The following is a 57,671-nucleotide window of genomic DNA, read 5'->3' as shown; positions in this document are numbered from 1 at the left end:
CACCGCACGCTGACACACACCTGGCTGTGGGCGGTGATGATCGGCGCGGGTACCGCTGTGCTGGCGATAACCGGCGGCCGCTGGGCGGTCCTGGCCATCCTCTTCGTGCACATGGTCCTCGCCATCGAGGGGCTGCTGTGGCGGGCCGCACGCGGTTCGAGCAGCGATGTCCTGGTCTGGCTGCTCGCGGCGACGAGCGCGTGGATCCTCGCCGGCATCCTGGACAAGCCGGGCAACGGCGCGGACTGGCTGTTCACGGCGCCGGGCCAGGAGTACCTGTGGCTCGGCCTGCCGATCATCCTCGGCGCCCTGGTGCACGACATCGGGGACGCGCTGACGGTGTCCGGCTGCCCGATCCTGTGGCCCATCCCGGTCGGCCGCAAGCGCTGGTACCCGATCGGCCCGCCCAAGGTGATGCGCTTCCGTGCGGGCAGCTGGGTCGAGCTCAAGGTGCTGATGCCGGTGTTCATGCTGCTGGGCGGCGTGGGCTGCGCGGCCGCGCTGAACGTCATCTGAGGCCGTCTCCTCCCCGGAGACTCCGACGCCTCGGCGGGCAGCCGCTTCGGCCCTGGGCGTCGGGCTCGGCAGGCGGGACGTCCTTCGCTCAGGAGACGGCACCGTCCCGATCAGGGGTTCTCCGCCGTGCCCGACCCCGGCTCCCCGCCTCCGTATCGCCGCTCGAACTGGGCGATGCGGCCCTCCGAGTCCACCGTGCGGGCCTTGCCCGTGTAGAACGGGTGGCTCTCCGAGGAGATCTCGACGTCCACGACCGGGTAGGTCTCGCCGTCGTCCCAGTCGATGGTCCGCTCGCTCGTCGCGGTGGAGCGCGTGAGGAAGGCGTAGCCGGCGCTGCGGTCGCGGAAGACCACGGGGTGGTAGTCGGGCTGCTTGTCCTGCTGCATGGGTGCTCCTTGGGGGAGGGCCGGACCGGGCGCCGGTCAGCCGGACACGGCGTCCTCGTCGACGATGTGCATCGCGGCCTCCTCGGCCGAGGCCGCGGCGCCGTCGATGCCGATGTCCGTGGCGATGAGCCCGCTCTCCTCGTCCTCGTGCGCGCCTTCGTTCGGGGCGACGAGACGGCCCGAGCGGAGGGCACCCACCTCGTTGTCGAGGGGTTCTCCGTCGGTGCCCGCGCAGTCCCCGATGCCGTCTCCGTCGGGTTCGGCGACATCGGGCAGCTCCTCGGCGAGGCGCTGGTCCAGGGTCTCGCCCGCCCGGCGCTCCGAGGCGGTCACTCCGCGATTCTCCACCGCCCACGGCCGCTCCGGCGGGGACCAGCCACGGTCCAGTGGGTCACTGACACCGTCGGCGACCAGTGTGTCCTCGCCGTCGAGCAGCCCCGCGTCGTCCTGTACCTCGGATCCGTCGGGTTGGTAGACGTCGTCTCCCCATCCGTCGGCGCTGTCCACGGCTACCTCCAGGGGGTGCGGACGGGACCGGTGCCGCCGTACTCGACGACGGGCCCGCGGGCCACAGGACACGGGCGTCGCCCCGAGGGAACCGGGTGGTTCCCGGGAGTCCCCGAGCGGGTGTCCACGTCCAGGGTTCCACCCCCCTTCGCCACCGCGCAACGCCACAGGGGCCGACCAGCAGTGCCACAAGGGTCGACGTCCGGCCCCGTCGGCCTCTCGCGGGGTGCGCCGAGGGCCGGTGCGACCCGGCCTCCGCCGGGACCGCGACGCGGCTCCCGGCGAGAAGCGGGACACAACCGGCCGGAGCCCACTGCCGGGCCCGGTCCGCATCGGCCCACTCCGCTGAGCGGCGGGACGAGAGCGGCGCGGGACACCCGGCGGGCGGGTCCGCGCCGGTCCGGTCCACCGTGCGGGCGGGAGCGGACCGGCACGTCGGCCGCCGGGCCGGGCACGGTCCGGCAGCGGGCCGGGTACGGTCCGGCCGGAGCTCTCCGCTCACCCGTGCCAGGACCTCCACAGCGCCGCGTACGCGCCGTCCGCCGCGACCAGTTGCTCGTGGCTGCCGAGTTCGCTGATGCGGCCGTTCTCGACGACGGCGATGACGTCCGCGTCATGGGCGGTGTGGAGGCGGTGGGCGATGGCGACGACGGTGCGGCCGTCGAGGACCCGGGCCAGCGAGCGTTCCAGATGGCGGGCCGCCCGCGGGTCCAGGAGCGAGGTCGCCTCGTCCAGGACCAGGGTGTGCGGGTCGGCCAGCACCAGCCGGGCCAGTGCGATCTGCTGGGCCTGGGCCGGAGTGAGCGCGAACCCGCCCGAGCCGACCTCGGTGTCCAGACCGTCGTCCAGCGCCCGCGCCCAGCCGTCCGCGTCGACCGCTCCGAGAGCCGCCCACAACCGGGCGTCGAACGCGTCGGCCGGAGCCTCGGCCGGCGCCTCCTGGTCCGTGCCGTGCCGGGCGTACGGGACGGCGAGCAGCAGGTTGTCGCGCAGGGAGCCCACGAAGACGTGGTGTTCCTGGTTGACCAGGGCCACGTGCGAGCGGACCTTCTCGGCGGGCATCCGGGACAGTTCGGCGCCGCCGAGCGTGATCCGGCCGTCCCGGGGCGCGTAGATCCCGGCGAGCAGCCTGCCCAGCGTGGACTTGCCCGCGCCGGACGGGCCGACCAGGGCGAGCCGGGTGCCGGGCGCGACCGCCAGGGAGACCTCGCGCAGGACGTCCACGCCCTCGCGGTAGCCGAAGTGCACCCGGTCCGCGTGGACGTCGCGTCCCTCCGGCGCCACCGCCGGATCGCCGGCGGCCGGCTCGATGTCCCGGACACCGACCAGCCGGGCCAGCGAGACCTGGGCGACCTGCAGCTCGTCGTACCAGCGCAGGATCAGTCCCACCGGGTCGACGAGCATCTGCGCGATCAGCGCGCCCGTCGTCAGCTGGCCCACCCCGATCCAGCCCTGGAGGGCGAGGAACCCGCCGATCATCAGGACCGAGCAGAGCACCGTCACATGCGTGATGTTGACGACCGGGAAGAGGACCGACCGCAGCCAGAGCGTGTAACGCTCCCATGCCGTCCACTCCTGGACCCGGCGGTCCGACAGCTCGATGCGGCGCCTGCCCAGGCGGTGCGACTCGACGGTGCGGCCGGCGTCGACCGTCTCGGCGAGGACGGCGGCGACGGCGGCGTAGCCAGCGGCCTCCGAGCGATAGGCGGACGGCGCGCGCTTGAAGTACCAGCGGCACCCCACCACCAGCAGCGGCACGGCGACCAGCACGGCGGGGGCGAGCGCCGGGGCGGTCACGGTGAGCCCGGCGAGCAGCAGCGCCGCCCACACCACACCGATGGCCAGTTGCGGCACGGCCTCGCGCATGGCGTTGGCGAGCCGGTCGATGTCGGTGGTGATGCGGGACAGCAGGTCGCCCGTCCCGGCCCGCTCCAGGACGCCGGGCGGCAGCCCGACCGACCGCACGAGGAAGTCCTCGCGCAGATCGGCCAGCATGCGCTCGCCGAGCATGGCGCCGCGCAGCCGCACCTGCCGGACGAACACGGCCTGGATGACCAGCGCGACGACGAACAGGGCGGCGGTGGCCTCCAGATGGAGGTCGCGCGCGTGGTCCGAGACCCGTTCGACCACCGAGCCCAGCAGATAGGGCCCGGCCATCGAGGCCACGACGGCCACGGTGTTGACGGCGACCAGGAGCAGGAAGGCCCTGCGGTGCCGTTGGAACAGTTCGGTCACGTAGGCGCGTACGGTCGCGGGCGCGCCGACGGGCAGCGTGTTCGCCGTCGTCGGGGCGGCCGGGTCGTACGCCGGTGGCGCCACGCCGATCATGCGGTCTCCTCGATTTCTTCCAGTACGCCGTCCAGAACGGCCTCGTCGTCCACGGTCACGCCGCCGAGAGCGGCCTGTGCCGCTGCCTCGGCGGCGGCCTCCTCATCGGTCTCGCGGGTCACCACGGCCCGGTAGCGCGGCTCGTCGCGCACCAGATCGCGGTGCACGCCGACCGCGACGACCTCGCCGTCGTGGACCAGGACGACTCGGTCTGCCTGGTCCAGGAGCAGCGGTGAGGAGGTGAGGACCACGGTGGTGCGCCCGGCGCGCAGCGCGCGCACCCCATCGGCGATCCGGGCCTCGGTGTGGGAGTCGACCGCGGACGTCGGCTCGTCCAGGACGAGCACCTCCGGGTCCGTGATCAGCGACCGGGCCAGCGCGAGCCGCTGACGCTGGCCGCCGGACAGGGAGCGCCCGCGTTCGGTGATGCGGGCGTCCATCGGGTCCCCGGCGTCCAGCGAGCCCTGCGCGAGCGCGTCCAGCACGTCGCCGCACTGGGCGGCGGCCAGCGCCGCGGCGGCGCTCACGAGACCCGACGCGGGTACGTCGAGCAGCTCGCGCAGTGAGCCGGACAGCAGCACCGGGTCCTTGTCCTGGACGAGGACCGCGGTGCGGGCGGAGTCCAGGGGCAGGTCGTCCAGCGGTACGCCCCCGAGCACCACCGAGCTGTTCCGCGGCACGCCCCCGACGAGCACCTCGGCGCCCCGCTCGGAGGCATGGCCGCCCAGCCGCTCGGCCAGCAGCCCCGCCGCGTCCGGGTCGCCGCACACCACGGCGGTCAACCGCCCCGCGGGAGCGAGCAGCCCGGTCACGGGGTCGTACAGATCGCCGGACGGGACTTCAGCGGCGCGCGAGCCGTCGCTGTCCATGGCCCGTTCCAGGGACAGGACCCGGGCGGTCCGCCGGGCCGACGGACGCGAGAACGAATAGGCCATGGCAATCTCTTCGAAATGTCGCAAAGGGTACGTAAGGAGCATTACGGCGCTGTAGACGGTGACCAGTTCGCCGACCGTGATCCGGCCGTCGCGGGCCAGCTGCACACCACGCCAGACGACGGCGATCATCAGCAGACCGGGCAGCAGCACCTGGATCGCCGAGATCAGCGACCACATGCGGGCGCTGCGCACGGCGGCCCGGCGGACCTCCTGGGAGGCGCGGCGGTAGCGGTCGAGGAAGAGTTCCTCGCCGCCGATGCCGCGCAGCACCCGCAGGCCGGCGACGGTGTCGGAGGCCAGCTCGGTGGCGCGGCCCGCCTTCTCCCGCTGGAAGTCGGCGCGCCGGGTGGCGCGGGGCAGCAGCGGAAGCACGGCGACCGCCAGCACGGGTACGCCCACGGCGACGATCACGCCGAGCGCCGGCTGATAGACGACCAGGCCGACGCAGACCAGCACCACGGTCACGGCCGCCGCCGTGAACCGCGACATGCCCTCCACGAACCAGCCGATCCTCTCGACGTCGCCGGTGGAGACCGCCACCACCTCGCCCGCCGCCACGCGCCGCGTCAGCGCGGAGCCCAACTGCGCGGTTCTGCGGGCCAGCAGTTGCTGGACGCGCGCCGCCGCGGTGATCCAGTTGGTGACCGCCGCGCGGTGCAGCATGGCTTCGCCCAGGGCGATGCACGCGCCGCACAGCACCATCAGAGCGCCGGTCAGGGCGAGCCGGGTGCCGGAGTGGTCGATGACGGACTGGACGGCCAGACCGACACAGAACGGCAGTACGGAGACGGCCACGAAGTGCAGCAGGCCCCAGGCGAGGGCCTTGAGCTGACCGCCGAGCTGGTTCCGACCGAGCCACCACAGGAAGCGGGGACCTGAGCGCGTGTCCGGCACACCCGGGTCGGGATACGGAAGGTCTTGGATCTGCATGACATCCCAGTGGCTCGTCAGGGGGTGGAGGGAGCCGCGGATCTCGGCAACCTTCCGGCCGTGGGGGCCGGTAGCAAACCGTGAAAGGTTCGCGTCGCAACGTGGTCGGTAGCAAACGATTTTCCGGGCAAGGGGAAGGAATTGGCCCCACCGGCCCCGGTCGGCCGGGACGGGGGGAGAGGGCGATTCGTCCGAGACGTGGTGCGAGGATGGGCGGCATGCGAAAGAACGGTGCGATGCGTACGGGGCTCGCGGCAGTGGTCTGCGGGGTCGTCGCGGTCACTCTGTCGGCCTGCGGTGGCTCGGCGGGCGGGAGCGGGACGAAGGGGCGCGCGGGATCGGGTGGCGCGGCGGCCCGTACGAACGCGCCCGCGGTCGATCCGAAGCGCATCCCCGATGTGGGTGACAAGCTCCAGCGGAAGATCCCGTCCGAGTCCCGGCAGGTCCTCGCGGTCTACGGCGAGGGCAGGGATTCCGCGAAGTCCACCGTGGTGCTGTACACGAAGTCGGGCACGACCTGGAAGAAGACCCGCAGCTGGGCCGCGCACAACGGGAAGAAGGGCTGGACCACCGACCATCACGAGGACGACAAGCGCAGCCCGGTCGGCGTGTTCACGCTCAGCGACGCCGGTGGTGTGCTCGACGACCCGGGCGCCCGGCTCCCGTACACGCAGTCGGAGGGCTTCCAGGCACCGCACTACTGGGCGAAGTCGCACTGGCACGACTTCGACTACGTCATCGCCATCGACTACAACCGCCTCAAGGGCAATCCGCCGGACGACCCGACCCGCCCGTGGGGCGATGAGAAGGGCGGCGGCATCTGGCTGCACATGGACCACGGCAGCGGCACGTCGGCGTGCGTGAGTCTGTCCAAGCCGGGCATGGAGTACCTGCTGCGCACCCTCGACCCGGATCAGCATCCGGTCATCGTGATGGGGGACAAGGCGGACCTGAAGGCCTGACCCATCGCTCCGGGGCGCCGCCGATTCGCCGTTCCAGCGCGCCGGGGCACCATTGCGGACAGCCCAACCGCCCCGTAGAACACCGCACATGAGTAGACCGGTCATCATGTCCATGCTCGCCGGAGTGATCCTCGTGGCGGGCACCCTTCTCGGGGCGGGCCCGGCCCCGGCGGCCCCCACGTCCGTCGCGGCTCATGCGTCCGGCGCACCCGCCGTCGCTCGATCCGTCGACGTGCCCGCCGAGTTCGGCAGCGACTGGCACGACCCCGTCACCGCTTCCCCGCCCGTCGGCAGGCCCGCCGGTACCCCCTGTGAAGTGCCCCTCGTCGAGGCGCAGTTCCGTGACTTCACGCCCTACACGGGCACATACACCCCGCCGAAGGGCTGCGGCGACCGCTGGAGCAAGGTGGTGCTCCGGCTCGAAGGCAAGGTCAAGGGGCGCCAGTTCGACCGCCTCGGGTATCTGCACGTCGGCGGGGTGGAGATCCTCCGTACCTCCACCCCGGAGCCGTCGCCCGACGGGATCGCGTGGTCCGTCGAGAAGGACGTGACGCGCTACAGCGACACGTTCCGGCGGAGCCGCGACGTCGAGATGCTCATCGGGAACGTCGTCGACGACACGTACACGGGCGTCCTCGACGTCAGGGCCACGCTGACGTTCTACGCGGGCAGGCCCGCCGCGACCCCCGACCGTGTCCTGACCCTCCAGGACGGCACCCTGACCACCCCGCGCAACAGCGAGCGCGTGATCGCCGAGGTGTACGCGACCGGGTCCGGTGGCGGCTGCGAGGAGTACTGGTATCTCACGGTCCCGGACGAGGCCCCGTACTCCTGCAAGGCGGACAACGGCCCCTATCGCGAGGTGCAGATCAGTGTCGACGGCCAACTCGCCGGAATCGCCGAGCCGTTCCCCACGGTGTGGACCGGCGGCTGGTCCAACCCCTTCCTCTGGTACGTGATTCCGGGGCCCCGCGCGTTCGACGTCAAGCCCGTCGAGTACGACCTGACCCCGTTCGCCGGTCTGCTCAACGACGGGCGTCCGCACCGGATCGACGTCTCGGTCGTGGGCGTCCCCGAGGGGCAGTCCGGCTGGAGCGTGCCGGTCAACGTGCTCGTCTGGCAGGACGCGCGGCGCGCCCACGTGGGCGGTGCCCTCACCCGGGCCGAGGCGGGCGACCTCGCCAACTCTTCGACGTACAAGCCCGGTTCGGAGAGTCGGCTCGACACCGAGGGAGGGCACCGTCTGACGGTCGCCGGATACCTCGACACCTCGCACGGCAGGGTGCGGACCACCGTCAGCCGGACCCTCGCGCACACCTCCGCGCACCGCTGGACCGACGGCGAGACCACGGACGGCCTGAAGGCGAGGTGGACCGACGACGAGAGGGTCACCGTCGACGGGCGCGGCCCCGCCGTGACGACGTACACCCGGCGCACGTACACGATGGACGGCACGACGACCCTCGGCGCGGACGACCGGCTGCGGACCGTGCTGACACTCGGCGACCGGGCCGCCGTGGCCGAGGCGACGGCCGGCCGGCGCACCGCGTGGTCACGGTTCGAGGACACCTACACGGGCGACGCGACGTACACGGCGAACGTGCCGCGCGACCAGCGCCACGCGGTCGCCACGACGAGCGAGCGCTATCGCCTGTACGGCTCGGCGGGCTGCTACGACCGCTCCCTCGGCACCGTGCAGGGGGTGCTGACGGAGGATCGCACCGGCTGCTGAGCCGGGCGCCGACGGGCCGCGGTTCCCCGGGGCCCGCCGGCCCGGGTCACCCGGGCCGGCCCTTGGCCGCGGGACGGGTCGCGTGCTCCAGCGCCAGCAGGGCGGAGTAGTAGCCGCGGCCCGTCACGTGATCCATGCCCACCTCGCACATACGGTTCGCCGACAGATGCGCGTCGAAGTCGCGGGAGGTCACGAACGCCGCCTCCTCGCGGGTGGCCGACTCGGTGAGTTCCCGGTGGAGCATGCCGCGGTCGCCCGCGAAGGCGCAGCACCCGGCGTCGTCGGGCACCACCACCTCGTCGGCGCACGCCTCGGCCACCGCACGCAGCTGTGCCTCGTCGCCCAAGTGCCGCATGGAGCAGGTCGGGTGGAGCACCGCGGAGCCGAGGACGCGGTGCACGGTGAGGTGGGGGAGGAGCTCCTCGGCGGCCCACACCAGCGAGTCGACGACCGTCAGCCCGGCGTGCAACTCCCGGTTGTCGGCGGTCAGATACGGAACGACCTCCCGCGCGATGCCGAGCGTGCAGGACGAGGCGTCCACGACGAGCGGCAGTCTGCCGCCGGCGGTCCAGCCCCAGGCGGCCTCGACGACGCGGTTGGCCATCACGGCGTTGCCCGCGTCGTACCCCTTGGAGTGCCAGATCGTCGCGCAGCACGTGCCCTTCACGTCGTCAGGGATCCAGACCGGCTTTCCCGCTCGCTCGGAGACCGCGACGACGGCCCGCGCGAGCGACACGTCTCCGGGGCCGGCGAAGATGCGGTTGACACAGGCCGGGTAGTAGACGGCGACGGCCCCCACGCGAGCGGTGGCCGGCATGGCGGAGGTGGCGGCTCCCGGCATCCGCGGCAGCCATTCGGGCACGAGGTCCGGGCGTACGACCCTGCGCGCCGCGCGCGTCATGGAGGTGATCCGCCGGCTGCCGATCCGGTCCGCCGCGGCGACGGCCAGCCGGGCCGAGGCTTCGAGGGCGCGGAAGTGCCGCGCGGCCAGCGCGGCCGTCTTCTCCTCGCGCGGCGAGTGCCTGGCGTGCCGGAACTCCTTCATCAGGGCACCGGTGTCGATGCCGACAGGGCAGGCGAGCTTGCAGGTCGAGTCGCCCGCGCAGGTGTCCACGGCGTCGTAGCCGTACGCCTCCAGGAGGCCTTCCTCGACGGCGGAGTTGCCGGGCTGGCGCATCATCTCGCGGCGCAGCACGATCCGTTGGCGCGGCGTGGTCGTCAGGTCCTGGCTGGGGCAGGTCGGTTCGCAGAAGCCGCACTCGATGCACGGGTCGGCGATGGCCTCGACCCGCGGGATCGTCTTCAGGCCCCGCACGTGCGCCCGCGGATCACGGTCGAGCACGACGCGCGGCGCGAGCACTCCGTCGGGATCGATCAGCCGTTTCGTGCGCCACATCAACTCCGTAGCCCCGGCACCCCATTCGAGCTCCAGGAAGGGCGCGATATTGCGTCCGGTGGCGTGCTCGGCCTTCAGCGATCCGTCGAAGCGCTCGACGGTGAGCCGGCAGAACTCGTCCATGAAGGCTGCGTAGCGCTCCACATCGGCCGGCTCGGACGCGTCGAAGGCCAGCAGGAAATGCAGATTGCCGTGGGCGGCGTGGCCCGCGACGGCGGCGTCGAAGCCGTGCCGGGTCTGGAGTTCCAGCAGCGCCTCGCAGGCCTCGGCCAGCCGCTCGGGGGGCACCGCGAAGTCCTCCGTGATCAACGTCGTGCCGGAGGGACGGGCACCGCCGACCGCCGTGACGAACGCCTTGCGGGCCTTCCAGTAGCCGGCGACGATCCGCTGGTCGCGGGTGAAGGAGTTCGCCACCGAGGGCACGGGGGACACCAGGGGGAGCCCCTCCAGCAGCGCGCGGCCCCTTGCCTCGTACGCGTCCTGCGTGGCCTCGTCCGGAGCGCGGAACTCGACGAGCAGCGCGGTCGTCGGGCCGGGGAGAGCCGCCCAGTCCCCGGGCACGCCCTCGACGCTCACCGAGGCGCGCAGCGTGTTGCCGTCCATCAGCTCGACGGCCGAGGCGCCCGCGGCGGTGAACAGGGGCACGGCGGCGGCCGCGGCCGGCAGCGAGCCGAAGAAGAGCAGCGCGGCGGAGACCCGTCGTTCCAGCGGCAGCGTGTCGAAGACGACCTCCGAGATGAAGCCGAAGGTGCCCTCCGAGCCGACCATCAAGCCGCGCAGGATCTCGACGGGCGTCGAGCCGTCGAGGAAGGCGTCCAGGCGGTAGCCGTTGGTGTTCTTGATCGCGTACTTGGCGCGGATGCGGGCGACGAGTCCGGCGTCGGACTCGATCTCCGCCTTGAGCTCCATGAGCCCGGCGCACAGGACCGGTTCGGCATGCGCGAGCCGGTCGTCGGCGTCCGGCTCCGCCGTGTCCACGACCGTGCCGGTGGGCAGGACGAAGGTGAGCGACGCGAGCGTGCGGTACGAGTTGCGGGTGGTGCCCGCCGTCATGCCGGAGGCGTTGTTCGCGACCACGCCGCCGACCGTGCAGGCGATCGCGCTGGCCGGATCGGGACCGAGCACGCGCCCGTGCCGGGCGAGCGCGGCGTTGGCGCGCGCGACGGTCGTGCCCGGGGCGATACGGGCCCGCGCTCCGCCGTCCAGGACCTCGACGCCCGTCCAGTGCCGACGTACGTCGACGAGGATGTCCTCGCCCTGCGCCTGGCCGTTGAGCGAGGTCCCCGCCGCGCGGAACACCACCTCGCGGCCCTTGCCGTGCGCGTACGAGAGCACGGCCGAGACGTCGTCGATGTCCTCGGGGACCACGACGACCCGCGGCACGAAACGGTAGGGGCTGGCGTCGGAGGCGTAGCGCACGAGGTCGGAGATCCTGGTCAGCACCTTGTCGGCGCCGAGCAGTGCGATCAGGTCACCGCGCAGTGGCTCGGGGGTGCCCCCGGCCCGGTCCTCGGGGACCCGGTCGGCGGCCGGGGCCTCGCGGTGTCCGTCGGGGCGCAGTGCGTCGGGGTCGGGCTCCAGCAGAGGCATCGCGCACCCTTCCCTCTCGGGCTCATCGAGCGGCGCGCTCCCGTGCTCGACCGGTCCGGCGGCGGTGTTCCGCCCCCGGTCGGCCTCAGCGGCGGTGTTCCGTCCTGAACCGTCTCAGCAACGGTGTTCCGCCCTCGGCATGCCGTCCACCAAGGTGTCCAGCAGCCCGCCGAGCACCTCGCGCTGCTCGTCCGTCAATGGAGCCAGGATCTCCTCCGCGGCGCCGCGGCGCGCGGCGCGCAGTCCGCGCAGTGCCTCGCGTCCCTCGTCCGTGACCTCGATACGGATCACCCGGCGGTTGGTGGGGTCGGGCGCCCGGCGCACCCTGCCGCTCGCCTCCAGGCCGTCGACCAGCGTGGTCACGGCGCGCGGCACCACTTCGAGGCGCTCGGCGAGATCGGCCATGCGGGGTGGTGAGCTGTAGTGCGCGAGGGTGCGCAGCAGGCGTGACTGGGCGGGTGTGATGCCCAGCTCGCGCTGCTCCAGATGGCGCTTCTGGATGCGGTGCACGCGGCGCGTCAGGCGCAGCAACTGCTCGGCGAGCAGACCGTCGGCATCGGGGGTGGTCATGCGGGAACAATATCAGGATGCCGTTCATTGTGAGTATAGGTAACAATGAGCTAGGCTCCGTCAGTCGTCGGAACCTCACTGATGTCCCGGTCGTCCCATTTCCCTAGGAGTCCATTGCGTCCCGACCAGTCAGCCTGGAGCCCGCCACCTGTCGACAAGGAACAGCCACGGCAGGTGCGCCGCATCCTCAGTCTCTTCCGGCCCTACCGCGGCCGCCTCGCGATCGTCGGCCTGCTGGTGGGCGCCGCGTCCCTCGTGTCCGTCGCCACGCCCTTCCTGCTGAAGGCGATCCTGGACACCGCGATCCCCCAGGGCCGCACGGGTCTGCTGACCCTGCTGGCGCTCGGCATGATCCTGAGCGCCGTCCTGAGCGGTGTCTTCGGCGTCCTGCAGACCCTGATCTCCACGACCGTCGGCCAGCGCGTGATGCACGATCTGCGCACAGCGGTCTACGGTCGCCTCCAGCGCATGTCGCTGGCCTTCTTCACCAGGACGCGCACGGGCGAGGTCCAGTCGCGCATCGCCAACGACATCGGCGGCATGCAGGCGACCGTCACCTCCACCGCCACCTCGCTGGTCTCCAACCTCACCAGTGTGGTCGCCACGATCGTCGCGATGATCGCCCTGGACTGGCGCCTGACCGTCGTCTCCCTGCTCCTGCTGCCGGTGTTCGTGTGGATCAGCCGCCGGGTCGGCAACGAACGCAGGAAGATCACCACGCAGCGCCAGAAGCAGATGGCGGCGATGGCCGCCACCGTCACCGAATCGCTCTCCGTCAGCGGCATCCTGCTCGGGCGCACCATGGGCCGGGCCGACTCGCTCACGAAATCCTTCGCGGAGGAGTCCGAGGGCCTCGTCGACCTCGAGGTGAGGTCGAACATGGCGGGGCGCTGGCGCATGTCCGTCATCGGCATCGTCATGGCCGCCATGCCCGCCGTCATCTACTGGACCGCGGGCGTCGCCCTCCAGCTCGGCGGCCCCTCGATCTCGATCGGCACGCTCGTCGCCTTCGTCTCGCTCCAGCAGGGACTGTTCCGGCCGACGGTCAGCCTGCTGTCCACGGGTGTGCAGATCCAGACCTCGCTCGCGCTGTTCCAGCGCATCTTCGAGTACCTCGACCTGCCCATCGACATCACCGAACCCGACAGCCCCGTCCACCTCGACCAGGTCAAGGGCGAGATCCGCTTCGAGGACGTCGAGTTCCGCTACGACGACAAGGGTGCCCCGATCCTCGACGGCATCGACATCACCGTCCCGGCCGGCGGCAGCCTCGCCGTCGTCGGACCGACCGGCTCCGGCAAGTCCACCCTCAGCTATCTGGTGCCGCGGCTGTACGACGTCACGGGCGGGCGCGTGACCCTCGACGGGGTCGACGTCCGCGACCTCGACTTCGACACCCTCGCGCGCGCGGTCGGCGTCGTCTCCCAGGAGACGTACCTCTTCCACGCCTCGGTCGCCGAGAACCTGCGCTTCGCCAAGCCGGACGCCACCGAGGAGGAGCTGCACGCGGCGGCGCGGGCGGCCCAGATCCACGACCACATCACCTCGCTGTCCGACGGGTACGACACGGTCGTGGGCGAGCGCGGCCACCGGTTCTCCGGCGGCGAGAAGCAGCGCCTCGCCATCGCCCGCACGATCCTGCGCGACCCGCCCGTGCTCATCCTCGACGAGGCGACCAGTGCCCTGGACACCCGTACGGAGCACGCCGTCCAGGAAGCCATCGACGCCTTGTCGGCCAACCGCACCACGCTCACCATCGCGCACCGGCTGTCCACGATCCGGGGCGCCGACCAGATCGTGGTCCTCGACTCGGGCCGCGCGGTCGAGCGCGGCACGCACGAGGAACTGCTGGCGCAGGAGGGGCGCTACGCCGCCCTGGTGCACCGGGACGCCCAACTGGAGCCGACAAGATGACGATATGTCGGGTTTGTATGCTTTAGCGGGTTACCGTGCCCGTTATGCAGACGAACACTCCGCCACCGAGCACGATTCGACTGACGCGCCGGGGCCGGGTCGCCCTCATCGCGACCGGAGCCGTCGTGGCGGCCACCGCCGTGGCGGTGCCGCTGCTGAGCATGGGAAACGAGGACGCGCCCCCGACGTCGCTCGTCATTCCGGAGGGCTGGCGCTCCGGCCAGGTCTACGCGGCCGTCGACAAGGCCCTCCGGGTGCCCGCGGGCACCACCAAGAAGTCCCTCGCCAAAGCCGCCCTCAAGCTGCCGAACGACGCCCGGGGCAACCCCGAGGGCTATCTCTTCCCGGCGACGTATCCGCTCGGCGAGAAGACGACCCCGGAGTCGCTCCTGACGTTCATGGTCGGCACCGCGAACAAGAAGTTCAACGGAGCGCCGATCGCGGCGGGCGCGCAGCGCAACGCGATGAACGTCTATCAGGCGGTCACCATCGCGAGCATCGTTCAGGCCGAGGCGGCGACCAAGGCGGACATGGGCAAGGTGGCCCGGGTCGTCTTCAACCGCCTGGAGCGCGGTATGCCGTTGCAGATGGACTCCACCATCAACTACGCGCTGAACCGCTCCACCCTGAGCACCAGCCAGGCCGACACGAGGATCAACAGCCCCTACAACTCGTACCGGCGCATGGGCCTGCCGCCCACACCGATCGCCAACCCCGGCGAGGACGCGATGCGTGTCGCGATCAGCCCACCCCCGGGCGACTGGCTGTACTTCGTCACCGTCAAACCGGGCGACACGCGCTTCACGGCCAGCTACGAGGAGCACCAGCGCAACGTCGCCGAGTTCAACCGGAACCACCGGAGCGCGTCCCCCACGGCGCCCGCTTCCACGGCGTCCGCTTCCACGGCTGCCGCTCCCACGGCGTCCGCTTCCACGGCTGCCGCTCCCACGGCGTCCGCTCCCACGGCGTCCGCTTCCACCGCTGCCGCTCCCACGGCGTCCGCTTCCACCGCAGCCGCTCCCACCGTGGTTCCCACCGCGGCCTCTCCCGCGCGTTGAGCACCGCGTGGGGGCATCACGCGGCGACCGGCGCGCCCGCCAGCAGCCGCCTGATGTCCCGTACGGCGGCCCGTCCGGCCCGGTTGGCGCCGATGGTGCTCGCCGACGGTCCGTAGCCCACCAGGTGGATCCGCGGATCGGCGACCACACGTGTCCCCTCGACGCGGATGCCACCACCCCGCTCGCGCAGCCGCAGCGGCGCCAGATGGTCGATGGCGGCCCGGAAACCGGTCGCCCACAGGATCACGTCGGCGTCCACGCGCCGCCCGTCCGCCCACACCACGCCGTCCGGGGTGATCCGGTCGAACATCGGCCGCCGCTCCAGCACGCCGTCGGCCAGCGCCTGTCGGATCGCGTCGTTCAGCGGCAGCCCGGTGACCGAGACGACGCTCCGGGGCGGAAGTCCCTGGCGGACCCGCTCCTCGACGAGCGCGACGGCGGCCCGGCCGAACTCCTCGGTGAAGGGGCCCTCGCGGAAGACCGGGGCGCTCCGCGTGACCCAGGTGGTCGTGGCGGCGTGGGAGGCGATCTCCATCAGATGCTGGGTGCCGGAAGCGCCGCCGCCCACGACGACCACGCGCTGCCCGGTGAACTCCTCGGGGCCCGGATACTGCGCCGTGTGCAACTGCCGCCCGCGGAAGGTCTCCTGGCCCGGATAGCGGGGCCAGAACGGGCGGTCCCAGGTGCCCGTGGCGTTGATCAGAGACCGGGTCGACCACGTACCGTCGCCGGTCTCCACGAGCAGGCGTCCATCGGGGCCCTCCCGGACGGCCCTGACATCGACCGGCCTGCGGACCCGCAGGTCGAAGGCGCGCTCGTAGGCGTCGAAGTACTCCGAGACGACCTCGGAGGACGGACGGGCCGGGTCGGCGCCCGTGAGTTCCCTACCGGGCAGGGCGTGCATCCCGTGCACCTTGCCGTACGTCAGCGACGGCCAGCGGAACTGCCAGGCGCCGCCGGGGCGCGGCGCGTGGTCGAGGACGACGAAGTCCCGATCGGGCTCGAAGCCGGTGCGCCGCAGGTGGAAGGCGGCGGCCAGACCGGCCTGTCCGGCGCCGATGACGACGACATCCACCTCACGCGCGCGTACCCCTGTGTCATTCACGCTTCTACCAACCGGACCGGTCTCCGGGATCTTCCCGCCGGGCGCCCCACTGTGAGCCACCCGGCGGGCCCACGGCAGCGACCGGCCGACCCTGCCGTCACTGTCACCGCCGGTCAGGGTCCTCCGGCTCTGCTTCACGCGCGGGACCCGTGCGATGTACGGGGCCCGCAGCCTTCCGCGCGACGCCCCGGATCCCTCCGCGCGACGCCCCGCAGCCTTCCGTGCGACGCACTGGATCCCTCCGCGCGACGCCCCGCAGCCTTCCGTGCGACGCACTGGATCCCTCCGCGCGACGCCCCGCATCCTTCCGTGCGACGCCCTGGATCACGTGCGGAATCCGTTGTATGGGAGAGGATTGAGGCATGTCCGATGCCTTCACCACGCACGTCCTGAACATCTCCTCCGGTTCGTCGGAGGCGATCGTCGACCTCACGCGCGACTGCGAGGCCTTCCTCCGCGAGGTCGCGGCGGGCCGTGACGGTCTCCTGAACGTCTTCGTACCCCACGCCACCGCCGGAATCGCCATCATCGAAACGGGCGCGGGCAGCGACGACGACCTCCTCGCCGCGCTGCACTCCCTGCTTCCCGCGGACGACCGCTGGCAGCACCGTCACGGCAGCCCCGGTCACGGCCGTGACCACGTCCTGCCCGCCATCGTCCCGCCGCACGCGACCCTGCCGGTGGTCGACGGGAGCCTGGAGCTGGGGACGTGGCAGTCGGTGTGCCTCGTGGACACGAACCGGGACAACCCCCACCGTGAGGTTCGCTTGTCGTTCCTCGGCTAGCCCGGGCGCGGCCGGGACTGCGGGGCCCTTCCCGGCCTCAGCCGGGCTTGCGCCACCCTCAGCCCGGCTTGCGCCACACGGAGATGTGCTTCGCGGAGTCCTGGGTGAACGGCGCCCCGTCCCAGTCCGCGACGCGCCGTTCCGGTTCGAGCCCCGCGATCCGTGCCATCAGGTCGAGTTCCGCCGGCCACGCGTACCGGTGCCGGGAGGCGCCGCGGCGATAGCGGCCGTCGTCGCCGTCGCGGGTGAGGTGGTGCGAGACGAGGATCTGCTCGACCAGGTCGAAGGTGTCGAAGCCGAGGTGCCCTTCGGAGACGTCGAACGGCACCGCGACCTGCCCGGGAGGCAGGAACCGCAGCGGCGGAACACCCAGTTCGATGACGAACCGGCCGCCAGGCGTCAGATGGCGCGCCGCGTTGCGGAAGCACTCGACCTGTTCGTCCTGCGTGAGCAGGTTCGTGATCGTGTTGTAGACGAGATAGACCAAGGTGAATTCGCCGGGGACGGCGGTCGTGGCCATGTCCCCGATGGCGACCGGGAGTCTGTCCTCGTCCACCTTGTGCCGCAGGACGGCCACCATGTGCTCGGACAGTTCGATGCCCACCACCGGCACGCCGCGTTCCCGGAGCGGGACGCCCACGCGTCCGGTTCCGATCGCGAACTCAAGTGCCTGGCCGTCTCCGGCGAGTTCGGCGAGGAAGGCGAGAGCCGGTCCGAGAGCGGCGGCCGAGGAGTTCTCGCTCTCCTCGGCGTCGTAGCGGTCGGCGGTCGCACGGGTCCACAGCTCGCTGCTCGTCATGGGAGGCCACTCTGGCGGGTGGGACGGGCCCTGTCGACGCGTTTTCGCTCCGGCTCCGAGCAACACCACCGGGGTCACCCGCATGTGCCGCGGCACCGATCCGGCCTCCTGTCGGCGCTGGTCGCTATGGTGCTGCCGAGTTGATCAGGGAGGCACCTGTGTCCGGTCTCGCGGAGGCGGGCGGGGACGGGAGGGGCAGGCGCATGGCCGAAGTCGAGGTCTCGTACGCGCAGGCGTGGGATGCCGAAGCGCGTCGCGAGTGCCGGCCGCTGTCCATGGAGGAGGCACGGAGGAAGGACAGCGACGGGCGGTCGTACGTGGTGATCCATCGGGCACCTGGGCGAGCCACACCCCTGACGGTGCACCTCGTGTCCTGGGGTGATCACTACGTCGGGCAATGGACCTACGACGAGGTGGGGCGTGTGACCCACGAGGCGGACCTGCGGCTGCTCGAAGCGGACCGCCTGTTTCTGCGGCGGCACGTGGAGAGGCGGTACTCCTCGCCGGACCAGCAGGACCGGGCACGCGACGCCTGGCGCCTCACGCTGGACCTGTTTCCCGACGGCAGGGGTACGAAGGTGCTGGAGGAGCGCGGTGACCACGGCGGTTCGTTCCGCACACGTGCCGACGTGCCGGAATCGGAGCGGTGGCGTCCCCGGTCGGATTTCGGTGTTCCTGCGGCCGGGATGCCGGGAGTCTCCGCGGAGCCCGGGCCGGGAGCGCGCACAGCCCAGGACGCGTGCGGCGAAGGACCGGAACCGCAGTCCCTGTGGAAGCCGCCCAGACCGGGTCGGCCGGCACTCGCCCTGAACGAACTCCTTCGGCCGGGCCGCCGGTTCACCTCGGAGTCCTGGGGCGAGATGACCGTCGAGGAGATTCGGCACATCGCCACGCTCCGGGTCCCCAGCGGCCGGCTGGTCGTCGCGGATCCCATGGACCGGGACGACTCCAGGCAGCTGACCGAGCGCATCCCGCCCGGTGAGTATCCCCTGCAGGCGGCCGTGCTCGTGGGTGAGGGCGACTACTACGGCGAACGGTTCCCGGTCACGGAGGAACCCCTGGTACGTCTGCTGATCGCCGCCGATCCGGCGGTCACGTGGGAGATGGGACTCGGCGAGGGCGAAGATCCCCGGCTGCTTCTGGACGGCCACGCCTACGGCTTCGGCACCGACGCCGCAACCGGTGGTTTCGCCGACGCCTCGGGCTGGAAGGTGCTGTCCGGGAAGATCCGGCGCTACTACGACGAGGGCGACGAAAGCGCCGCCGAGTTCGTCACGGACGGCTGCCTGCGTGCCACCGACGAGGAGACCGGTGGCGACCTGGTCTCCTTCTGCACCGGGGGCGACGGGACCTGGCCGGTCTGGCTCGGCCGCTCCGCCACCGGCGAACTGGTCGCGGTCGCTGTGATCACGTCGTTCGTCGATCTCCGACCCGTGTGACTGCCAGGATTCCCGGTGGGCACGGTGGGCACGGTGGGCACGGTGGGCACGGTGGACGCGGTGGACACGGTGGACCTGTTGGGCGCCGTGGACCTGTTGGACCCTTTGAACCCCACTGACCTGGGTGTTCCTGGCACGCCGGGCGGGGGAGAGGCGGCCCCACCGACTGCCGGTGGCTCAGTGCGGCTACTTCGCCGGGATCTTCTGCTCGAACCAGACGACCTTGCCGCTGCTGAGCCTCGTCGCTCCCCAGCGCAGGGCGAGTTGATTGACCAGGAACAGACCGCGGCCGCCCTCGTCCCCGAGGTCGGCGTGGCGCATCCGGGGCACCTGGGGCGAGTCGTCGGTCACCTCGCAGCGCAGTACATCGGTGCGCAGCAGCCGCAGCGAGAGGGGCCGCGAGGCGAAGCGCACGGCGTTCGTCACGACCTCGCTGACCATGAGTTCCGTCGGGTCGATCAGCGACTCGAGCCCCCAGCGGCGCAGGGCCCTGCGGGTCAGCCGGCGCGCCTGTCCCGCGGTCATCGGGTGCGGGGCGAGGTACCAGTACCCGACACTGTCGGGCGGGAAGCCCTCGAACCGGGCGGTGAGCAGGGCGATGTCGTCGTCCCGGGTCCCCGGGTTCAGGGTGCCCAGTACGTGGTCGCACAGCACTTCCAGCGAGGCGAGCCCCCGGGCGGTGCTCTGCAGCCGGACCCGTAGCGCCTCGACACCGCTTCCGATGTCCGTGTCGCGGGACTCGACGAGTCCGTCGGTGTACAGCACCAGGGTCGCCCCGGTGGGCGCGGCCATCTCCACCGCTTCGAAGACGACGCCGCCGACGCCGATCGGAGCACCGGGCGGGACGGCCAGCACCTCGGAGCGGCCGTCCTCGTGCAGCAGCACCGCGGGCGGGTGACCCGCGTTCGCCATCAGCAGGCGGTGCGATATCGGGTCGTAGATCGCGTAGAGGCAGGTCGCGATGTGGTCGCTGCCCAGCCGCTGGGCCTGCTCGTCGAGGTGGTGCAGGACCTCGTCGGGCGGCAGATCGAGTCCGGCGAGGGTCTGCACGATGGTGCGCAGCTGGCCCATGATCGCGGCGGAGGTCATCGAGTGGCCCATGACGTCGCCGACGATCAGGGCGACGCGGTTGCCGGGGAGCGGGATCGCGTCGTACCAGTCGCCGCCGACCTGGGCGGTCTTCGAGGCGGGCAGGTAGCGGCTGGCCAGCCGGACGCCGGTGGGCTCGGGCAGCGACGACGGGAGCATGGTGTGCTGGAGGGTGTCCGCCACGGCCGCCTCGTGGCCGTACATCACGGCCTTCTGGACCCCGAGCGCGGTGTGCGTCGCGAGCTGCGAGGCGACGAGCAGGTCGTCGCCGGTGAAGACGGGGCGGTCCGTCCCGCGGAGCAGGACGACCGTGCCCATGACGTGGTGGCGGCCCTGCAACGGAGCGATGATCAGGCGGTGGCCCGGGGGCGGCTTCACCGGTGGGTCCGCTCCCGCTCCGAGCAGTTCTGCGACGGCGGCCGCGTTGCCCGGCGCGTCACCGAACGCGGGCCGCCCGTCCCGCAGCAGTTGCGCGAGCCGGCCGCTGCCGGCCGGTTCGACCCGCTCGGCGACCTCGGGGAGCGGGGGCGCGGACGGAGCCCCGTCGAGGTGCGGCGCCGGCGGGGACGCCCGGTCCGCGCTGTGCAGCTGGAGGACGACGGGTGCCGCCGACTGCTCCGTGCCCAACGGCAGCGGATCGTCGAGGTGGATGAATATCGCGTCCGCGAACGCGGGCACGGCCGCCTGCCGCAGTTCCCGGAGTGTCTCGTCCAGATCCATCCCGCGGGCGATCCGGCGCGTCGCGACATCGAGGTACCGAAGACGGTCCGTCTGCGGCACGGCGCCGTCGGTCACCGCGGCAGGTGCGGCGAGGCCCTGCGGCGGGGTGTGCTCATGGGGGGTGTGGTGCTCGCTCACGCGTTCTGTCCCGTCCAGTGGGTGGCGCGGTCCGCGGCTCGGACCGGGCCTCCTCAGTCACACCTTCTGCAGCAGAGGAAGACCTGTTCCTCGGGCGGGACGTCGGCCACCGCGGGGGCGTACGTGTACGAGGTCTCCTTGACGATCTCGAAGCCCGCCGCCTCGATGACCTTGTGCAGGTCCTCCCGCAGGTAGCCGGAGACCCTGATCGTGTTCCCGAGGAACGGGATCGAGAAGTCGTCCACATCGGCCTCGACCATCGAGAGGACGAACAGGCCCTCGGGAGCGAGCAGATGGCGGACGGTCCGCAGGGCGAGAGGGATCTCCGCGCGCGGCAGCATCAGCAGCGAGAAGAAGGCGGCGACGGCGTCGAAGCGGCCGAGGTCGCGCGGGCCGCCCGGCCGCAGGTCGGCGAGGTCCAGCTGGTGGAACGTCGCGTCCGGGACGTATGCGCTCGCGAGCTTCACCATGCCGCCGGAGAGGTCGACGCCCACGACCTCGAACCCGGCGTCCGTCATCTGGCGCGCGGTCGGCACTCCCGTACCGCAGCCGAGATCCAGGACCCGCGCTCCAGCGGGCAGCGATCCGATGAGCCACTCACCCGCGGCGACTTGGCCCTCCTTGTGGGGAAAGGCCTCGTCGTAGCGGTCACCGATGGCATCGAAAGCCTCGGCCTGGCCGCTGCGATCGAGCCGGATGCTCTCGTAATCAGTCCCGTGATTGCTGTTGATCACGAAAGGAACCTTTCATCGGGCCTGTCGGATTATTCCATAACGCGGACGAAAGTGGCCATGACGGGATCTCCGAGCCTTATCGGTCGCTCAGGAGACGTCAATTCGAGACGATAGTCGTTCGGCGTTCGGCGAGATGCCCAAGTGTCCGAAACTGCTCGGTCCGCGGGAGAGGCCCGGCCCGGGCGCGCCCCCATGACCGGTGCCCGAACTCGCCCTGGCCGCAGGGAGGTTGGCGCATCGGTTCGATGATGAAGAGGCCGGAATCCGTCCGGGCGGCACGGGTGGCCGGAGCGATCCTCCGGGGCAACTCGCAGCCATGATCAGGGAATCGGTGAAGTCGCCGCCCTCTGGATGGAGTTGGAGCCCAGGGCGGTGGTGCGCCCCGCCCGTCCGCTCCGGGTCCGGACGCGACGTACGCGCCAGGAGTACGACGACCACCGCTCCGCCCGCGCGTATCCCCACCCGGTCCTGCCAGGGCAGGCCGGCCCGCCTCGCCGTACCGGAACGCCGCATTCGTGGAAGGATCGTGTTCAGTCCCGGGTCCGAGCGCGGCAGGGGCCGCCACGGTCCGCCCGTCGAAGGCCCCGGGCCTGCGGTACGTGCTCGCGTGGACCCGGAGGTTGCTGTGCCCGTACACCGCGTCGGACTGGTCGTCCACCAGGGGCGGAGCGCGGCCCGCGACGTCGCCCGCGCCGTACACGCCTGGTGCGACGCGCGAGACATCCGGTGCACCGAGATCGACGTCTGGGCCAAGGACCAGCGGCGTCGCGGTGGGCGTGCGGAGGCGGAGGCGGCCGGCAACCCGGACCTCGTCGTCACGCTCGGCGGCGACGGTACCTTCCTGCGCGGTGCCCGGATCGCCGTCAAGAGCGGCGCGAGCGTGCTGGGCGTCGACCTCGGCAAGGTCGGGTTCCTCACCGAGGTACCGGCGGCCGACGTCACGCGGGCGCTGCAGGCGGTCCACGACGGACAGGCCACAGTCGAGCAACGCATGACGCTGACCATGCGCGCCTCCCGGGCCCTGGAGATCCCCGAGGGCATGGAGGCCCTGCTCCAGTACGGACGGGGTGCCGGGCTGCCGCCGCCGCAGGTCAGAGCCGAGACGACGGAGGGGGACGGCTGGGGGGTGGCCCTGGACGTCACGGCTCTGAACGACGTGGTCCTGGAGAAGCTGGCCCGGGACCGCCAGGTCAGCGTCGGCGTCTACCTCGCCGGACAACTGCTCGCCTCCTACTCGGCCGACGCCTTCGCGGTCGCCACCCCCACCGGATCGACCGCCTACAGCTTCGCCGCCGGCGGCCCCGTGCTCTCCCCGCACATGGACGCCGTCGTCTTCACGCCGATCGCGCCGCACATGACCTTCAACCGCAGCGTGGTCGCCGCACCGGACGAGCCCGTCGCCCTGCGCGTGCTGCCCCACTCCGGCCAGGCCGCCGTCAGCATCGACGGCCAACTGCGCGGCGTACTCGACCCCGGAGACTGGATCGGTGTCTTCCGGGCTCCGCAGCGGGTGTGCCTCATCCGGCTGGGGCCCACCGACTTCTACGGCCGGCTGCGCGACCGCTTCCGCCTCACCGACGCTCCCGCCACGGCGGCCGACGGCGAGCCCGCCCCCTTCTTCCGCCCCGACTCCCCGATCCCCCCGGACCTCGCCGAGCTGCGCCTGCCTCCTCCTTCGGCGGCTCGCTGACGGTGCCGGGCCGCACCCCCCGCGGGCCGGCGCCGTTCGCGCCAGGCTGCCGACGCCGGGCGCGGTCGCCGGGGATTCCGGGGATTCCGGGAGAAACTGTCGATCCAGGAGCGTCCCGTTCGACGCATGGGTGAGAACGGAAACCACGGACCCGAGGAGCACCGGTCATGCCCGAGCTGCGCGTACACAACATCACGGTCTCGGTGGACGGCTACGCGGCCGGTCCCCGTCAGCGTCTGGAGCACCCGCTCGGCGAGGGCTTCGAGGGGATGCACGAATGGATGTTCGCCGCCATGCGTGACCTGGCCGACGGGAAGGGGGGAATCGACGTCGAGTACGTGGGGCGCGGTGAGGAGAACATCGGCGCCACGATCATGGGCCGCAATATGTTCGGGCCCCAGCGCGGACCGTGGGAGGACGAGTCGTGGACGGGCTGGTGGGGCCCCAACCCTCCGTACCACAACGACGTGTTCGTGCACACGCACCACCTGCGGCCCTCGGTGGCCATGGAGGGCGGAACGACCTTCCATTTCACCGACGAGCCCCCCGAGACGGTCCTCGCCCGGGCCTTCGAGGCGGCGGCGGGCAAGGACGTCCGGCTCGGCGGGGGACCGGCCACCGTCCAGCAGTATCTGCGCGCCGGGCTGATCGACGAACTGCACCTGGCCATCGTCCCGCGGCTCCTGGGCCGGGGCGAGCGCCTGTTCGACAACCTCGGTGACGGGATCGACGGCTACCGGGTCGCCGAGCTGGTCGGATCGCCGACCGCCACGCACGCCCGGCTGGTCCGTCGCTGACCGCCGCTGACCGTCACGGGGCGCCCCGGGTCCGGCCCGGGTCCCGCCCGTGAACCCGCCCCCGTGCGTCCAGGCTCAGCTCTCCTGCTCGGGGGTGCCCGGTCCGGTCTCCTGTGTCGGGGCGTCCGGTCCGGGGGCGCCCACCCGCAGGCCGTCCATCACCAGGTCGAGCAGGCGCCGGGCGCGCGCCTGCCAGTCCCCGTGGGGGTCGAGCTGCCAGAGTCCGGCGATGGCGAGCAAGAAGTCGTCCGGGGTCACCCCGGGCCGGATCGTGCCCGCGTCCTCGTTGGCCTTCAGCAGGAGCGCGACGGCCGAACTCATCGGCCCGTGTCCCAGCTTCGTGAGCGTGCCCCGCGGTGTGCTGGTGGCCGACCGCAGCGCTTCGGCCAGGCCCGCCTTGGCCATGGCGTACTGCGCGAGACGGTCCATCCACTCCCGCAGCGCCTGATCCGGTGCGCGGGTGGCGAGCAGGTGCGGCGCCGTGTCGGCGACCTGCTGCACCTCGTAGCGGTAGACCTCCAGGACGAGGGCCTCGCGATGGGGGAAGTTGCGGTAGAAGGTCCCCTGTCCGACCCCCGCCTTCTTCGCGATCGCGCTCAGCGGTGTGTCCGCCGAGCGGGTCAGCTCCGCCAGGGCCACGGCCAGGATGCGCTCACGGTTGCGCTGCGCGTCCGAGCGCAGGGGGCCGTCCGGACGTGCGGGCGTGCCCGAGCCCGCCGGTGCGTCCTTGCTGGGGTGCACGCGTACTCCTTCCGGAACGACGGCCGGATTCCTTCCGGGGCCACGGCCGGACCGCCCTTGCTAACCGGACACCTGTCCGCTAGGTTCGTCGATAGTGGACAGCTGTCCGCTTAGAGCCCACTCTAGTGGCTGACCCGCTCCGTGCGGATGGCCGGAACCTGTCGCCGACCGGCATTCTCGCGCACCCGGCGGATTCCGGCCGCGACCTCTCGATTTCTTGTACGCCCTCGACGCTCCCGTACGAGTCCGGTTCTCTCTTCGACGACTTCGACGACTTCGACGCGCACCGCGCAGGTGAGCACGGCACAGGCGACTCGACGCGCACCGCACAGACGCCTCGACGTGCGCCCCACAGGCGACTTCGACGTGCGCCCCACACGCGAAAGAAGGCTGACCATGGCCCCATCGACGGCCCCGACGACGTCCAGCGCCATCACCTTGCACATCAACGGCGAGAAGTACACGCTGCCGGTCGACCACCGCACCACCCTGCTCGACGCACTGCGCGAACGGCTCGATCTCACCGGCACCAAGAAGGGCTGCGACCAGGGTCAATGCGGTGCCTGCACGGTGCTGATCGACGGGCGCCGGGCGGTGTCCTGTCTGCAACTCGCCGTGGCCGCCGAAGGGCGGGCGATCACCACCATCGAAGGCGTGGCGGACGGGGACCGCCTGCATCCGGTGCAACAGGCCTTCCTCGACCTCGACGGCTATCAGTGCGGCTACTGCACCCCGGGGCAGATCTGTTCGGCCCTCGGGGCGCTCGCGGAGCACGCGGCCGGCTGGCCGAGCGCCGTGACCCCCGACGTCCGGCCGGAAGCAGGACCACCGCCCCTCGGCGCCGAGGAGATCCGGGAGCGCATGAGCGGCAACCTCTGCCGCTGCGGCGCCTACGTGTCGATCGTCGAGGCCGTCGCGCGGGCTGCCGAGTCGCGGGTCGAGGGCGCCGTCGAGCCGCAGGCCGAGGTCATCGAGGAGCGCGCCGTATGAGGGAGTTCGGCTATGAGCGCGCCGTCGACGTCTCCGGCGCGGTCGCCCTGCTCGCCGACGACCCCGACGCGCGCTTCCTCGGCGGCGGCACCAATCTCGTCGACCTGATGAAGGCCGGGGTTGAGCGACCGGCCAGGCTGGTGGACGTCCGCGAACTGCCCCTGGACCGGATCGACTTCACTCCGGCGACCGGGCTGCGGATCGGAGCGACCGTCACCAACAGCGACCTCGCGGCCCATCCCGAAGTGCGCCGTCACCACCCGGCGTTGGCGCAGGCCGTGCTGGCGGGCGCCTCGGGGCAGTTGCGCAACATGGCGACGGTCGGCGGGAATCTGCTCCAGCGCACCCGGTGCGGCTACTTCACCGACCTGTCGAAGCCGTGCAACAAGAGGGAACCCGGGAGTGGTTGCCCGGCCGTCGCGGGTGAGCACCACAACCACGCGATCCTCGGCGCCTCCGCACACTGCGTGGCGACCCATCCCTCCGACATGGCGGTCGCGCTCATCGCGTTCGACGCGGTCGTCTCGTACGAAACGGCCTCCGGCACAGGCGAGTTGCCGCTGGCCGACCTCTACCGGCCCGTCGGTGACACCCCGGACCGGGAGACCGCGCTGCCGCCCGGCGCCCTGATCACCGCCGTCACCCTTCCGCCCGCCCCCCTCGCCGCCCGGTCCCGCTACCGGAAGGTGCGCGAGCGCGCCTCGTACGCCTTCGCCATCGGCTCGATCGCCGCCGCGCTCGACGTCCGGGACGGTGTCGTGCACGACGTGCGGCTGGCCTTCGGGGCCGTGGCGTCCCGGCCGTGGCGGGCCCGGGAGGCGGAACGGGCCCTGCTCGGCGGCCCGGTGGGTGCCGAAGCCTTCGCCGCCGCCGCGGACGCCGAACTGGCGGCCGCGGAACCGCTGCCGCACAACGGCTACAAGGTCCAGCTGATGCGGAACCTCGTCGTCGCCGTGCTGTCCGAACTGGCCGAGGAGGCCTCACGATGAGTACCACCACCGACAGCGTGACGGTGACGAAGGCGGTCGGCTCGGCGCGCACACGGGTGGAGGGCGTCGCCAAGGTCACCGGATCGGCACGCTACGCCGGAGAGGTTCCGCACCCCGAACTCGCCCACGGATGGATCGTGTTGTCCACGATCGCGCGCGGCCGCATCCGGTCCGTGGAGGACGCGCCCGTGCTTGCCATGCCCGGAGTGCTCGCCGTCCTGCACCACGGGAACGCGCCCCGGCTGGAGAGCGACTACATGACCCTGTTCGGTCCGCCCGACCCCGGGCTTCAGCTCCTTCAGCACGACCGGGTGCCCTTCGTCGGCCGGCCGGTGGCGCTGGTCGTCGCCGAGACGCCCGAGCAGGCCAGGGAAGCGGCCGAGGCGCTGGTCGTCCGGTACGACGAGGAGCCGCACGATGTCGCGTTCTTCGCCGGGCGCCCCGGGATGTACACACCGGAGAGCGCCGAGGAGGGCAAGGGCGACGCGGCGGCCGAACTCGCCGCGTCCGCGGTCGTGGTGGACGCCCGGTACAGCACCCCCGAAGAGCACCACAACCCGATGGAACCGCACGCCGCGACCGCCCGCTGGGACGGCGGCCGGCTCGATGTGATCGACTCCAACCAGGGCAGCGGGTGGGTGGCGGACGAACTCGCCAAGCTGTTCTCGCTCGACCCGGAGTCGGTGCGGGTGCGGTCCGAGCACATCGGCGGCGGCTTCGGGTCCAAGGGGACCCGGCCGCACGCGGTGCTCGCGGTCATGGCGGCGTCGGTCCTGCGCCGCCCGGTCCGTGTCGTACTGACCCGACGCCAGATGTTCTCGCTCGTCGGCTACCGCAGCCCCACGGCGCAGCGCGTCAGGCTGGGTGCCGACCCCGACGGACGACTGCGCGTGCTCGATCACGAGGCGGAGTGCCTCACCTCGACCGTGCACGAATTCGTCGAGCGCAGCGCCGACTTCGGGCGTCCGCTGTACGACGCTGACGCCCACCGCACCGTGACCCGGGTGGTCGCGCTCGACGTTCCGACCCCGACCTGGATGCGCGCGCCGGGCGAGGCGCCGGGGTCGTTCGCCCTGGAGTCGGCGCTCGACGAACTCGCCGAGAAGTGCGGCGTCGACCCGATCGCCCTGCGTCTGCGCAACGAAGCGGCCGTGGGTCCGCTGTCCGGACTGCCGTTCAGCAGCCGCAATCTCCGTGGCTGCTTCGAGGAGGGCGCCCGCCGGTTCGGCTGGGCGGACCGCGACCCGCGGCCGGGTGTTCGCCGCGAGGGCCGCCGGCTGCTCGGCACCGGCACGGCCGCCGCGGCGTTCCCGACCCTGTCGGCGCCCTCGACGGCGGCCGTGACGGCGGAGGCGGACGGCACGTTCACCGTACGGATCACCGCGATGGACATCGGGACGGGTGCGCGGACCGCGCTGACCCTGGTCGCCGCGGACGCGTTGGAGGTGTCACCGGACCGCGTCCGGATGCGCATCGGGGACAGCGAGTTCGGGTCCGCCATCATCGCCGGTGGCTCGATGGGCACCCGCTCCTGGTCCTGGGCGATCATCGCCGCGGCGCGCGAACTGCGGGACCGGCTGGTGCCGGGCGGGGCCGTCCCGCCCGAGGGGATCACCGTGCGGTCGGACACCTCGGCCGCCGTGGGCGCGCTTCCGAACATGGAACGGCACACCTTCGGGGCCCAGTTCGCCGAGGTGGCGGTCGACGTCACCAGCGGGGAGGTGCGCGTGCGGCGGATGCTCGGCATCTTCTCGGCGGGCCGGATCGTCAACCCGCTGACCGCGCGCGGGCAGTTCATCGGTGGCATGACCTGGGGGCTGTCCATGGCCCTGCACGAGGAGGCGATCCGTGACCAGGCCTCCGGCGGGCATGTCGGCGCCGACCTGGCCGGCTACCACTTCTCCGCGCACGCCGACGTGCCCGCCATCGAGGTGGACTGGCTGGACGACCCCGACCCGCACGACCCGATCGGCATCAAGGGCATCGGCGAGATCGGGGTCGTGGGAGCGGCCGCCGCGATCGCCAACGCGGTCTGGCACGCGACCGGCGTACGCCACCGGACCCTGCCGATCCGGCCCGACCGGGTGCTGACGGCGGGTGCGGGCGGACATGCTTGACATCGCCCGCGAGCTGAACCGGTGGATCGAGGAGGGCCGGGACTTCGCGGTGGCCACGGTGGTCGCTGTCGGGGGCAGCGCGCCGCGCCCGCCCGGCGCCGCGCTCGCGGTGGACGCCGGGGGAGCGGCCGTCGGCTCGGTCTCCGGCGGTTGCGTGGAGGGCGCGGTGTACGAGCTGTGCGTGCGGGCGCTCCAGGACGGCAGGACGGTGCTGGAGCGGTTCGGGTACAGCGACGAGGACGCCTTCGCGGTCGGCCTCACCTGCGGCGGGGTCATCGACGTGCTGGTCACGCCGGTGCGCGCCGGCGCGCCGGTGCTCGCGAAGTGGCCGGCGGCGGTGGTCCGGGGAGACGCGGTCGCGCTCGCCCGGGTGGCCGGGGGTCCGGCCGAACTGCTGGGCGGAGCCATGCTGTTGCGTGCCGACGGGTCGTACGACGGTGATCTGGGCGGCGGTGCGGAGCTGGACCGGAGCGCGGCCCGGGAGGCGCGGGCGATGCTCGACGCGGGGCGCACCGGCACGGTCGAGATCGCGGAGGACGGTTCCCGCTGCCCCGGCGGGGTGACGCTGTTCGTCGAGTCGAGCGTGGCGCCGCCCCGGATGATCGTGTTCGGGGCGGTGGACTTCGCGGCCGCGCTGGTGCGGACGGGCACGTTCCTCGGCTACCACGTGACGGTCTGCGACGCCCGTCCCGTCTTCGCCACGCGCGATCGCTTCCCGGAGGCGGACGAGGTCGTGGTCGACTGGCCGCACCGCTACCTCCGGCGCACCGGGACCGACCACCGCACCGTGGTGTGCGTGCTCACGCACGACGCGAAGTTCGATGTCCCGCTGCTGGAGGTGGCGTTGCGGCTTCCGGTCGCGTTCGTCGGCGCCATGGGCTCGCGCCGCACCCACCGGGACCGCGACCGACGCCTGCGCGAAGTAGGCCTCACCGAGGCTGAGTTGGCCCGGCTGCGGTCCCCGATCGGCCTCGACCTCGGTGCCCGTACTCCCGAAGAGACGGCCCTGTCCATCGCGGCCGAGATCGTCGCGGCCGGGCGAGGCGGAACGGGGATACCGCTGACCGGGTCAGGAACGCCGATCCACCACGACCGGGCGGGAACGACGACGGCGGCGGAGGCCGGCAGTTCCACGAACGTCCGCATCTCCGGGTACACCGGCGTGCAGGCGCGGGCCGGCTCCAGATAGCGGCGGTTCTTCTCGGCGAGCAGGGTGCCGAGCCGGGCCGTCAGACCGTAGCGCTCCTTCCAGAGCGCGATCGTCGCCTGGGTGCTGATGCCGACGTACCGCTCGTGCTCGGCCCAGGTGAAGTCGGTGACGCCGGGAACGTTCCGCGCCGGCGGGAGTCAGCTCTTCGCGGCCCGCCCGATCGACTCCACCAGCGGCAGCAACCGGTGCGGGACGCGCTCGCGCAGTGTCACCTCGGTCCGGGTGCGGACCACACCGGGCAGGCTGATCAGTGCCTGGATCACATCCTCCAGGTGGGCGTTGTCGCGCGCCGCGACCCGGGCGATCAGATCGCCCCCGCCGGTGATCGAGAACGCCTCGATGATCTCCGGTACGGCGGCGAGCGCGTCGCCGACGTCGTCGAGATGGCCCTGCGTGACCTCGATGTGCACGAAGGCGAGCACGGGGTGGCCGAGGGCCGCGGGGGACAGTGACGGCCCCGTCCCGGTGATCACCCCGTCCCTCTCCAGCCGGTCGAGGCGGGCCTGGAGCGTGCCGCGGGCGACGCCGAGAATGCGGGCGTATTCGCGGACGCTGGTGCGCGGCTGCTCCAGGAGCAGCCGCAGGATGCGGGTGTCGAGCTCGTCCACGGCCATGGTCCGTTGGCCTCCCTGTGGCCGATAATGATCAGCTTCAACTGTACCAATGGCCCAGCAGGAATCGTGCCGGTTGAGCCAGTTCCAGGCTGCTGCTTACCTTGTGCGTATTCATGGCGCTGCGCAGCGCCGGACGGCAAGGACGCCGTACCGGACCCGCGGCGCCTTTCGCATGTGCGCTGCGCATGCCGAACCTGATCTGAAGTGCGAAGTGGGGGCGGGCCGCCGACGGTGAAGAAGATGTTCATGGCTCCGGATCCGGGACTGGTCCGGCTGCGGGTCTCGCTCCGGGCGGTCCTCGGTATCGGCCTGGCGGTGACCCTGTGCCAACTGGCCGGGCTCTCGCTCCCCGCGTCGATCACCGGCGGGCTCGCGGCGCTCCTCGCCCTGTTCACCGTCGGCGACCCGACGGTGCGCGGCCAGGCGGGAACCACCGCGCTGCTGCCGGTGGTCGGCTTCCCGGTCCTCGCGGCCGCGACGGCCCTGCACGGGGTGCCGACACTGCGGGACGCGACCTGGCTCGCCGTCGTCTTCTGCGGGGTGTACGCCCGCCGCTTCGGCCCGCGCGGGCACGCGCTCGGCATCTTCGCGTTCATGATGTTCTTCACCACCCAGTTCCTGCACGCCGTGCCCGGCCAGCTCGCGCAGTTGTACGCCGCCGTCGCGCTGTCGCTCGCGGCGTCCTCGGTGGTGCGCTTCGGTGCCTGGTGCATCGAGCGGCGCAGCCCCCTGCCCGCGGCGCCGCTGCCGCTGGACGGACGCGGGCTGGCGCGCCCCGCCACCCGCCAGGCCTTCCAGGCGACCGCGGCGTGCGCCTTCGCGCTCACCGCGGGCCAGCTGCTCTCGCACGACCGCTGGTACTGGGCCGTCGGCACCGCGTGGTGGATCTTCGTGAACACGGCCTCGCGCGGCGAGACGCTCGTCCGCGGATTCCGGCGCGTGGTCGGCACGGTCACCGGGATCGTCGCCGGGCTGCTGATCGCCGTACCGCTGCACGGCGCCCCGGCGCCCACCGCCGCCCTCGTCGCGGTGTGTGTCTTCGGGATCTTCTACACGGCCGCGCCCTCGTACAGCTGGATGATGTTCTTCGTCACCGTCATGGCGGGCTCGCTCTACGGGCTGCTCGGCGTGCTGCACCCCGGACTGCTGGCCCTCCGGCTCGCCGAGACCGGCGTCGGCGCGCTCGGTGCCGCGCTCGCCGTCGCGCTGGTCCTGCCCATCACCACTCACACGGTCACCGACCGGTGGATCGAGCGCGCCCTGCACGCGGTGCACGGCTGCACCGCGGCGGCGGCCCGGCGCCTCGCGGGCGACGCCCAGGCGGACCCGGCGCCGCGCGCGGGGGAGCTCGAAGCACTTCTGGGGCGCGTACGGATGGCTCTCGCGCCCCTGGTGCATCCGCTCAACCCGATGCGGGAACGCAAGGCGAGGGCCCGCGCGATCCTCGCCCTGCTCGACGACTGCGCGCGCGAGGTACGGGGTCTCGCCGCTGTCGCCGCCGACCCGGAGGCCTCGCACGACGCTCGCCTCACGGCGGCCTGCGGACGCGTCGAGACGGCGATGGAGTCCCTGGTCGGCGCCGTACCGGGAGGCGCCCTGACCGCCCACCACGGCGCCCCGGGCCACCACCCCGGTGCCGAGCAGGCGCTCGTCCACCTGCACGGTCTGGAACAGGCGCTCGTCGAACTGGCGACACCGCTGCGCGGCTCGCAGGTCATCGCCGCCTGAGGTCCCTCGGGCCGCTTCCCGAGGCGCCGGGCCGCCGTCCGTTCCGCTCCACGGCATTCCTGTGTCTGTGGACACAGACGCCCGGAATGAGGCAGATTTACCGGCCATCTACAGGGTGGATCACCGCACCCGCCGGGTAACTCCGCGGCTATCGGACGCACGGACTCCGCGGACCCGGGCGGGAGCGGCCCGCGGGCGGAACTCTTGGGGGCGGCACCATGCGCGATTTCCCGCGCAGAACCACGGAAGAGCGCACCACCGACACCGCGGACCTGGCGTGCCCGGCCCCCGGAGGCGCCGGTCCGGGCGGCTGGCTGGACCGGATACGGCACGGTGACGAGTACGACGGCGAAGATCCTGAACGGTGGCCCGGACGCCCGCTGGAGGGCCTCGCGACGACGCCCGCCGCCGACGGCCCGGCAAACGCCCGCGAAGCTCGTGACGGCCGCCGTACGGACGCCACGGAGCCTCACGACCCGTACGCGCCCGACGCCCCGGCCGACCGTTGCGGGGACCCTGGGCGGTCCCGTGCCCTGCACGAGATCCCGGAGGCCCGGGCGGACGACGTGTCCCTGCCCGCGCCTCCGGCCGACGCCCGCCTCGGGGAGGCCGCCGCGGCGCTCCGCGCCCTCTCCGCGCAGGTCGACGCCCTGGCACGGTTACGGCCCGACCGGGGCGCCACCCCGATCCCGGGGCTCCGGGGGCGGCTGACCGCCGGGGGAGCCGCGGCCGAGGCCCTGACCCGGCCCGCCCCGGACACCGGCCGGAACGGGCCGGACCCGCGGGCCGGCACCCGACGGACCGGTCCCGCCCGGAACGCACCGGGCTCGGCCCCGCTCCCGCCCCCACGCGCTCCGGAAGCGAGCCCCCGCGACCTCCCCGGCGCCGCCGCCGAGTTCATCACGCTCCACCACATCGAGGAGCGCCTGGGGAATCCGGCCCGGCGGATCGCCGCCGTCCGCGCGGAGATCGCGGACACGGGCACGTACCGGCACACCACGCGGGAGCTCGTCTTCGGCGCGCGGGTCGCCTGGCGCAACGCCAACCGCTGTATCGGCCGGCTGTACTGGCACTCGCTGAGCGTGCGCGACCGCCGGGACGTGCGGGACGCGGAGGAGGTCGCCGAGGCGTCCGCGGACCACTTGCGGGAGGCCACGCGCGACGGCCGTATCCGGGCGCTCATCACGGTCTTCGCGCCGGACACGCCGCAGCGCCCCGGCCCCAGGATCTGGAACGAACAGCTCATCCGGTACGCGGGCTACGCACGCCCCGACGGCGGTGTGACCGGCGACCCGCGCAACGTCGGCCTCACCGCGGCCGCCCGCGGGCTCGGGTGGCCCGGCGGCCCCGGAACACCCTTCGACGTGCTGCCGCTGGTGATCGAGGACGCAGGCGCCGGGCCGCGCTGGTTCGCGCTGCCCGAGGACGCGGTGCTCGAAGTCGAGCTCACGCACCCCGAGCACCCCTGGTGGCACGCGCTCGGGCTGCGCTGGCACGCGGTTCCCGCGCTCGCCAACATGTGCCTGGAGATCGGCGGCGTCTGCTACCCGGCCGCGCCCTTCAACGGCTGGTACATGGGCACGGAGATCGGCGCCCGCAACCTCGCCGACACCGACCGCTACGACCTCCTGCCGTTCATCGCCGAACGCCTCGGGCTCGACACCAGCACCGACCGCTCCCTGTGGAAGGACCGCGCCCTCGTCGAGCTCAACCGCTCCGTCCTGCACTCCTTCGACCGCGCGGGCGTCACCGTCACCGACCATCACACCGAGTCCCGGCGCTTCCTGACGCACCTGGGACGTGAGGAGCGCAAGGGCCGCCCGGTGGGCGCCGACTGGTCCTGGATCGTGCCCCCGATCTCCGGCAGCGCCACGCCGGTCTTCCACCGCACCTTCGAGACCCTCGAACGGACTCCGGCATACGTCCACCACCCGGAGGCCCTCGACCGGGCGCGGGGCGTGGCACCGAGACCCGCCGATCCGGCCGCCCCGCCACCCCGGTCTGGTCTGGTCTAGACCGCAGCTCCCCGACTGCTACCGTCGCCCCCGAGGACGCGGGACCGAGAGGGGACAGCAGTGACAGACGGCGGCAGGACGCAACAGCGGGCGTTCATCGGCTCGTTCACGGCGGCGGGAGGCCTCGGCGTCCTCACCGCGGCGATGGATCCGGGCAGCGGCGCGCTCACCGTCCTGAGCGCGGTCGACGGCGTCCCCGACCCCTCGTACCTCGCGCTGTCGCCCGCACGCGACGTCCTGTACGCGGTCAGCGAGACGGCCGAAGGCGCGGTGGCCGCCTACCGCGTGCACGCCGACAAGCCGGAGCTGACCGGTCCGCCGATCCGGACCGGCGGCAGCGGCCCCACTCACCTCAGCGTCTTCGACGGACACGTCCTGACCGCCAACTACGGCTCCGGCAGCGTCACCGCCGTGCCGATCCGTCCCGGCGGCGGACTGGCGGGCGCCGCCTCCAGCGTGCTCCAACACACCGGCTCCGGCCCCTACACGCCGCGGCAACAGGGCCCGCACGCTCACCAGGTGCAGCCCGACCCCACCGGCCGCTGGGCGGTGAGTGTCGACCTCGGCACGGACTCCGTCCGGGTGTGCGCCCTGGTCGGCGGAACGCTCACCCTGCACCGCGAGATCGCCCTGCGCCCCGGCTCCGGGCCGCGCCATCTCGTCTTCCACCCGCGCGGCGAGCACGCCTACGTCCTCAACGAACTCGCCCCGACCGTCACCGTCTGCCGCTGGGACGCCGCCGAGGGCTCGCTGCGGCCCGTCGGAGAGACGCCGGTGCTGTCCGGTGTCCCGGACGGCGACGCGTACCCCTCGGGCATCGTCGTCTCGCCCGACGGCCGCTTCGTGTGGACCGCCACCCGGGGTCAGGACGTCGTCTCCGTGCTCACGCCCGACGCGGTGGGCGAGGGGCTCAAGCTCGTCGCCACGGTGCCCTGCGGCGGCGTCTGGCCCCGTGCGCTGGCCCTCGACCCCTCGGGCCGCTTCCTGTACGCGGCGAACGAGCGCTCCGGCGACGTGACCTGGTTCACCGTCGACCCGGACACGGGCGTGCCGCGCCGCGGCGGCTCGGTCCAGGCACCCGCGGCGTCCTGCGTGATCTTCGGCTGACCCGGCCGGGACGTTCGCGCGCGGTGCGCCCCGCGCGCCGCGCGTCCACGGGAAAGGGCCCCCTCCTGCCACAGGAGCGGGGCCCTTTTTTCGATGTGCGGGTTGTACGGGTCCTGCGGGTGTACCGGCCGACTAGAAGGCCGGTGCCCCCTGGGTCTGCGGCGGGGCGATGCCCAGCGCCGACGTGTACTGGGCGAGCGCGAGCTTGCCGATCGCCGGGTACGGGCCGAGAGCCTCGGCGGCGCTGCAGCCGGCTTCCTTGGCGGCCGCGTCGAGCAGACGCGCGTCGAGCTCCGGACCGATCAGGTACGGGGCGAGCGCGAGGTTCTGCGAACCCGAGCCGCGCAGCTGCTCGGCGATGGCCGCGATCGAGCCCTCCGCGTCGAGCGCCGCCGCCATGACCGGCACGGCGAGCCGCGCGGCGAGCAGCATGCCGGTGATCCCGGCCGCCTGCACGGCCTCCTCGCCGCCGACGGTGGCGAGCACGATGCCGTCCGCGGCGGTCGCCACGGTGAACAGCCGGGCGCGGTCCGCGCGGGCCAGACCGGCCTCGGACAGGCGCACGTGCAGGGCCTCGGCGAGCAGCGGGTGCGGGCCGAGCACATCGGTCAGTTCGGCCGCGACGCGGCTCTCCATGACCGCCTGGCGGACCCGGCGCAGCAGCGCGTTGTCCGGACCGGCGAGCAGCGGGACAACGATGCCGACCGGGCCGTCGGGCTCGGTCACGTCGGAACCGGCGGCGCGGGCCTGCTCGAAGCGCGCGGTGCGCTCCTCGGCGGCGTGGGTCAGCACGGACTGCAGCGTGGGGAACTCGGCGTCCCCGTCCAGGTACCCGATGCGGGCGTCGAGGCCGGGGAGCTCGGAGCGCGCGATGCTCACGACCTCCTCGGCGAGGCTGCGCGTTGCGGCGCTGGGAGTGCCCGGCACCGCGAGGACGAGTGCGGGCGCGCCCTCGGGAGCCGCCAGGGGTTCCGGACGGCGGTGCCGCCCGGGCTGGCGGGGTCGCGGCATTCGTACTGGCAGGCCGGACGCGGGCCCAGTGGGGGAGCTCATGGCGCCGCATGTTACTGGCTTCCTGGGCTCCCCTGTTCGGGGAGGGTGCAGGTGAGCGGTATCCGTCCGCTTTTGTCTGATGAGTTACGTACGGATCAGAAATGGTCAGTACTCGCGGGCTTGTCGGGACTACGGCGAAATCCGGCCATTGGTGTCCGGATACGGCCTTTCGGTCGCCACGTACAACATCCGCTCGTCCCGGGGCAGTACGAGCCTGTCGTCCGCCAGGTCGGCGGCGATCCGGAGCGCGCCGTCGAGCGGGTCGCCCGCGGCCGGCACCTGCCGGGCGTGCGGCAGCCGCTCGGCCAACTCCTCGCGCAGGGGTACGAGGAGCGGGTCGCCCATCTTGAACAGGCCCCCGGTGAGCGCGAGACGGGGTTCGCCGTCGACCGGGCAGGCCGCGGCGGCCGACTCGGCCAGGTGCCCCGCGGCGGCCCGCAGGATGTCCGCCGCCACAGGATCTCTCCCGGCGAGGGAGGCCACCTCCGGAGCGAAGGAGGCGAGCACGGCGGGCCGGTCGGTGCGCGGGTACAGCCGGCCCGGCAGCCCCGGCATCGGCCCGAACACCTCCTCCGCCCGCGCCAGCAGCGCCGCCGAGCCGCCCGGTCGGCCGTCGAACGCCCGCAGGGCCGCCTCCAGGCCCGCACGGCCGATCCACGCGCCGCCGCCGCAGTCGCCGAGCAGATGGCCCCACCCGTCGGCCCTGCGCCACGAAGCGAGGTCGGTACCGATCGCGATCAGGCCGGTGCCCGCGGCGATCACCGCGCCGGCCCGCGGACCGAGGGCGCCCGTGTACGCGGTCACCGCGTCGGCCGCCAGGGCGAGTCGCCGTACCGCGAGTTCACGCTCCAGCGCCGTCGGCAGCTCGGCCCGCAGTTCGTCACCGAGCGTGGCGAGACCGGCCGCGCCGATGGCGACGGCACCGAGCTGCTCGACGCCTGCCTCGGTCATCAACCGCCGCGCCATCGGCAGCAGTTGATCCAGCAGATGCCCGGCCGAGATCCCGCGCGGACCGGTACGGACCGGCTCCTTGGAGGTCAGGGGGTCACTCAGCGGCGTCGGGGGACCGGAGGGCGTCGAACCCTGTCGCACGGGGGAGCCGGCGTCGCTCGCCACCCGGTGCGCGGCGAGAGTCACGCGCAGTCCCGAACCTCCGGAGTCCACGCCCAGCACCGCGGACGGGCCCGAACCGCCCTGCCGCGTGCCGTGGACGCCGTCGCGGGTCACGGCAGGCGCCAGTCCACCGGCTCGGCTCCCTGCCTGGTCAGCAGGTCGTTGGCGCGGCTGAAGGGGCGTGAGCCGAAGAAGCCGCGGTCGGCCGACATGGGCGAGGGGTGCGAGGACTCCACCGAGGGCAGATCGCCGAGCAGGGGACGCAGATTGCGGGCGTCCCGGCCCCACAGGATCGACACCAGCGGCCGCCCGCGGGCGGCCAGCGCCCGTATCGCCTGTTCGGTGACTTCCTCCCAGCCCTTGCCACGATGGGCCCCGGGGTTGCGCGGAGCCGTGGTGAGCGCCCTGTTGAGCAACAGCACGCCCTGCTTCGTCCAGGGCGCGAGGTCGCCGTTGGACGGCTGGGCCACCCCGAGGTCGGTGTTGAGCTCACGGAAGATGTTGATCAGGCTGGGAGGCAGCGGACGCACGTCCGGGGCCACCGAGAACGACAGCCCCACCGCGTGTCCCGGGGTCGGATAGGGGTCCTGCCCGACGATGAGGACGCGCACCTCGTCGAAGGGCTGCTGGAAGGCCCGCAGGACATTCGCCCCGGCCGGTAGGTAGGTGCGTCCCGCGGTGATCTCCCCGCGCAGGAAGTCGCCCATCTGGGCGATGCGTCCGGCCACGGGGTCCAGGGCTTTCGCCCAGCCCGGTTCGACGATCTCATGCAACGGTCGTGGTGCCACGGGCGTCACCCTACTGCCGTACACGCGGCGGAGATCAAACCGGTGTCCGCCGCGCGACCGAGAATGACCGATTCCTCGTCGCATCGGACGTCCCGGCACAAGGCGCCTGCCGCGGTGGGCCGTTGGAACCCTCCGGCTCTCAGGCCACCACCGCCGCGCGGACGCACAGGACGTCCGGCAGGTGCGAGGCGAGCTGCTGCCAGCTGTCGCCGTCGTCCGCCGACGCGTACACTTCGCCGTTGCGATTGCCGAAGTACACGCCCGCCGGGTCCGCGTCGTCCGTGCACAGCGCGTCGCGCAGCACCGTGCCGTAGTGGTCCTCGGAGGGCAGTCCCGCCGTCAGCGCCTCCCAGTTCTTGCCGGCGTCCGCCGTACGGAAGACGCGGCACCGCCGGTCGGCCGGGACCCGGTCCGAATCCGCGGTGATCGGGAAGAGGTAGGCCGTGTCGCCGCGGTGCGGATGGGCCGCCGCCGCGAACCCGAACGTGGACGGCAGGCCCGCACCGATGTCGGTCCACTGCCCGCCCGCGTCGTCACTGCGGTACACACCCCAGTGGTTCTGCAGATAGAGCCGGTCCGGGTTGGCCGAGTCGCGCGCGACCTTGTGCACGCACTGCCCGAACTCCGGGTTCGGATCCGGCAGGAACACCGCGGAGACACCGGAGTTGGCGGGCTCCCAGCTCGCGCCGCCGTCGTCGGTGCGGAAGACGCCGGCCGTGGAGACGGCGACCGTCACGGCCCTCGGGTCGCGCTCGTCGGTGAGGATGGTGTGCAGCCCCTCACCGCCTCCGCCCGGGACCCATTTCGAGCGGGTGGGGTGCTCCCACAGGGGACGGACGAGCTCGAAGGACTCGCCCCGGTCCTCCGAGCGGTACAACGCGGCCGGTTCCGTCCCCGCGTACACCACGTCCGGTTCGGCGGCCGCCGGGTGCAACTGCCACACCCGCTCCAGCGAGGCGCCCGTGTCCTTGGGGAATTTGACGGCGGGCCGCGCCGGTTCGGTCCACGTCAGGCCCAGGTCGTCGGAGTGGAAGACGGACGGGCCCCAGTGCGCGCTGTCCCCGCCGACCAGCAGCCGCGGCCGGTCGCCCCGGGTGTCGATCGCGGCCGAGTACACGGCCTGGGCGTTGAAGTAGGGATGGTCGTCGAACTCCCAGGCGCCACCGCGCCGTCGCCCGATGAACAGGCCCTTGCGGGTGCCTACGGTGAGTAGTACGTCGGCCATGGCAGGCCACCTCCGCGACGTCGTTGTCTGCGATACGGGCCAGTCTGCACCCCGGCACTGACAGTCACCTCCGGGACACGCGTCTCCGCAGGTCGGACGGGTCGCGTCGGTCGGCGGCAGGGGTTCGCGGTGCCCGGCGCCGGGCGGGCCGCGCGGCCCTGTGGCCCCTGGGCCGGACGAGCCGACGGGCACGGCGTGAGCATCGCGGGGAGCGGGCGCGTAAGGGAGGGGGATGTGGCGTGTCCGTGCGGTGGTGAGGAGGATGCCCGATGGCGGCATTCCGTGGTCCGAAGGTCTGGCTGTGGCGGTGGCGGCGCAACCCGCTGCGGCGGCGCAGCGATGCCCTGGAGGCCTGGATCATGCTCACGGCCTGGGCGTTCACCGTGCTCGGCGGAGCGGTCACGGGCCTGGCGGCGGCCCAGGCCGTGGAGCACGGCCTCGCGCTGGATCGTGTGCGGTGGCACGCCGTTCCCGCCCGGCTGGCCGAGGACGCGCCGGACATGAGCGAGACCGAGTCCGGCGCCCGCGTCGTGTGGGCGAAGGTCCGCTGGACCGCGCCGGACGGCACCCACCGCTCGGGCCAGGTACGGGTCTACGCGGGCACCCAGGCGGGCACCCCGGTCACCGTGTGGACCGACCCCGAGGGCCGCCTGGTCACCAGACCCACCACCGCAGCCGAGGCCCGGGTGCGGGCCTCCCTGGTCGGCGTCCTGATGGGTGTGGGCGCGGCCGGCGTCCCCTTCGCCGTCGGGCGGCTCCTCCGTGGCCGCCTGGAACGGCTGCGCATGGAGCAGTGGGACGAGGAGTGGGAGCGGGTCGGACCCCTGTGGGGGCGTATGACGAGCTGAGCGGGCGGTTCAGGACGTGGCGTCCACGGCCGCACGGCAGTCGCTCAGGAGCCGTTCGTCCTGCAGGACGTCGTCGCTGCCGTGGCCGCCGGAACGGGCACGGTGCCGCCGAGGCGAGGCGAGTTCCGTGCGGACCAGATCATGGACGGGTGCGCCGGCGGCGCCCATCCGGACGAGACACGCGGTGACGATGCCCCGGACGTACGGGTTCTGGCGCCAGGCGGCACGGAACACCGGCAGGACGGGTTGCGGATCACCGGAGATGTCCCACACGGCGCACGCGGCGGCCGTCCGCTCCCACACCTCGGCGGAAGCGGCCAGGTCACGCAGTCCGGGGAGCGCGGGTGCGGCGAACGCCCCCATGCGGCCGAGGGCCTCGGCCGCCACCCGGGGACCACCGGTGTCCCGCTCCGAGCCCAGCGCCCGCAACAACGGGGGCAGGACCGCCTCCGCGTCCGCCTCCACGGACCAGAGCGCGTCGGCCGCCGCCGCGGCGCTCTCGCCGGCCAGCAACTCCCGCAGCGCCGGTATCGCCTCACGCGCTCCCGCCCCGAACGCGCCGAGCGCCCGGGCCAGTGACTTCACCAGCGCGTCCCGGAGCCGCAGTTCGCGCGGTGTGCCGTGCAGCAGCCGCAGCACCTCCGGCAGGGCGGCGGCGTACCGCAGTGTGCCGAGCCCGTACAGCAGGGGCGCGGCCCGGCTGTACGTCTCGGGGCTGTCGAGGGGAACCTCGCCCAGCCGCTCCCGCAGCAGCGGGGCCAGGGGCGCCGCGGCCGGGCCCAGATGGCCGATCGTGTACCCGGTCTCGTTGGGCACCACCGGGTGGCGCAGGACCTCCGCGAGGGCCGGGACCGCCCGCGGGTCGCCGGACCTGGCCAGGGCCTTGAGGGGACGGCCCAGCGTCGCCGTACCGCACCCCCAGGAATCCGGGTCCGACTCCACGAGAGCGGCGAGCCGGTCGGCCGCCGGGGCCGCGAGGGTGAAGAGGAACTCCAGGACGGACACCGCGGCGTAGCGCAACTGCTCCTCGTCCGAACCGAGTTGCTCACCGATCAACGCGACCGGCTCCTCGTACGCGGCACGCCACTCGCGGAACAGTCCCGCCGACATCCACACGGCGTTGCACCGGTCGGCCGTGTCCCGGCTGCTCAACTGTCCCTCGATCAGGGCGATCCGGTCCGCGGTGCGGGCGCCCAGCGCCTTGTGGAGCGTCCGGAGCAGTTGCGCGCCCTCCTCGTCGGCGGGGCGCATGCGGCGCAGTCGGCCGATGAGGGTGTCGGTGGACGTCCGTGTGGGCTCGACGGACCGCCGGAAGCGCTGCGACCTGGTGTGGAGCAGGGCGATGACAGTGGGCACGAGGTCGGCGGGCAGGCGATCGGGGGCGCACGAGGCGAGCTGTCCCAGTGCCGCGAGCCGCAGCCCCGGTTCGTGCGGGGTGGCGCACAGCGACACCAGGCGGTCCACCGCCGGGGCCGCGGACTCGCCGTGCAGCCGGGCGAACAGCCCGAGGCTCTCGACCAGTGCCAGCCGAACGCTGTCCTCCGTCTCGTCCGCCAGTCGCTCCCTCAACAGGGCCAGCACGCGCGGCGGTTCGTCGTGGAAGCGGACGAGCGCCGACGGCACGGCGCGGCGCACCTCCGCGTCACCGTCCGCGACGAGGTCCAGGAAGACCCTGGCACCCGCGCGGATCGCGGCGCGCGCCATCGCGTGGTTGTCGTCCTCGTGGTCCTCGGCGGCCTCGCCCGGTACGACGTCGTCCTCGCCGTGCTCCCCGAAACCGTCCCCGGAGTCCGCTCCTCCGATGCTCGCGAGCAACTCCACGATCCCTCCCCGGTCGGGGAGTTCACCCTGCGTGGCGAGGGAGAAGAGGAAGGGGATGGACGCCAGTGTCGAGTCGTACACATCGCCCTGGTGGTGCACGGCCCCGTACATCCCGTCGAGCGCGGTCTCCCGCTCCTGGGGGCGCGGCGAGGCGAGTCCCCGCAGCAGCACCGGCACGTCCGCGGCATTTCCGTAGGCATGCTCCATCGAGGCCCAGTCGACCTCGTCGATCCCCCTGAACACGGTGTCCTCCCCAGGCGTGCGGCCATTGATCGTGAGTGTGCACCACAGCACTGACAGTGACGCCCGGCGGCGGCCGCGTCGATGGCGACAACCCAGCCAACTACGGCGCGAACGGCCGCTTTACGACGGTCGGAGGGGGTGACGCGGCCGAGATGGCCCGGCGGGGGGAGGGGGATTCCCGGAAACAGCGGGTGCCCGCCGCCGCGGCCGACGACGGCAGCACCAGGCCCCTCTCACACCGATGAGGCGCTGCCACCCGGAGGCCGGCGGAGCAGGTGCAGACAGACGACCGAGGCAACGACGGTCCGCCGTTCCGAGGCGTCCAGGCGGGGATTCATTTCGACTACGTACCGCTGCAGTCCGAGCCACGTGTCGACGGTGCTCACCGTGACCCGGCCGAGTGTCTCGGGCGCCGGGTTCCGTCTCGGATCGGTCTCCGTGAGGAGCCATTCGACGGACAGGTGACCCCACCGTGTGAGGAGGAGTTGGCGCCCCTGTTCCGTCTGAAGGGTCAGCCGTAGGGTCTTCATGATTCCACGGGCAGCGGCGGTGCCGACCTCAAGGTCCGCGCTGTCGGTGAAGTGGAACCGCACCGGTCCGAACTCGCCGAACCGGGAACGCCGCTTGATACGGACGATGCACTCGCCGGACGCTTTCGCGAGGACGGAGTGCTTGTCGTCGGTGTGCGTGAACTGGGCGAGCAGGGTCCCCTCCACGGTGGACACGGCCAGGTCGGGACCCATGTAGCTGCGCCATCGTGAACGCTCCGGTTGCCCCACCACGACGGCTTCCAGTTCGAACAGACCGGGTTCCGCCATCGGTCTACCTTCCCCCGCCACGGCTCCCCCTCGACCGAGTGGGTCCACTGTGCCGGAGAACCTGCCCGCCTCCCACCCCTCGGGCGGTAATCGACGCCACGTCAAGTGGCCCGAGGTCGCCACGACGCGTCTCGGTCGTGTTCCGCCACCTTCACACAACCCTTTGTACGCCTCGTGAGTCACAGCCCCGGAAGCCCTTTCCCTCTTGTTTCCCCTTTCGACTACGGGAGTTGCCCGTGCGTGTACATACCCTGGCCGCCACCGCCGCCGTAGCGGCCCTCACCGCCACCGGTCTGACCCTGCCGCTCGCCGGGAGCGCCGCGGCCGCGACGACTCCGCGGTTCGACTTCAACGGAGACGGATACGCGGACATCGCGGTCGGCATGCCCAACGCCACGGTGGACGGCAAGGCCAAGGCCGGTTATGTCAGCGTGATCTATGGCGGCCCGCAGAGCCCGTACCAGTCCACCGGCGTCATCAGCCAGGCCGAGGCCGGCATACCCGGCACGCCCGAGGCGGGTGACCGCTTCGGGTCCTCCGTGGCACCCGTCGACGTGAACGGCGACGGTGTCTTCGAGCTGGTCGTCGGCGCGAGCGGCGAGTCACTCACCTCCGATCAGCTCAAGGACGAGGGCACCATCACCGTCCTGGACGGCTCGGAGTGGAACGTCAAGGGCACCACCGTGGCCAGGGGCACGTCCGAGTACAGCAGCATCGGCCGCACCATCGCCACGGGCGACTACGACGGCGACGGCGACACCGACCTCGCGTACGGCGAGAACGGCGAGGAGCACGGCGCGCTCCGGTTCCGCCCGGGCCCTCTCACCGCCGACCCGGTGACCACCACCACCCTGCGCCGCTACAGCATGGGCGGCGCCACCCGCGACCTGGCCACCGGCGACTTCGACGGCGACGGCCGGGACGACCTCGCCGCCACCTGGCAGGGCATCGAGGACTCCAGCACCTTCATCACGCGCTGGGACGACCGGGCCGAGCCGGCCCAGTGGTACGCCGACGTCGACCGGGGCAGCTCGCTCGCCGCCGCCGACTTCGACCGGGACGGCACGGACGACCTCGTGGTCGGCCTCGTACAGCCCAACCCCGAGTCGGAGACCACGCATTGCGAGGACCGGCTCGGCGGTGCGGTGCTCCTGCTCAAGGGCTCGAAGACCGCGAGCTTCGGCACCGAGAGCGAGTGCATCACCCAGTCGAACCCGGGGGTCGGCGGCACCGCCGAGGAGGGCGACGACTTCGGCGCCGCGCTGGCCGCGGGCGACCTGAACGGCGACAGCCGTCCGGAACTGGTGGTCGGCGTGCCCGGCGAGGACGTGGGCACCGTCAAGGACGCGGGCGGGTACGTCACCCTGAACGGCACGGAGCACGGCCTCCACGGCGGTCTGGCCCGCAGCCAGAGCACCACGAACATGCCCGGCACGGCCGAGGCCGACGACCGCTTCGGCGCCCGGGTGGCCGTCGGCGACTACAACCGCGACGGACTGTGGGACACCGCGGTGAGCGCGCCCGGGGAGAACGCCGGCGAGCCCAGGTCGGGTGGCGTCTGGTTCGTGCCGAGCAGCACCGAGGAGACGTACCCGCCGGGCAAGTCGCTGACCCCGTTCGGCTTCGCGCTGCCCTACGGAGCCATCAAGTACGGCGAGGTGCTGGGGCTTTAGACGCCGCTTCCTCTGGCGTGATCGTTCGTTGAACCCGTGCACGACCGGCCTGGTGCGGTGCTTCGTGCCGGACGAGTCGCGGGTGCTGTTCCGGCGGGTGGCGGACGGTCTCGCTGGGGATTTCCGGCGAACGTGCACGACAGCCTCGGCCTTGAACCGCTCGTGCGGGACATGCCGTCCGGGCCCGTCGTGACGCGGATCACGGGTGTGCCACCGACCGGACGTGTGGCTGATTCCGTACCTCTCCATGGCGTTCGAACCCCGGATGCGAGGATGAGGGCCGTCATGACTGCTGGGTGGTGTACTCGCACGGTGCGGGCCGCGATGTTCGCGGCCGTCTGTGTAGTGCTCGCAGCACTCGGCCACCTGATGATGTCCGGCTCTCCGGTGGCCTGGTGGGCGCTGGCCTGCGCGGGAGCGGCCATGGCCGGCGCGGGCTGGTGTCTGGCCGGCCGCGAGCGTGGACTACCGCTCATCGTGTCCGTGGTGGTGCTCGCTCAGGGTGTGCTCCACACGGCGTTCTCGATCGCGCAGTCGCTCACCGCGGACGCCCAGGCGGACATGGGCTCGGCTGCCGGACCGGGCCGGTCCGGCACGGACGTCATGGATGCCATGCACGGCATGCACGGCATGAGTGGCATGTCGACGGGCGCCATGGGGCACGACATGGGCTCCCTTCCTATGGGCCCTGTGCACATGGCTTCCATGGACATGGGCTCTGTGGACATGGGCTCGATGGGTGCCATGGATATGGGGTACATAGGGTCCGGCGCCCTGGCCCATCTGCTTCCTATGGGGCATGAGGCGGGCTCCCCTTCCTCGGTCGGCATGCTCGCCGCCCATGTGCTCGCGGCGCTGCTGTGCGGCTTCTGGCTCGCGTACGGCGAGCGCGCCGTGTTCCGTACGCTGCGGGCGCTGGCCGGCCGACTGGCCGCGCCTCTACGACTGTTGCTGGCCCTGCCGACGCCGCCGCACCGGCCGAGGGTCCGCGCGCGCCGAGCCTCCTCGGACCGCGCTCCGCGCCGTCTCCTTCTCGTTCACGCGATCACTTCGCGGGGTCCGCCCGTGGGGACCACTGTCGCCTGAGACAGCCGGTTCCCCGGAGCGCCTCCCGCGCGCTCCGGGCATCGGCCGTACCTCTCGTACGGCCGTACCCCCACCACCGGACCCTTGGCCTCGCGCCGGTCCGGATCACGGATGACCCGAGAAGGACACCTGGTGATCACTCCTGTCCTGCCTGTTTCGCGCCGTGGAGGCGAGAAGCAGGACGAAGGCAACAGAGCGCTTTCGGCCGACGACTCGATAACCGCCTGGGCGCTGGCCGCCCGGGCCGGTGACCCGGCGGCCGTCGACCACTTCGTCCGAGCGCTGCACCGCGATGTCGTGCGCTTCGTCGCCCACCTGTCCGCCGATCCGCAGGCCGCCGACGACCTCGCCCAGGACACGTTCCTGCGGGCGCTCGGCAGTCTGCACCGGTTCGAGGGGCGTTCCTCGGCCCGGGCCTGGCTGCTGTCCATCGCCCGCCGCGCGGTGATCGACAGCCTTCGGCACGCCGCCGCCCGGCCGCGGTCGAGCGACGCCGCGGACTGGCAGAGCGCGGTGGAACGCGCGCAGCCGCGAGGCCTGCCCGGCTTCGACGACGGCATCGCGCTGCTCGACCTGCTGGCCGCGCTCCCCGACGACCGGCGCGAGGCGTTCGTCCTCACCCAGATGATGGGACTGCCCTACGCCGAGGCCGCGTTGGTCAGCGACTGTCCGGTCGGAACGGTCCGCTCCCGCGTGGCGCGTGCCCGATCGGCCCTCATCGCGCTGCTCGCCGAGGCGGAGGTCGAGGCCGCGGTGGAGGTCGTGGCCGAGGTCGAGGCGACGACCACGCGGGCCGCCGCCTGACACGCGAAGGGCCGGTGTCCGCCGCGATCGACGGACACCGGCCCTTCGGGGCATCCCGACGCGCCGGAAATCGACGGGAGTTCACCCCGCCTTCCGGCGCGGGCGGGAGACCGGGGTCCGCCTCGGTCACCGGCTGCCGGAACCCCGACCCGGCACCTTCGTGGGTGGGATGCCTAGACGGACCGGTGGTACTGCTCCGGCACGCGGACCTCGGCCCCGAGCTCGCGCGCCGCGAGGCGGGCGAAGGACGGGTTGCGCAGCAGCTCGCGTCCCAGCAGCACCGCGTCGGCCTCGCCGTTGGCGATGATCTTCTCGGCCTGCTCCGCCTCGGTGATGAGACCGACGGCGGCGACGGGCAGCGACGTCTCCCTCTTCACCCGGGTGGCGAACGGGACCTGATAGCCCGGCCCGACAGGGATGTGCCGGCCACCCGGGACGTTGCCGCCCGTGGAGACATCGAGCAGGTCCACGCCGTGCTCGTGCAGTTGGGCCGCGAAGCGGACGGTGTCGTCGGCGCTCCAGCCCGCGTTCTCCAGCCAGTCCGTGGCGGATATGCGGAAGAAGAGCGGCTTGTCGTCCGGCCAGACCTCCCTCACGGCGTCGACGACTTCGAGGGCGAACCGCGTGCGGTTCTCGTACGAGCCGCCGTAGGCGTCGGTGCGGTGGTTGGAGTGCGGGGAGAGGAACTCGTTGATGAGGTAGCCGTGCGCGCCGTGGATCTCGACGATCTCGAAACCGGCGGCCAGTGCGCGACGGGCCGCGTCCGCGAACTGCCCCACGATCTCCTGGATGCCGGCGACCGTCAGCTCGTCGGGGACGGGGTGCGTGTCGTCGAAGGCGAGCGCACTCGGGGCGACGGCCTGCCAGCCGTACGCGTCCGGGCCGACGGGTCCGCCGCCCCGCCAAGGGCGGTCGGTCGAGGACTTGCGTCCACCGTGCCCGAGCTGGACGGCCGGCACCGTGCCGTGCGCGGTGAGGAAACGCGTGATGCGGCGGAACGCCTCGACCTGGGTATCGTTCCAGATGCCGAGGTCGTACGGGGAGATCCGGCCCTCGGGGGAGACGGCGGTCGCCTCGACGATGATCAGTCCCGTTCCGCCGGTGGCGCGGGCCGCGTAGTGGGCGAAGTGCCAGTCGTGCGGGGCGCCTTCCGAGGGTCCTTCGGGCGCCGCCGAGTACTGGCACATCGGGGGCATCCACACCCGGTTGGGGATGGTGACATCGCGCAGGACGTAGGGCTCGAAGAGCGCGCTCACGGCCGACTCCATTCGTCGCGGGACCGGGGTACTCTCGTACGATAAGCATCGTAGTACGGTGAGTGTCAAACTACGACAGGTCTCGTACAATGCAGACGTCGGGTGAAGTCCCCGGACGAAGACGAAGGTCCCCGGAGAAGTGGAGCCGCCGTGACGACCCCCGCGACCAGTGGCCGTGATCTGCCGCACCCGGTGCGCGAGGAGATCCGGCTGGAGTCGGTGCTGCACGCGCTGTCCGATCCGATGCGCCTCCAGATCGTGCGCGAGCTGGCCGCCCGTGGCGTCGAGCTCTCCTGCTCGGACTTCGTCCTGCCGGTCACCAAGTCCACGACGACGCACCACTTCCGGGTGCTCCGTGAGAGCGGGGTGATCCGGCAGGTCTACCGCGGCACGGCGAAGCTGAACGGTCTGCGCACGGACGACCTCGACGCGCTGTTCCCCGGCCTCCTCGACCGTGTCCTGGAGGCGGCCACCCGGCAGGCCGGGCGCCCCACGCCGTGACGCTCCACGACACATGACGCTCCACGGCACGTGACGGGCCACGACAGTCGACGGAAGGTCCCGGGCGGTCGAGGGAGAGTGCGTGCAGACCGGTGGGGCGGCCGCTGGGGCCGACGGAACCGGCGTACGCGAAGTGCTGCTGCCTTGTGAGGATCCTGCCCGTCGATGGCGGGCGGCAGGGGCAAAGGGGAACACCCACCCCTTGCCACTCTCAACTTATAGCGCACCAGGGGGCTTGCGGCAAGGCCCGGGTGATGCCGCACAATCACTCGCCGAGGCCACAACCTGCGGAAACGGGAGATTCACCAAGTGCGTGTGCTGTTGTCGGTTCACAGGTCGTGCAGTGATGGCGCACCGGTAGGGGGAATGGCGCTGCGGTCGCCGGCATCGGGCGGCGGGCCGCGGGTGGGCGCGGCGCCTGCCGTCGCGGGCACGACCCCGGATCGGAGCCTGTGACATGAACCCCTTGACCACCAGTGCGTTCCGCCTTCCCGAACATCTCGATCCCAAGGCCGACCCTGCGCTGATCGGTGGTGACGAGCGGCACTTCGCGGCCGTCGCGGAGAGCCTCGAGCAGGCGATCGCCGAACTGTCCGATCGTCTCGACGCCGAACGCAGGGCGCCCGGCGGCCTCGGCCGTGAGGCTATGGAGCGGGACGCGGAGATCCACCGGCTGACCGGACGTCTGCGCGCCTTGCGCCGCTTCGGCCTCGACCTGTGCCTGGGGCACATCGTCGGCGCGGACGACCCCGAGCCCATGTACATCGGACGACTCGGCCTCACCGACAGCGACGGCCGCAGACTGCTGACCGACTGGCGCTCTCCCGCGGCTGAACCGTTCTTCGCCGCGACCCACGCCGACCCGATGGGCCTGGCGAGCCGCCGCAGGTATCGCTGGACCCGTGGCCGGATCAGCGACTACTGGGACGAGGTGTTCACCGCCGACGGGCTGGAACGGCACGCGGCGCTCGACGACCAGTCCGCCTTCATCGCCAGCCTGGGCAGCAACCGGTCGGCCCGGATGCGCGACGTGCTCGCCACCATCCAGTCCGACCAGGACGCCATCATCCGGGCGGGATCCCGTGGTGCCCTCGTCGTCGACGGCGGTCCCGGCACGGGCAAGACGGTCGTCGCCCTGCACCGCTCCGCCTACCTCCTCTACTCCGACCCCCGCCTCGGCCACCGTCGGGGCGGCGTGCTGTTCGTCGGTCCGCACCAGCCCTACCTGGCCTACGTCGCCGATGTCCTCCCCAGCCTCGGAGAGGAAGGCGTGCAGACCTGCACCGTGCGGGATCTCGTCGCCGAGGGAGCCGGAGCGACGGTCGAACCCGATCCGGACGTGGCCCGCCTGAAGTCGTCGGTGAACATGGTGAACGCGATCGAGAAAGCCGTCAGGTTCTACGAGGATCCGCCCGCCCAGGGGATGACCGTCACGACTCCTTGGTCCGACGTCCGGCTGAGCGCCGCCGACTGGGCCGAGGCGTTCGAAGCGGCGGAGCCGGGCATCCCGCACAACGAAGCGCGCGACCTGATCTGGGAGGCGCTGGTCACGATCCTGATGGACAAGCACGACGGTGACGTCCCGCCCGACCTGTTCCGCAGGTCGCTGCTGCACGACCGTGAGCTGGTCGGGACCCTCGACCGCGCGTGGCCGCTTCTCGAGGCGACCGACGTCGTGGGAGACCTGTGGTCGGTACCCGCCTACCTGCGGATGTGCGCTCCCTGGCTGGGCCCCGACGACGTGCGCAGGCTTCAGCGTCCGGACGCCCAGGCCTGGACGGTGTCCGACCTGCCGATCCTGGACGCGGCACGGCAGCGGCTCGGCGACCCGGAGGCGGCGCTGCGCACACGCCGGCACGCGGCCTCCGTCGCCGCCGAACGCGAGCGCATGGCCGGCGTCATCGACAACGTGCTCGCCGCCGACGACGACGGTGAGGGCGCCGTGACGATGCTGCGCGGCCAGGACTTGCAGGACACCCTGATCGACGAGGCCGGACTGCCCGTCACCGAACCGGACCTGCTCGCGGGTCCGTTCGCCCATGTCGTCGTCGACGAGGCGCAGGAACTGACCGACGCGGAGTGGCAGATGCTGCTGCTGCGCTGCCCGTCCCGGAGCTTCACCATCGTCGGGGACCGCGCCCAGGCCAGGCACGGCTTCACCGAGTCGTGGCAGGAACGGCTCGGGCGGATCGGGCTCGACCGGATCGACGTGGCCTCCCTGACCATCAACTACCGGACGCCGGAAGAGGTCATGGCGGAGGCCGAGTCGGTCATCCGGGCCGCGCTCCCGGACGCCAACGTGCCGACCTCCGTGCGCAGCGCGGGCCTCCCCGTCGTCCACGGATCGGTCGCGGAGCTGGACTCGATCCTCGACGACTGGCTCCTCAATCATGCCGAGGGGATCGCCTGCGTCATCGGCGATCCCACGTTCCGGGCGACGCCCCGGGTCCGGTCGCTGACCCCGGAGCTGTCGAAGGGGCTCGAGTTCGACCTGGTCGTCCTCGTCGACCCGGAGGAGTTCGGCGAGGGTGTCGAAGGAGCGGTCGACCGCTATGTCGCGATGACCCGGGCGACCCGGCAACTCGTCGTCCTCACGAGCTCCTGACGTCGACCGGGAGACCGATCGACGGGACGCGGCCGACGGGCGTCGGCCTAGGCGCCGGACGGGGCGGCCTCGGGTTCGACGCCGGCCTCGGGCGAACTCGCCCTGCTGGGCAGGTGATTGAACAGAAGGTTCAAGGCGATCGCCGTCAGACACCCGGCGCTGATCCCGCTGTTCATCACCGTCTGGAACCAGTCCGGGAACTTGCCGTAGACCCCCGGCACCCCGACCGGCAGCAGGCCGATCGCGACAGAAACGGCCACCACCGTCAGATTGTCGTTGCCCTTGAAATCCACCTCGGCGAGCGTGCGCAGACCGCTCGCGGCGACCGTTCCGAACATCACCAGACCAGCGCCGCCGAGCACGGGCGCGGGTATCGCCGCGACCACGGCACCCAGCTTCGGCAGCAGACCGAGCACGACGAGCATGCCGCCCGCGGCGGCGACCACCCAGCGGCTGCGCACCCGGGTCATGCCGACGAGGCCCACGTTCTGCGCGAACGCGGTGTACGGGAAGGTGTTGAAGACGCCGCCGAGGACCGTGGACAGGCCGTCGGCGCGCAGACCGTCCGCGAGGGTCCGCGGTTCGACCGGCCGGTCGGTCATCTCGCCGACCGCGATGAAGTCACCGGTCGTCTCGGTCATGGTCACCAGGGCCACGACCAGCATCGAGACGATCGCGGAGACGTGGAACGAGGGCGCTCCGAAGTGGAACGGCGTGCTGATCCCGACCCAGTCGGCGTCCCCGACCCCGCCGAAGTCCGTGAATCCGAACGGCACCGCGACCGCGAGACCCGCGGCGATGCCGATGAGCACCGCGACGCGGCTCAGGAAGGCCGGTGCGAACCGCTGTACGCCGATCACCACGGCCAGGACGAAACCGGCGAGCGCCAGGTTCTTCGGCTCCCCGAAGTCCTTCGAGCCGACACCTCCCGCGGCCCAGTTGCCGGCCACCGGCAGCAGCGACACACCGATGATCAGGATGACCGTGCCCGTGACCAGCGGCGGGAAGAAGCGCAGCAGCCTTCCGAAGACCGGGGCGAGCAGGACGATCGCGAGGCCCGCGACGATCACCGACCCGTAGATCGCGGGCAGTCCGCCGTCCGTCGTACCGACGAGCACCATGGGGGAGACGGCGGCGAAGGTGCACCCCTGCATGATCGGCAGTCGTACGCCGAAGCGCCAGAAGCCCACGCACTGGATCAGCGTCGCGATTCCGCACACGAGCAGGTCCGCGGTGATCAGGTAGGCCAGATCGGCGGGGGAGAGTTTCATCGCGCCGCCCACGATGAGCGGAACGGCCACCGCGCCCGCGTACATCGCGAGCACATGCTGAAGTCCGAAGGCGGCCAGCCGGCTCACGGGTGGAACCTCGTCGACGGGATGCACGGGAGCGGTGGTTGCCATGGGCACTCCAGAGGGCTGCGGGAGACGGAAAGGTCCGCACGACGCGAGTTCGCCCGGACAGCACGAGACCGTAGAGGGCTTAAACAGTTTGTTGATTTCCGGTCTGTTGCCGATATGTGTCATGCCCACGGAACTGCCACGGACTCCGCTGCGACCCCGCGCGACGCGCCGGACACCGGCCGCGCCACGACAGCTCTGCGTCGACCGGATGCCCGCCCCGCAGTGCCTCCGCAGTGCCTCCGCAGTGCCCGCGCAGTGCCCGCGCAGTGCCCGCGCCGGGCTCACCAGGGCCTCGCCGCGACCCCGTCAGGCCTCGGCAGGCCTTGGCCGGGCCTGCCTCAGGCTCCCGCCGTCCCTGCCGCCGTCCACAGTGCGTCCCAGTCGGGAAGCTTGACCACGCGGCGGCCCAGCTCGGCTCCGAGTTCCGCCTCGGCCCGCTCGATCGCCTGCCACCCGGCCCATTCGACCGGCCGTACCCCCTCGGCCCGCAGCGCCGCGAGCGGATCCTCGGCGACCTCTCGTCGTACGAGCGCGGGGGCGTCCTCCAGCAGGGAGGTCACCGTCTCCTTGGCGCACGGGCGGTTGGTTCCGATGACCCCGGTCGGGCCGCGTTTGATCCAGCCCGCCACGTACTCACCCGGCGCCACCGCGCCGTCCCGCAGGACCCGTCCCGCCAGCTGTGGCACCGTGCCGCGGCCGGGGTCGAACGGCAGCCCCTCCAGCGGCACCCCGCGATAGCCCACCGAACGCAGCACCAACTGGGCCTCGATGTCCTCGAATCGGCCGGTCCCCGTCACCCCGCCCGCTCCGTCAGGCACCGTCCGCTCGAAACGCACCGCGCCCACGCGGCCGCCGTCGGCGAGGAGTTCGACGGGGCGCAGGAAGAAGCGCGGGCGGATCAGGCGCGGGCGGTCCAGCGGCGCGGCCGCCGCCCATCCCCGGAGCACCTCCACGTTGCGGCGCTGCGCGGCGGGCAGTCCCGACGGATCGAGGTAAGCCGGATCGAGAGCCAACTCCGCCTCGTCCACGCTGATGTCGGCCCCCGGCAGGGAGCCCAGCTCGCGCAGTTCCTTGGTGGTGAAGCGGGCCTGCGACGGTCCGCGCCGTCCGACCATGCTGATCTCGGCGACCTCGCTCGCGGCCAGCGCGTCGAGCGCCGCCTGCGGCATGTCGGTGGGGCTCAGCTCGGGTGCGCCGCGGGCCAGGATCCGGGTCACGTCGACGGCGACGTTCCCGATGCCGATGACCACGGCCGAGCGCGCGCCGCGCACGAATCCGTCGGCCACCGAGTCGGGATGCGCGCTGTACCAGGACACGAACTCGGTCGCCGACCAGCTGCCGGGCAGGTCCTCACCGGGCACGCCGAGATGACGGTCGGTGGCGGCGCCCACGCAGTACACGACCGCGTGGTACAGCTCCCGCAGTCGCGCCACCGGCACTCCGCCCGGGCCCACCTGGACACCGCCGAGGAACCGCACCCGCTCGTCCTCCAGGACGGTCCGCAGATTGTTCTGGAGCGACTTGATCTTCTCGTGGTCGGGTGCCACGCCGTAGCGCACCAGGCCGTACGGGCAGGGCAACCGGTCCAGGACGTCGACCCGGACGTCGGGCGGTCCGCTCCGCTGGACAAGACCCTGCGCGCTGTAGACCCCACTGGGCCCCGAGCCGACGACGGCGACATGCAGCACTGCGGAACTCCTTACCCGAGGGATCAGGAAGATCGCTGACAGGACATCGCTGGTGCTTCCAGGATCGCACCACCGGTGCTCCGCTGACAGGGTGCGGCGCGTGGTGTCTGCGCGCGTGTCCGTTCGTATGGAATGTGATGATGCGGTTACGTTCCGTTTGTGCTGGAAGCATCGTTTCTCAATCTGTCCGACCGCTGCCGCACGGACGGCGCGGTGTCCGTGCGGCCGGCCTGGGAGGTACGGGAGTCCGGGGCCGGGGCCACGTCCTGGTTCGACGTCCGGCTGGCCTTCACCGACGGTGCCCGGGTCGACCTGCTCGCCGTGCTGTCGGAGGCGGGCCTGTCGATCGAGGACGTACGCGCCGAGCCACCCCTCTCGCTGGACGACCTCGCGGCGGTCGCGGACTGGATCGAGGAGCCGCTGTTCGAAGCGTGCGGGAGTGGCCCCGGCCCCGATCAGGAGCGCGAGAGTCAGGCGCGTCGTGCCCGGCCCGCCTGGCCGCGCGGGGTCGAGGGCCGTCTGCTGGTCGCGCGGGAGTACCGGGCGGCGCAGGAGGACGGCGTGGACCCGGTGCTCGCCGTCATGGGCGCCACCGGCCACAGTCGCCGCAAGTCGCTGAGGCTGATCGCGGGGGCGCGCGACGCCGGGTTCCTGACACCCCGGCACGCCCGCCGCTGACTGCAGTCGACGGGCGAGCCCCTCAGGCCATCTCGCGCATCCTGGTGATCTCGCTCGTCTGCTGTGCGATCACGTCGTCGGCCATCTCCTCGATCTGGATGTTGTTGCCCTGGGCCTTCACCTCGGTGGCCATGGTGATCGCCCCGTCGTGATGGGTGATCATCAGCTTGAGGAAGAGCCGGTCGAAGGTCTTCCCCTTCGCCGCCCGTAACTCCTTGAGCTGGGCCTTCGTCGCCATCCCGGGCATGGCGGCGTGCTCGTGCCCCTGGGCGGTACCGGCGTCGTCGTGCGCCTCGAGCCAGCTCTTCATGGTGGTGATCTCCGGCCCCTGCGCGGCCGCGATCCGTGCGGCGATCCGCTTCACAGCGCCCGACTTCGCCCGGTCCGGGGCCAGTTCGGTCATCTTCAGGGCCTGGGTGTGATGGGCGATCATCATCCGCGCGTAGGCGAGGTCCGCCGCGTTGGGGGAGTCGTCGTCCGCACGCCGCTCGGCCGCGTCCTTGGCGGAGAGAGTTTCGGCCGCTTCTCCGGGCCTGCCGGGCGCGATCACCGAAGGTCCGCCGGTCTCGGCGGACTCGGTCCCGGAACCGGAGTCGCAGCCTGCCAGCGCGAGCACGGCGGCGGCCAGCGACGCCGTGACCAGGGACGTACGGGACGTATGACCAGCTAGCACAGCGGCCTCCTGCGGCACACGAATCGGCGGACATCTCACGGGTGTTGATAACCGTCCTGGCACCTGCCCGAACGTGACTGATCAAAAAACGTTCGTTGCGGCTACGTTGCCATCTGTTGATCTGCCCATGGTGCGGACGATACTTCAGGGGTCCGTGAACCGTTCAACTGCGAACGGCTACAAGGGAGAACACAGTGACCCTGTTGAACAGCCCCCGAACGCGGCACAGACGACTGGGAGTTGCCGTAGCCGCGGCCGGACTTCTGGCCGCGCTGTTATCGGCCGGCCCGGCCGCCGCCACCCCCGACCCCGGGGACGGGCCCACCGCGCAGCAGCAGATCTCCAAGAGCGACGAGGCCGAGGCGAGGGCGGCGATCGCGAGCGGCGAGATACCCGGGACGGACGAGATCGTCCACTCCGACAACATCGAGCATCTCGCCAACGTCCCCAAGGAGGCCTTCACCGGCCTCAATTCGGACCTGGCCTTCCAGGGCCGGTACGCGTTCGCCGGCAACTACGACGGCTTCCGCATCTTCGACATCAGCCACCCGAAGGCTCCGAAGACGGTCGCGCAGGTCCTCTGCCCGGGCTCGCAGAACGACATCTCCGTCTCCGGCGACCTGCTCTTCGTGTCGACCGACTCCTCGCGCAGCGACAACTCCTGCGCCAGCACCTCGCAACCCGCGACGGAGAAGTCGTCGTGGGAGGGCATGAAGATCTTCGACATCAGCGACAAGGCGAACCCGAAGTACGTCGCCGCCGTCGAGACGTCCTGCGGCTCACACACCCACTCGCTGGTACCCGAGCGCAAGAACGTCTACATCTACGTCTCCTCGTACTCGCCGAGCGCCACCTTCCCCGACTGCCAGCCCCCGCACGACGGCATCTCGGTCATCAAGGTCCCGCGCAAGGCCCCCGAGAAGGCGGCCGTGGTGGGCTTCCCCGTGCTCTTCCCGGGCGAGGGCCCCGACGGCGGCGGCAACCCGGGCGGGCCCACCAACCCGGGTGTCTCCAAGACCACCGGCTGCCACGACATCACGGTCCTGCCGTCGAAGGACCTGGCCGCGGGCGCCTGCATGGGCGACGGCATCCTGTTCTCCATCAAGGACCCGGAGAACCCGAAGGTGATCGACCAGGTCGAGGACAACGTGAACTTCGCGTTCTGGCACTCGGCGACCTTCAACCAGAAGGCCGACAAGGTCGTGTTCACCGATGAGCTGGGCGGCGGCGGCGCGGCCACCTGCAACGCGGCGATCGGTCCGAACCGCGGCGCCGACGGCATCTACGACATCGTCGGCAGGGGCGACCACCGCAAGCTCGTCTTCAAGAGCTACTACAAGATCCCCCGCCACCAGGCCGACACCGAGAACTGCGTGGCCCACAACGGCTCGCTGATCCCCGTCAGGGGCAAGGACCTCATGGTCCAGGCCTGGTACCAGGGCGGCGTCTCGGTCTGGGACTTCACCGACTCCGCGAATCCCGAGGAGATCGCTTACTTCGAGCGCGGCCCGCTGTCCACCGACACCCTTCAGGTCGGCGGATCCTGGTCGGCGTACTACTACAACGGCTACATCTACTCGAACGACATCGCCAAGGGCTTCGACGTCCTGAAGCTCAGCGACCGGCGCACGGATCCGGCCAAGAAGGTCCACCTGCGTGAGCTCAACGTCCAGACGCAGCCGGACTACTCCGACTGACCGTCCGGCGGCCCCGGTTCGGTCGCGAAGAAGCGGGACAGATCCGTCTCGCGGGTGCCGCCGGACG

Annotated in this window: 45 protein-coding genes and 1 pseudogene (1 of these 46 running past the window's edge); 24 read left to right on the top strand and 22 right to left on the bottom strand. The window is 72.2% G+C overall.

The window, feature by feature from the left end; translation table 11 throughout:
- Positions 1-516: the 3' portion of a metal-dependent hydrolase gene (locus ACFWBT_RS00915; protein WP_385694186.1), read on the top strand. The gene continues 279 nt to the left of window position 1, outside the view; only the last 516 of its 795 coding nucleotides appear in the window; the start codon falls outside the window, past its left edge; the stop codon is at positions 514-516.
- 110 nt (positions 517-626) lie between these two features.
- Here the strand turns inward: ACFWBT_RS00915 and ACFWBT_RS00910 are convergent, their stop codons facing one another.
- From ACFWBT_RS00910 to ACFWBT_RS00895, 4 genes are all read right to left on the bottom strand, one after another.
- Positions 627-902, bottom strand: coding sequence for a type B 50S ribosomal protein L31 (locus ACFWBT_RS00910; protein WP_385694183.1), 276 nt, complete (start codon positions 900-902; stop codon positions 627-629).
- Positions 903-938: 36 nt separating this feature from the next.
- Complete coding sequence (locus tag ACFWBT_RS00905; protein WP_385694181.1) at positions 939-1,409, bottom strand: DUF5709 domain-containing protein; 471 nt, start codon at positions 1,407-1,409, stop codon at positions 939-941.
- Positions 1,410-1,907: 498 nt separating this feature from the next.
- Positions 1,908-3,737: an ABC transporter ATP-binding protein gene (locus ACFWBT_RS00900; protein WP_385694179.1), complete on the bottom strand. Its 1,830-nt coding sequence runs from the start codon at positions 3,735-3,737 to the stop codon at positions 1,908-1,910.
- The gene (locus ACFWBT_RS00895; protein WP_385694176.1) at positions 3,734-5,602 is read right to left on the bottom strand and encodes an ABC transporter transmembrane domain-containing protein; all 1,869 of its coding nucleotides are present in this window, start codon (positions 5,600-5,602) and stop codon (positions 3,734-3,736) included. The genes ACFWBT_RS00900 and ACFWBT_RS00895 overlap by 4 nt, the downstream gene beginning before the upstream one ends.
- Positions 5,603-5,820: 218 nt before the next feature.
- Here ACFWBT_RS00895 and ACFWBT_RS00890 point away from each other — a divergent pair, with 218 nt between their 5' ends.
- A complete protein-coding gene (locus ACFWBT_RS00890) occupies positions 5,821-6,564 on the top strand; it encodes a L,D-transpeptidase family protein (protein WP_385694173.1) in 744 nt (247 codons plus the stop codon).
- An 88-nt stretch (positions 6,565-6,652) separates the two neighbouring features.
- Positions 6,653-8,296, top strand: a complete 1,644-nt coding sequence (locus ACFWBT_RS00885) for a peptide-N4-asparagine amidase (RefSeq protein ID WP_385694170.1) — start codon at positions 6,653-6,655, stop codon at positions 8,294-8,296.
- A gap of 46 nt (positions 8,297-8,342) precedes the next feature.
- Here the strand turns inward: ACFWBT_RS00885 and ACFWBT_RS00880 are convergent, their stop codons facing one another.
- Positions 8,343-11,282 carry an FAD-binding and (Fe-S)-binding domain-containing protein gene (locus ACFWBT_RS00880; RefSeq protein WP_385694167.1) on the bottom strand — a complete coding sequence of 980 codons (2,940 nt, stop codon included), beginning with the start codon at positions 11,280-11,282 and terminating at the stop codon, positions 8,343-8,345.
- A gap of 114 nt (positions 11,283-11,396) precedes the next feature.
- A complete protein-coding gene (locus ACFWBT_RS00875; RefSeq protein ID WP_385694164.1) occupies positions 11,397-11,852 on the bottom strand; it encodes a MarR family winged helix-turn-helix transcriptional regulator in 456 nt (151 codons plus the stop codon).
- Between the two features lie 114 nt (positions 11,853-11,966).
- Between ACFWBT_RS00875 and ACFWBT_RS00870 the strand changes: the two genes are divergently transcribed.
- Positions 11,967-13,766 (top strand): ABC transporter ATP-binding protein, encoded by a 1,800-nt coding sequence (locus ACFWBT_RS00870; RefSeq protein ID WP_385694161.1) that lies wholly within the window; start codon positions 11,967-11,969, stop codon positions 13,764-13,766.
- 44 nt (positions 13,767-13,810) lie between these two features.
- A pseudogene (gene mltG / locus ACFWBT_RS00865) lies at positions 13,811-14,644 on the top strand (endolytic transglycosylase MltG); the annotation flags it as partial.
- A 196-nt stretch (positions 14,645-14,840) separates the two neighbouring features.
- Here the strand turns inward: mltG and ACFWBT_RS00860 are convergent.
- Positions 14,841-15,929: an NAD(P)-binding domain-containing protein gene (locus tag ACFWBT_RS00860; RefSeq protein WP_385694158.1), complete on the bottom strand. Its 1,089-nt coding sequence runs from the start codon at positions 15,927-15,929 to the stop codon at positions 14,841-14,843.
- 362 nt (positions 15,930-16,291) lie between these two features.
- Here ACFWBT_RS00860 and ACFWBT_RS00855 point away from each other — a divergent pair, with 362 nt between their 5' ends.
- The gene (locus tag ACFWBT_RS00855) at positions 16,292-16,714 is read left to right on the top strand and encodes a secondary thiamine-phosphate synthase enzyme YjbQ (protein WP_385694155.1); all 423 of its coding nucleotides are present in this window, start codon (positions 16,292-16,294) and stop codon (positions 16,712-16,714) included.
- A 58-nt stretch (positions 16,715-16,772) separates the two neighbouring features.
- Here the strand turns inward: ACFWBT_RS00855 and ACFWBT_RS00850 are convergent, their stop codons facing one another.
- Positions 16,773-17,513 (bottom strand): class I SAM-dependent DNA methyltransferase, encoded by a 741-nt coding sequence (locus ACFWBT_RS00850; protein ID WP_385694152.1) that lies wholly within the window; start codon positions 17,511-17,513, stop codon positions 16,773-16,775.
- Positions 17,514-17,716: 203 nt separating this feature from the next.
- Here ACFWBT_RS00850 and ACFWBT_RS00845 point away from each other — a divergent pair, with 203 nt between their 5' ends.
- Positions 17,717-18,952 (top strand): DUF4241 domain-containing protein, encoded by a 1,236-nt coding sequence (locus ACFWBT_RS00845; protein WP_385694149.1) that lies wholly within the window; start codon positions 17,717-17,719, stop codon positions 18,950-18,952.
- A gap of 186 nt (positions 18,953-19,138) precedes the next feature.
- Here ACFWBT_RS00845 and ACFWBT_RS00840 read toward each other — a convergent pair whose 3' ends face one another.
- A complete protein-coding gene (locus tag ACFWBT_RS00840) occupies positions 19,139-20,761 on the bottom strand; it encodes a SpoIIE family protein phosphatase (RefSeq protein ID WP_385694326.1) in 1,623 nt (540 codons plus the stop codon).
- A gap of 191 nt (positions 20,762-20,952) precedes the next feature.
- Positions 20,953-21,633, bottom strand: coding sequence for a class I SAM-dependent DNA methyltransferase (locus ACFWBT_RS00835; protein WP_385694147.1), 681 nt, complete (start codon positions 21,631-21,633; stop codon positions 20,953-20,955).
- Between the two features lie 625 nt (positions 21,634-22,258).
- On the opposite strand from ACFWBT_RS00835, the gene ACFWBT_RS00830 reads away from it, so the two are divergent.
- Together ACFWBT_RS00830 and ACFWBT_RS00825 are read left to right on the top strand one after the other, a co-directional pair.
- The gene (locus ACFWBT_RS00830) at positions 22,259-23,323 is read left to right on the top strand and encodes an NAD(+)/NADH kinase (protein ID WP_385694144.1); all 1,065 of its coding nucleotides are present in this window, start codon (positions 22,259-22,261) and stop codon (positions 23,321-23,323) included.
- A gap of 167 nt (positions 23,324-23,490) precedes the next feature.
- Positions 23,491-24,120 carry a dihydrofolate reductase family protein gene (locus tag ACFWBT_RS00825; protein WP_385694142.1) on the top strand — a complete coding sequence of 210 codons (630 nt, stop codon included), beginning with the start codon at positions 23,491-23,493 and terminating at the stop codon, positions 24,118-24,120.
- A 75-nt stretch (positions 24,121-24,195) separates the two neighbouring features.
- On the opposite strand, the gene ACFWBT_RS00820 is transcribed toward ACFWBT_RS00825, so the two are convergent.
- Positions 24,196-24,861 carry a TetR/AcrR family transcriptional regulator gene (locus ACFWBT_RS00820; protein WP_385694139.1) on the bottom strand — a complete coding sequence of 222 codons (666 nt, stop codon included), beginning with the start codon at positions 24,859-24,861 and terminating at the stop codon, positions 24,196-24,198.
- 396 nt (positions 24,862-25,257) lie between these two features.
- On the opposite strand from ACFWBT_RS00820, the gene ACFWBT_RS00815 reads away from it, so the two are divergent.
- From ACFWBT_RS00815 to ACFWBT_RS00800, 4 genes are read left to right on the top strand one after another with little or no spacing between them, the layout of a single operon-like run.
- A complete protein-coding gene (locus ACFWBT_RS00815; RefSeq protein WP_385694137.1) occupies positions 25,258-25,851 on the top strand; it encodes a (2Fe-2S)-binding protein in 594 nt (197 codons plus the stop codon).
- The gene (locus tag ACFWBT_RS00810; protein ID WP_385694134.1) at positions 25,848-26,840 is read left to right on the top strand and encodes an FAD binding domain-containing protein; all 993 of its coding nucleotides are present in this window, start codon (positions 25,848-25,850) and stop codon (positions 26,838-26,840) included. The genes ACFWBT_RS00815 and ACFWBT_RS00810 overlap by 4 nt, the downstream gene beginning before the upstream one ends.
- Positions 26,837-28,957 carry a xanthine dehydrogenase family protein molybdopterin-binding subunit gene (locus ACFWBT_RS00805; RefSeq protein WP_385694133.1) on the top strand — a complete coding sequence of 707 codons (2,121 nt, stop codon included), beginning with the start codon at positions 26,837-26,839 and terminating at the stop codon, positions 28,955-28,957. The genes ACFWBT_RS00810 and ACFWBT_RS00805 overlap by 4 nt, the downstream gene beginning before the upstream one ends.
- Positions 28,950-30,146 carry an XdhC family protein gene (locus ACFWBT_RS00800; RefSeq protein WP_385694131.1) on the top strand — a complete coding sequence of 399 codons (1,197 nt, stop codon included), beginning with the start codon at positions 28,950-28,952 and terminating at the stop codon, positions 30,144-30,146. Before ACFWBT_RS00805 ends, ACFWBT_RS00800 begins: the two co-directional genes overlap by 8 nt.
- A 158-nt stretch (positions 30,147-30,304) precedes the next feature.
- Here ACFWBT_RS00800 and ACFWBT_RS00795 read toward each other — a convergent pair whose 3' ends face one another.
- Positions 30,305-30,781, bottom strand: a complete 477-nt coding sequence (locus ACFWBT_RS00795; RefSeq protein ID WP_356748406.1) for an Lrp/AsnC family transcriptional regulator — start codon at positions 30,779-30,781, stop codon at positions 30,305-30,307.
- Positions 30,782-31,021: 240 nt separating this feature from the next.
- Between ACFWBT_RS00795 and ACFWBT_RS00790 the strand changes: the two genes are divergently transcribed.
- The 3 genes from ACFWBT_RS00790 to ACFWBT_RS00780 all read left to right on the top strand — a co-directional run bounded on the left by ACFWBT_RS00790 (position 31,022) and on the right by ACFWBT_RS00780 (position 35,631).
- A complete protein-coding gene (locus ACFWBT_RS00790) occupies positions 31,022-32,509 on the top strand; it encodes an FUSC family protein (protein ID WP_385694128.1) in 1,488 nt (495 codons plus the stop codon).
- Between the two features lie 899 nt (positions 32,510-33,408).
- Positions 33,409-34,524 (top strand): nitric oxide synthase oxygenase, encoded by a 1,116-nt coding sequence (locus tag ACFWBT_RS00785; RefSeq protein ID WP_385694324.1) that lies wholly within the window; start codon positions 33,409-33,411, stop codon positions 34,522-34,524.
- A 60-nt stretch (positions 34,525-34,584) separates the two neighbouring features.
- Positions 34,585-35,631, top strand: a complete 1,047-nt coding sequence (locus tag ACFWBT_RS00780) for a lactonase family protein (RefSeq protein WP_385694126.1) — start codon at positions 34,585-34,587, stop codon at positions 35,629-35,631.
- A gap of 132 nt (positions 35,632-35,763) precedes the next feature.
- Here ACFWBT_RS00780 and ACFWBT_RS00775 read toward each other — a convergent pair whose 3' ends face one another.
- From ACFWBT_RS00775 to ACFWBT_RS00760, 4 genes are all read right to left on the bottom strand, one after another.
- Positions 35,764-36,684 carry a sirohydrochlorin chelatase gene (locus tag ACFWBT_RS00775; protein WP_385694124.1) on the bottom strand — a complete coding sequence of 307 codons (921 nt, stop codon included), beginning with the start codon at positions 36,682-36,684 and terminating at the stop codon, positions 35,764-35,766.
- A gap of 129 nt (positions 36,685-36,813) precedes the next feature.
- Positions 36,814-37,911, bottom strand: a complete 1,098-nt coding sequence (locus ACFWBT_RS00770; protein ID WP_385694121.1) for an N-acetylglucosamine kinase — start codon at positions 37,909-37,911, stop codon at positions 36,814-36,816.
- Complete coding sequence (locus ACFWBT_RS00765; protein WP_385694119.1) at positions 37,908-38,585, bottom strand: uracil-DNA glycosylase; 678 nt, start codon at positions 38,583-38,585, stop codon at positions 37,908-37,910. The genes ACFWBT_RS00770 and ACFWBT_RS00765 overlap by 4 nt, the downstream gene beginning before the upstream one ends.
- A 139-nt stretch (positions 38,586-38,724) precedes the next feature.
- Entirely contained in the window at positions 38,725-39,810 is a 1,086-nt protein-coding gene (locus ACFWBT_RS00760) for a WD40/YVTN/BNR-like repeat-containing protein (protein ID WP_385694118.1), read from the bottom strand.
- Positions 39,811-40,079: 269 nt separating this feature from the next.
- Here ACFWBT_RS00760 and ACFWBT_RS00755 point away from each other — a divergent pair, with 269 nt between their 5' ends.
- Complete coding sequence (locus tag ACFWBT_RS00755; protein ID WP_385694116.1) at positions 40,080-40,658, top strand: hypothetical protein; 579 nt, start codon at positions 40,080-40,082, stop codon at positions 40,656-40,658.
- A 9-nt stretch (positions 40,659-40,667) separates the two neighbouring features.
- Here ACFWBT_RS00755 and ACFWBT_RS00750 read toward each other — a convergent pair whose 3' ends face one another.
- Together ACFWBT_RS00750 and ACFWBT_RS00745 are read right to left on the bottom strand one after the other, a co-directional pair.
- Positions 40,668-42,722, bottom strand: coding sequence for a HEAT repeat domain-containing protein (locus ACFWBT_RS00750; RefSeq protein WP_385694115.1), 2,055 nt, complete (start codon positions 42,720-42,722; stop codon positions 40,668-40,670).
- Between the two features lie 233 nt (positions 42,723-42,955).
- Positions 42,956-43,540 carry a hypothetical protein gene (locus ACFWBT_RS00745; protein ID WP_385694112.1) on the bottom strand — a complete coding sequence of 195 codons (585 nt, stop codon included), beginning with the start codon at positions 43,538-43,540 and terminating at the stop codon, positions 42,956-42,958.
- Positions 43,541-43,776: 236 nt separating this feature from the next.
- Between ACFWBT_RS00745 and ACFWBT_RS00740 the strand changes: the two genes are divergently transcribed.
- The 3 genes from ACFWBT_RS00740 (at position 43,777) to ACFWBT_RS00730 (ending at position 47,103) form a co-directional block, all read left to right on the top strand.
- Positions 43,777-45,213, top strand: a complete 1,437-nt coding sequence (locus tag ACFWBT_RS00740) for an FG-GAP repeat protein (protein WP_385694110.1) — start codon at positions 43,777-43,779, stop codon at positions 45,211-45,213.
- A gap of 285 nt (positions 45,214-45,498) precedes the next feature.
- Positions 45,499-46,299 carry a hypothetical protein gene (locus ACFWBT_RS00735; RefSeq protein ID WP_385694107.1) on the top strand — a complete coding sequence of 267 codons (801 nt, stop codon included), beginning with the start codon at positions 45,499-45,501 and terminating at the stop codon, positions 46,297-46,299.
- A 132-nt stretch (positions 46,300-46,431) separates the two neighbouring features.
- Positions 46,432-47,103, top strand: coding sequence for a sigma-70 family RNA polymerase sigma factor (locus ACFWBT_RS00730; RefSeq protein ID WP_385694105.1), 672 nt, complete (start codon positions 46,432-46,434; stop codon positions 47,101-47,103).
- A 173-nt stretch (positions 47,104-47,276) separates the two neighbouring features.
- Here the strand turns inward: ACFWBT_RS00730 and ACFWBT_RS00725 are convergent, their stop codons facing one another.
- A complete protein-coding gene (locus ACFWBT_RS00725; protein WP_385694102.1) occupies positions 47,277-48,359 on the bottom strand; it encodes an NADH:flavin oxidoreductase/NADH oxidase in 1,083 nt (360 codons plus the stop codon).
- Positions 48,360-48,509: 150 nt separating this feature from the next.
- Here ACFWBT_RS00725 and ACFWBT_RS00720 point away from each other — a divergent pair, with 150 nt between their 5' ends.
- On the top strand, positions 48,510-48,860 hold the full coding sequence (locus ACFWBT_RS00720; RefSeq protein WP_385694099.1) for an ArsR/SmtB family transcription factor: 351 nt from the start codon (positions 48,510-48,512) through the stop codon (positions 48,858-48,860).
- Positions 48,861-49,317: 457 nt separating this feature from the next.
- A complete protein-coding gene (helR, locus tag ACFWBT_RS00715) occupies positions 49,318-51,465 on the top strand; it encodes an RNA polymerase recycling motor ATPase HelR (RefSeq protein WP_385694097.1) in 2,148 nt (715 codons plus the stop codon).
- A gap of 47 nt (positions 51,466-51,512) precedes the next feature.
- On the opposite strand, the gene ACFWBT_RS00710 is transcribed toward helR, so the two are convergent.
- Together ACFWBT_RS00710 and ACFWBT_RS00705 are read right to left on the bottom strand one after the other, a co-directional pair.
- Complete coding sequence (locus ACFWBT_RS00710) at positions 51,513-52,868, bottom strand: nucleobase:cation symporter-2 family protein (protein WP_385694096.1); 1,356 nt, start codon at positions 52,866-52,868, stop codon at positions 51,513-51,515.
- Positions 52,869-53,206: 338 nt separating this feature from the next.
- Complete coding sequence (locus tag ACFWBT_RS00705; RefSeq protein WP_385694094.1) at positions 53,207-54,556, bottom strand: FAD-dependent oxidoreductase; 1,350 nt, start codon at positions 54,554-54,556, stop codon at positions 53,207-53,209.
- Between the two features lie 213 nt (positions 54,557-54,769).
- Between ACFWBT_RS00705 and ACFWBT_RS00700 the strand changes: the two genes are divergently transcribed.
- Positions 54,770-55,234 (top strand): DUF6214 family protein, encoded by a 465-nt coding sequence (locus tag ACFWBT_RS00700; RefSeq protein WP_385694322.1) that lies wholly within the window; start codon positions 54,770-54,772, stop codon positions 55,232-55,234.
- Positions 55,235-55,256: 22 nt separating this feature from the next.
- Here the strand turns inward: ACFWBT_RS00700 and ACFWBT_RS00695 are convergent, their stop codons facing one another.
- Positions 55,257-55,907, bottom strand: coding sequence for a DUF305 domain-containing protein (locus ACFWBT_RS00695; protein WP_385694093.1), 651 nt, complete (start codon positions 55,905-55,907; stop codon positions 55,257-55,259).
- Positions 55,908-56,101: 194 nt separating this feature from the next.
- On the opposite strand from ACFWBT_RS00695, the gene ACFWBT_RS00690 reads away from it, so the two are divergent.
- Positions 56,102-57,604 carry an LVIVD repeat-containing protein gene (locus tag ACFWBT_RS00690; RefSeq protein ID WP_385694091.1) on the top strand — a complete coding sequence of 501 codons (1,503 nt, stop codon included), beginning with the start codon at positions 56,102-56,104 and terminating at the stop codon, positions 57,602-57,604.
- Positions 57,605-57,671: the final 67 nt, after the last annotated feature.

The sequence above is a fragment of the Streptomyces sp. NPDC060027 genome, assembly GCF_042737005.1.
Classification (GTDB): Bacteria; Actinomycetota; Actinomycetes; order Streptomycetales; family Streptomycetaceae; genus Streptomyces.
The sequence above is the reverse complement of the archived record's forward strand: the minus strand, read 5'-3'. Positions and strand labels throughout refer to the sequence as shown.

Bases quoted from the DNA above. Each gene is read 5' to 3' on its own strand.
- ACFWBT_RS00885 (WP_385694170.1), top strand. From the start codon at position 6,653: ATGAGTAGACCGGTCATCATGTCCATGCTCGCCGGAGTGATCCTCGTG.
- ACFWBT_RS00800 (WP_385694131.1), top strand. From the start codon at position 28,950: ATGCTTGACATCGCCCGCGAGCTGAACCGGTGGATCGAGGAGGGCCGG.
- ACFWBT_RS00825 (WP_385694142.1), top strand. From the start codon at position 23,491: ATGCCCGAGCTGCGCGTACACAACATCACGGTCTCGGTGGACGGCTAC.
- ACFWBT_RS00805 (WP_385694133.1), top strand. From the start codon at position 26,837: ATGAGTACCACCACCGACAGCGTGACGGTGACGAAGGCGGTCGGCTCG.
- ACFWBT_RS00710 (WP_385694096.1), bottom strand. From the start codon at position 52,868: ATGGCAACCACCGCTCCCGTGCATCCCGTCGACGAGGTTCCACCCGTG.
- ACFWBT_RS00815 (WP_385694137.1), top strand. From the start codon at position 25,258: ATGGCCCCATCGACGGCCCCGACGACGTCCAGCGCCATCACCTTGCAC.
- ACFWBT_RS00880 (WP_385694167.1), bottom strand. From the start codon at position 11,282: ATGCCTCTGCTGGAGCCCGACCCCGACGCACTGCGCCCCGACGGACAC.
- ACFWBT_RS00760 (WP_385694118.1), bottom strand. From the start codon at position 39,810: ATGGCCGACGTACTACTCACCGTAGGCACCCGCAAGGGCCTGTTCATC.
- ACFWBT_RS00890 (WP_385694173.1), top strand. From the start codon at position 5,821: ATGCGAAAGAACGGTGCGATGCGTACGGGGCTCGCGGCAGTGGTCTGC.
- ACFWBT_RS00790 (WP_385694128.1), top strand. From the start codon at position 31,022: ATGTTCATGGCTCCGGATCCGGGACTGGTCCGGCTGCGGGTCTCGCTC.
- helR (WP_385694097.1), top strand. From the start codon at position 49,318: ATGAACCCCTTGACCACCAGTGCGTTCCGCCTTCCCGAACATCTCGAT.
- ACFWBT_RS00910 (WP_385694183.1), bottom strand. From the start codon at position 902: ATGCAGCAGGACAAGCAGCCCGACTACCACCCCGTGGTCTTCCGCGAC.
- ACFWBT_RS00845 (WP_385694149.1), top strand. From the start codon at position 17,717: ATGGCCGAAGTCGAGGTCTCGTACGCGCAGGCGTGGGATGCCGAAGCG.
- ACFWBT_RS00855 (WP_385694155.1), top strand. From the start codon at position 16,292: ATGTCCGATGCCTTCACCACGCACGTCCTGAACATCTCCTCCGGTTCG.
- ACFWBT_RS00850 (WP_385694152.1), bottom strand. From the start codon at position 17,513: ATGACGAGCAGCGAGCTGTGGACCCGTGCGACCGCCGACCGCTACGAC.
- ACFWBT_RS00745 (WP_385694112.1), bottom strand. From the start codon at position 43,540: ATGGCGGAACCCGGTCTGTTCGAACTGGAAGCCGTCGTGGTGGGGCAA.
- ACFWBT_RS00840 (WP_385694326.1), bottom strand. From the start codon at position 20,761: ATGGATCTGGACGAGACACTCCGGGAACTGCGGCAGGCGGCCGTGCCC.
- ACFWBT_RS00775 (WP_385694124.1), bottom strand. From the start codon at position 36,684: ATGAGCTCCCCCACTGGGCCCGCGTCCGGCCTGCCAGTACGAATGCCG.
- ACFWBT_RS00755 (WP_385694116.1), top strand. From the start codon at position 40,080: ATGGCGGCATTCCGTGGTCCGAAGGTCTGGCTGTGGCGGTGGCGGCGC.
- ACFWBT_RS00895 (WP_385694176.1), bottom strand. From the start codon at position 5,602: ATGCAGATCCAAGACCTTCCGTATCCCGACCCGGGTGTGCCGGACACG.
- ACFWBT_RS00900 (WP_385694179.1), bottom strand. From the start codon at position 3,737: ATGATCGGCGTGGCGCCACCGGCGTACGACCCGGCCGCCCCGACGACG.
- ACFWBT_RS00735 (WP_385694107.1), top strand. From the start codon at position 45,499: ATGACTGCTGGGTGGTGTACTCGCACGGTGCGGGCCGCGATGTTCGCG.
- ACFWBT_RS00795 (WP_356748406.1), bottom strand. From the start codon at position 30,781: ATGGCCGTGGACGAGCTCGACACCCGCATCCTGCGGCTGCTCCTGGAG.
- ACFWBT_RS00875 (WP_385694164.1), bottom strand. From the start codon at position 11,852: ATGACCACCCCCGATGCCGACGGTCTGCTCGCCGAGCAGTTGCTGCGC.
- ACFWBT_RS00810 (WP_385694134.1), top strand. From the start codon at position 25,848: ATGAGGGAGTTCGGCTATGAGCGCGCCGTCGACGTCTCCGGCGCGGTC.